Annotated in this window: 47 protein-coding genes and 1 pseudogene (1 of these 48 running past the window's edge); 20 read left to right on the top strand and 28 right to left on the bottom strand. The window is 73.5% G+C overall.

What is annotated here, in order from left to right:
• On the top strand, positions 1-337 hold the 3' portion of the coding sequence (locus Sm713_RS33930; RefSeq protein ID WP_212913775.1) for a VOC family protein. Its footprint begins 17 nt before the window's first position; the window shows 337 of its 354 coding nt (coding positions 18-354); its start codon lies beyond the left edge, outside the window; the stop codon is at positions 335-337.
• A 417-nt stretch (positions 338-754) separates the two neighbouring features.
• Here the strand turns inward: Sm713_RS33930 and Sm713_RS33925 are convergent, their stop codons facing one another.
• The 7 genes from Sm713_RS33925 to Sm713_RS33895 form a co-directional block, all read right to left on the bottom strand.
• The gene (locus Sm713_RS33925; RefSeq protein ID WP_212913774.1) at positions 755-1660 is read right to left on the bottom strand and encodes an arginase family protein; all 906 of its coding nucleotides are present in this window, start codon (positions 1658-1660) and stop codon (positions 755-757) included.
• Positions 1661-1749: 89 nt separating this feature from the next.
• Complete coding sequence (locus tag Sm713_RS33920) at positions 1750-2292, bottom strand: GNAT family N-acetyltransferase (protein ID WP_212913773.1); 543 nt, start codon at positions 2290-2292, stop codon at positions 1750-1752.
• 155 nt (positions 2293-2447) lie between these two features.
• Positions 2448-3380, bottom strand: a complete 933-nt coding sequence (locus tag Sm713_RS33915) for an LD-carboxypeptidase (RefSeq protein WP_212915040.1) — start codon at positions 3378-3380, stop codon at positions 2448-2450.
• A gap of 119 nt (positions 3381-3499) precedes the next feature.
• Positions 3500-5500 carry an LpqB family beta-propeller domain-containing protein gene (locus tag Sm713_RS33910; protein ID WP_249416876.1) on the bottom strand — a complete coding sequence of 667 codons (2001 nt, stop codon included), beginning with the start codon at positions 5498-5500 and terminating at the stop codon, positions 3500-3502.
• 115 nt (positions 5501-5615) lie between these two features.
• Complete coding sequence (locus tag Sm713_RS33905; RefSeq protein WP_212913772.1) at positions 5616-7037, bottom strand: M20/M25/M40 family metallo-hydrolase; 1422 nt, start codon at positions 7035-7037, stop codon at positions 5616-5618.
• Complete coding sequence (locus tag Sm713_RS33900) at positions 7030-7866, bottom strand: M55 family metallopeptidase (RefSeq protein ID WP_212913771.1); 837 nt, start codon at positions 7864-7866, stop codon at positions 7030-7032. The genes Sm713_RS33905 and Sm713_RS33900 overlap by 8 nt, the downstream gene beginning before the upstream one ends.
• 229 nt (positions 7867-8095) lie before the next feature.
• Positions 8096-8539, bottom strand: a complete 444-nt coding sequence (locus Sm713_RS33895; RefSeq protein WP_212913770.1) for an SRPBCC family protein — start codon at positions 8537-8539, stop codon at positions 8096-8098.
• A gap of 169 nt (positions 8540-8708) precedes the next feature.
• On the opposite strand from Sm713_RS33895, the pseudogene Sm713_RS33890 reads away from it, so the two are divergent.
• Positions 8709-9743: pseudogene (locus Sm713_RS33890) on the top strand (Rv2578c family radical SAM protein); the annotation flags it as partial.
• 309 nt (positions 9744-10052) lie between these two features.
• Here the strand turns inward: Sm713_RS33890 and Sm713_RS33885 are convergent.
• Positions 10053-10622, bottom strand: coding sequence for an adenylosuccinate lyase (locus tag Sm713_RS33885; RefSeq protein WP_212915038.1), 570 nt, complete (start codon positions 10620-10622; stop codon positions 10053-10055).
• 488 nt (positions 10623-11110) lie between these two features.
• On the opposite strand from Sm713_RS33885, the gene Sm713_RS33880 reads away from it, so the two are divergent.
• Both Sm713_RS33880 and Sm713_RS33875 read left to right on the top strand, forming a co-directional pair.
• Entirely contained in the window at positions 11111-13000 is a 1890-nt protein-coding gene (locus tag Sm713_RS33880) for a 3-hydroxyacyl-CoA dehydrogenase family protein (RefSeq protein ID WP_212913769.1), read from the top strand.
• A gap of 322 nt (positions 13001-13322) precedes the next feature.
• Complete coding sequence (locus Sm713_RS33875) at positions 13323-14132, top strand: TetR family transcriptional regulator (protein WP_212913768.1); 810 nt, start codon at positions 13323-13325, stop codon at positions 14130-14132.
• A 265-nt stretch (positions 14133-14397) separates the two neighbouring features.
• Here Sm713_RS33875 and Sm713_RS33870 read toward each other — a convergent pair whose 3' ends face one another.
• Together Sm713_RS33870 and Sm713_RS33865 are read right to left on the bottom strand one after the other, a co-directional pair.
• The gene (locus Sm713_RS33870) at positions 14398-15435 is read right to left on the bottom strand and encodes an acyl-CoA dehydrogenase family protein (protein ID WP_212915037.1); all 1038 of its coding nucleotides are present in this window, start codon (positions 15433-15435) and stop codon (positions 14398-14400) included.
• Between the two features lie 414 nt (positions 15436-15849).
• Positions 15850-16848, bottom strand: coding sequence for a helix-turn-helix domain-containing protein (locus tag Sm713_RS33865; protein ID WP_212913767.1), 999 nt, complete (start codon positions 16846-16848; stop codon positions 15850-15852).
• Positions 16849-17489: 641 nt separating this feature from the next.
• Here Sm713_RS33865 and ccrA point away from each other — a divergent pair.
• From ccrA to pssA, 7 genes are all read left to right on the top strand, one after another.
• A complete protein-coding gene (gene ccrA, locus Sm713_RS33860; RefSeq protein ID WP_212913766.1) occupies positions 17490-18860 on the top strand; it encodes a crotonyl-CoA carboxylase/reductase in 1371 nt (456 codons plus the stop codon).
• Between the two features lie 10 nt (positions 18861-18870).
• A complete protein-coding gene (locus Sm713_RS33855; RefSeq protein ID WP_212913765.1) occupies positions 18871-20922 on the top strand; it encodes a protein meaA in 2052 nt (683 codons plus the stop codon).
• On the top strand, positions 20919-21884 hold the full coding sequence (locus tag Sm713_RS33850; protein WP_212913764.1) for a CoA ester lyase: 966 nt from the start codon (positions 20919-20921) through the stop codon (positions 21882-21884). The genes Sm713_RS33855 and Sm713_RS33850 overlap by 4 nt, the downstream gene beginning before the upstream one ends.
• A 4-nt stretch (positions 21885-21888) precedes the next feature.
• Entirely contained in the window at positions 21889-22470 is a 582-nt protein-coding gene (locus Sm713_RS33845; protein WP_249416875.1) for a MaoC family dehydratase, read from the top strand.
• A gap of 4 nt (positions 22471-22474) precedes the next feature.
• Positions 22475-23680, top strand: a complete 1206-nt coding sequence (locus Sm713_RS33840) for an acyl-CoA dehydrogenase family protein (protein WP_212913763.1) — start codon at positions 22475-22477, stop codon at positions 23678-23680.
• Between the two features lie 169 nt (positions 23681-23849).
• The gene (locus Sm713_RS33835; RefSeq protein WP_212913762.1) at positions 23850-24515 is read left to right on the top strand and encodes a phosphatidylserine decarboxylase; all 666 of its coding nucleotides are present in this window, start codon (positions 23850-23852) and stop codon (positions 24513-24515) included.
• The gene (gene pssA / locus Sm713_RS33830) at positions 24502-25359 is read left to right on the top strand and encodes a CDP-diacylglycerol--serine O-phosphatidyltransferase (protein ID WP_212913761.1); all 858 of its coding nucleotides are present in this window, start codon (positions 24502-24504) and stop codon (positions 25357-25359) included. Before Sm713_RS33835 ends, pssA begins: the two co-directional genes overlap by 14 nt.
• Positions 25360-25782: 423 nt before the next feature.
• On the opposite strand, the gene Sm713_RS33825 is transcribed toward pssA, so the two are convergent.
• Positions 25783-26961, bottom strand: a complete 1179-nt coding sequence (locus Sm713_RS33825) for a glycerate kinase (protein ID WP_249417099.1) — start codon at positions 26959-26961, stop codon at positions 25783-25785.
• A 610-nt stretch (positions 26962-27571) separates the two neighbouring features.
• Between Sm713_RS33825 and Sm713_RS33820 the strand changes: the two genes are divergently transcribed.
• Positions 27572-28060, top strand: coding sequence for an NUDIX hydrolase (locus Sm713_RS33820; protein ID WP_212915035.1), 489 nt, complete (start codon positions 27572-27574; stop codon positions 28058-28060).
• Positions 28061-28159: 99 nt separating this feature from the next.
• Here the strand turns inward: Sm713_RS33820 and Sm713_RS33815 are convergent, their stop codons facing one another.
• Entirely contained in the window at positions 28160-28723 is a 564-nt protein-coding gene (locus tag Sm713_RS33815) for an ATP-binding protein (RefSeq protein WP_212913760.1), read from the bottom strand.
• 124 nt (positions 28724-28847) lie between these two features.
• Complete coding sequence (locus Sm713_RS33810; RefSeq protein WP_249416017.1) at positions 28848-30248, bottom strand: IS4 family transposase; 1401 nt, start codon at positions 30246-30248, stop codon at positions 28848-28850.
• A 202-nt stretch (positions 30249-30450) separates the two neighbouring features.
• Here Sm713_RS33810 and Sm713_RS33805 point away from each other — a divergent pair, with 202 nt between their 5' ends.
• Positions 30451-31803, top strand: a complete 1353-nt coding sequence (locus Sm713_RS33805; protein WP_212913759.1) for a tetratricopeptide repeat protein — start codon at positions 30451-30453, stop codon at positions 31801-31803.
• 24 nt (positions 31804-31827) lie between these two features.
• Here the strand turns inward: Sm713_RS33805 and Sm713_RS33800 are convergent, their stop codons facing one another.
• Positions 31828-32361 (bottom strand): hypothetical protein, encoded by a 534-nt coding sequence (locus Sm713_RS33800; RefSeq protein ID WP_212913758.1) that lies wholly within the window; start codon positions 32359-32361, stop codon positions 31828-31830.
• A 220-nt stretch (positions 32362-32581) separates the two neighbouring features.
• On the opposite strand from Sm713_RS33800, the gene Sm713_RS33795 reads away from it, so the two are divergent.
• On the top strand, positions 32582-33319 hold the full coding sequence (locus tag Sm713_RS33795; protein ID WP_212913757.1) for an NAD-dependent protein deacylase: 738 nt from the start codon (positions 32582-32584) through the stop codon (positions 33317-33319).
• A 41-nt stretch (positions 33320-33360) separates the two neighbouring features.
• On the opposite strand, the gene Sm713_RS33790 is transcribed toward Sm713_RS33795, so the two are convergent.
• The 3 genes from Sm713_RS33790 to Sm713_RS33780 all read right to left on the bottom strand — a co-directional run bounded on the left by Sm713_RS33790 (position 33361) and on the right by Sm713_RS33780 (position 36511).
• Positions 33361-33894: a methylated-DNA--[protein]-cysteine S-methyltransferase gene (locus Sm713_RS33790; RefSeq protein ID WP_212913756.1), complete on the bottom strand. Its 534-nt coding sequence runs from the start codon at positions 33892-33894 to the stop codon at positions 33361-33363.
• A 4-nt stretch (positions 33895-33898) separates the two neighbouring features.
• The gene (locus tag Sm713_RS33785) at positions 33899-35416 is read right to left on the bottom strand and encodes a DNA-3-methyladenine glycosylase 2 family protein (protein WP_212913755.1); all 1518 of its coding nucleotides are present in this window, start codon (positions 35414-35416) and stop codon (positions 33899-33901) included.
• 159 nt (positions 35417-35575) lie between these two features.
• Positions 35576-36511 (bottom strand): UbiA family prenyltransferase, encoded by a 936-nt coding sequence (locus Sm713_RS33780; protein ID WP_308293208.1) that lies wholly within the window; start codon positions 36509-36511, stop codon positions 35576-35578.
• Between the two features lie 270 nt (positions 36512-36781).
• On the opposite strand from Sm713_RS33780, the gene Sm713_RS33775 reads away from it, so the two are divergent.
• The 4 genes from Sm713_RS33775 to Sm713_RS33760 all read left to right on the top strand — a co-directional run bounded on the left by Sm713_RS33775 (position 36782) and on the right by Sm713_RS33760 (position 40158).
• Positions 36782-37843 (top strand): type III polyketide synthase, encoded by a 1062-nt coding sequence (locus Sm713_RS33775; RefSeq protein ID WP_212913754.1) that lies wholly within the window; start codon positions 36782-36784, stop codon positions 37841-37843.
• Between the two features lie 31 nt (positions 37844-37874).
• Positions 37875-38429, top strand: coding sequence for an isoprenylcysteine carboxyl methyltransferase family protein (locus Sm713_RS33770; RefSeq protein WP_374196138.1), 555 nt, complete (start codon positions 37875-37877; stop codon positions 38427-38429).
• Complete coding sequence (locus tag Sm713_RS33765) at positions 38426-39442, top strand: NAD(P)/FAD-dependent oxidoreductase (RefSeq protein WP_212913753.1); 1017 nt, start codon at positions 38426-38428, stop codon at positions 39440-39442. Before Sm713_RS33770 ends, Sm713_RS33765 begins: the two co-directional genes overlap by 4 nt.
• Positions 39443-39687: 245 nt before the next feature.
• On the top strand, positions 39688-40158 hold the full coding sequence (locus Sm713_RS33760; RefSeq protein ID WP_212913752.1) for a GtrA family protein: 471 nt from the start codon (positions 39688-39690) through the stop codon (positions 40156-40158).
• An 18-nt stretch (positions 40159-40176) separates the two neighbouring features.
• On the opposite strand, the gene Sm713_RS33755 is transcribed toward Sm713_RS33760, so the two are convergent.
• Complete coding sequence (locus tag Sm713_RS33755) at positions 40177-41346, bottom strand: hypothetical protein (protein WP_249416874.1); 1170 nt, start codon at positions 41344-41346, stop codon at positions 40177-40179.
• 361 nt (positions 41347-41707) lie between these two features.
• Between Sm713_RS33755 and Sm713_RS33750 the strand changes: the two genes are divergently transcribed.
• Positions 41708-42457 (top strand): nucleotidyltransferase family protein, encoded by a 750-nt coding sequence (locus Sm713_RS33750; RefSeq protein WP_212913751.1) that lies wholly within the window; start codon positions 41708-41710, stop codon positions 42455-42457.
• A 76-nt stretch (positions 42458-42533) separates the two neighbouring features.
• Here Sm713_RS33750 and Sm713_RS33745 read toward each other — a convergent pair whose 3' ends face one another.
• From Sm713_RS33745 to Sm713_RS33715, 7 genes are all read right to left on the bottom strand, one after another.
• Positions 42534-43067 carry an O-acetyl-ADP-ribose deacetylase gene (locus Sm713_RS33745; protein WP_212913750.1) on the bottom strand — a complete coding sequence of 178 codons (534 nt, stop codon included), beginning with the start codon at positions 43065-43067 and terminating at the stop codon, positions 42534-42536.
• Between the two features lie 63 nt (positions 43068-43130).
• Complete coding sequence (locus tag Sm713_RS33740; protein ID WP_212915031.1) at positions 43131-44543, bottom strand: NAD(P)/FAD-dependent oxidoreductase; 1413 nt, start codon at positions 44541-44543, stop codon at positions 43131-43133.
• Between the two features lie 287 nt (positions 44544-44830).
• Complete coding sequence (locus Sm713_RS33735; RefSeq protein WP_212913749.1) at positions 44831-46654, bottom strand: gamma-glutamyltransferase family protein; 1824 nt, start codon at positions 46652-46654, stop codon at positions 44831-44833.
• A gap of 207 nt (positions 46655-46861) precedes the next feature.
• Positions 46862-47455 (bottom strand): GerMN domain-containing protein, encoded by a 594-nt coding sequence (locus Sm713_RS33730; protein ID WP_212913748.1) that lies wholly within the window; start codon positions 47453-47455, stop codon positions 46862-46864.
• A 116-nt stretch (positions 47456-47571) separates the two neighbouring features.
• Entirely contained in the window at positions 47572-49176 is a 1605-nt protein-coding gene (locus tag Sm713_RS33725; protein ID WP_308293207.1) for a cell wall metabolism sensor histidine kinase WalK, read from the bottom strand.
• A gap of 8 nt (positions 49177-49184) precedes the next feature.
• Complete coding sequence (locus Sm713_RS33720) at positions 49185-49874, bottom strand: response regulator transcription factor (RefSeq protein WP_212913747.1); 690 nt, start codon at positions 49872-49874, stop codon at positions 49185-49187.
• Between the two features lie 56 nt (positions 49875-49930).
• Positions 49931-52054, bottom strand: a complete 2124-nt coding sequence (locus Sm713_RS33715; RefSeq protein ID WP_212913746.1) for a transglycosylase domain-containing protein — start codon at positions 52052-52054, stop codon at positions 49931-49933.
• Between the two features lie 348 nt (positions 52055-52402).
• Between Sm713_RS33715 and Sm713_RS33710 the strand changes: the two genes are divergently transcribed.
• The gene (locus Sm713_RS33710) at positions 52403-53791 is read left to right on the top strand and encodes a hypothetical protein (protein WP_249416872.1); all 1389 of its coding nucleotides are present in this window, start codon (positions 52403-52405) and stop codon (positions 53789-53791) included.
• Between the two features lie 4 nt (positions 53792-53795).
• On the opposite strand, the gene Sm713_RS33705 is transcribed toward Sm713_RS33710, so the two are convergent.
• From Sm713_RS33705 to Sm713_RS33695, 3 genes are all read right to left on the bottom strand, one after another.
• The gene (locus Sm713_RS33705) at positions 53796-54662 is read right to left on the bottom strand and encodes a polysaccharide deacetylase family protein (RefSeq protein WP_212913745.1); all 867 of its coding nucleotides are present in this window, start codon (positions 54660-54662) and stop codon (positions 53796-53798) included.
• 163 nt (positions 54663-54825) lie between these two features.
• Positions 54826-56124 carry a chitinase gene (locus tag Sm713_RS33700; protein ID WP_249417097.1) on the bottom strand — a complete coding sequence of 433 codons (1299 nt, stop codon included), beginning with the start codon at positions 56122-56124 and terminating at the stop codon, positions 54826-54828.
• Between the two features lie 92 nt (positions 56125-56216).
• On the bottom strand, positions 56217-57488 hold the full coding sequence (locus tag Sm713_RS33695; protein WP_212913743.1) for a ricin-type beta-trefoil lectin domain protein: 1272 nt from the start codon (positions 57486-57488) through the stop codon (positions 56217-56219).
• Positions 57489-57671 lie beyond the last annotated feature (183 nt).

Here is a 57671-nt window from a genome sequence, read left to right as displayed (position 1 = left end):
CACACTGCGCATCTGCGTCGCGGACCTGGAGGCCGCGGTGCCGTTCTACGAGCGGCTGGCCGGCAGCCCGGCGATGCGCTTCGAGCGCGGCGGGGTGTCGGTGGCCGCGGTCGGCTGCTTCCTGCTGATGAGCGGGCCTGAGCAGGAGCTCGAAGTCCTCCGGAAGGTGACGGCGACGATCGCGGTCGAGGACGTCGAGGCGACCCGCGACGTGCTCAGCGCGTCGGGTGCGCACATCGTCGCCGGTCCGCTGCCGTCGCCGGCGGGGCGCAATCTGATCGCCATGCATCCCGACGGGTCGGTCTTCGAGTACGCGGACCGGCGCGCGGGGGTCTAGATTCCGCGGTTCCGGTTCGCGGGCTTCGGGGTGCGTGGGTCCGGGGAGTGCGGTGCCCCCCGGGCGGGGGCCCGTCTGCCCCTTCCGGGCGGTGGCCACGTGACGGTGTCGTCGTGGCCGGCCGCACGGTGTCGTCGTGGCCGGCCGTGCAGTTCCCCGCGCCCCTTGAGGGACGGGGCTTCGCCCCGATCAAGGGGCGGGAGCTGTATCGGTATGGGGTTCGTCGCGTGGGCGTGACAGCGCCCTGAAAGGGGCGCGGGGAACCGCGCGACCAGCCACGACGACACCAGCAGATCGTCACCGCCCCAAAGGGGCAGTCTCTGTCGTCTCCGGTCCACCGGCCGGTGGGGCTTACTCGCGCGGTTCCCCGCGCCCCTCCGGACCGCTCCGGCCAGGGGCTCTCGGGAGCGCGCCGGCTCAGGAGTGCGCGAAGGCGGCGGTGACCAGGTCCGCGAGGAGCCCGGCCGCGGCTCCGTCCGGGTCGAGGTCGGGGTCGTAGGAGCTGACGGTGAGGCCGGCGCAGCGCGGGGAGTTCAGCAGCGGGGTGAGCAGTGCGGCGACCTCGTCCGGGAACAGCCCGTCGGCGTCCGGGCTGTCCACGGCGGGCATCACGGACGGGTCGAGCACATCGGCGTCGAAGTGCACCCAGAAGCCGTCCAGGATGTCCGCCTCCAGGCTGGTGGCCGCGGCGCGCACGACGTCGTCGGAACCCCGTTCGCGGATGGTGCCGACCGTCGCCGCGGGGATGTTCAGGGCGGTCAGCTCCGCGTGCTGGGGGTCGTCGCGCAGGGCGTCCCGCAGGCCGAGCAGCCGGACGTCCTCGTCGCGCAGGTAGGGCCGCAGGCCCTCCAGGTCGGTGAGGTCGCGCTGGCCGCGGCCGGTGGAGAGCGCCAGCTCCTCGCCGCCCGCGGCGCCGACCCCGTCGGAGTTGCCGGGGTGCCGGAAGTCGGCGGAGGCGTCCACGGAGGCCAGGCCGTAGCGGCCGGTGCGGCGCAGTGCCAGCGCGGCGCCGAGCTGGATGGAGCAGTCGCCACCCAGCACGACGGGGAGGTCGCCGGCGCGCACGTGGTACTCGACGCGGTCGGCGAGGCGGCGGGTGTAGACGGCGAGGGCGGGAGCGTTGAAGACTCCGTCGCCCTCGCGCCAGTCGCCGCGGTCGTAGCGGGGCGGCACCACGACGCCGCCCTCCAGCGCGCCGAGCCGCCGCACCAGCCCCTGCTCGCGCAGCGCGCCCGCCAGCTTGTAGCAGCCGGGCACCGTGCCGGGCGCGGGCGGGCGCAGTCCCAGGTTGGAGGGCGCGTCCACGACCACGATGTTCCGCATGCGCCCATCGTCGCCGAGGCGCGCATCCGCCTCAATGGCACGGACGGGGCCAGCGGCACGGTCGGGGTCAGCAGGACCCGGCCCGGGGGTCAGCGGGGAGCCGGCATCTCGGCCGTGCGGGCCCACCGCTCGTGGTCGCGCCAGGCGCCGTCGACGTAGAGGAACTTCGGCGAGTAGCCCTCCAGCCGGAACCCGGCGCTCCGGGCCAGCGCGACGGAGGCGGCGTTGCCGGGCTGCACGTTGATCTCCAGCCGGTGCAGGCCCAGGGTGCCGAAGGCGTGGTCCACGACGAGCCGCAGGCCCTCGCGCATCAGGCCCCGCCCGGCGGCGTGCGCGAAGACGCCGTAGCCGAGGGCGCCGCTCCAGAAGGCGCCCTCGACGACGTTGTTGATGTTGATGAAGCCGGCCAGGCCCCCGTCGCGGGTGCAGACCAGGAAGCCGTGCCGGGTGGGGTCCTCGATGAGCCGGGTGGCGTACGCGGTGAAGTTCTCCAGGCCGGTGGGCGGGAACAGCCACGGCTGGTGCAGCGCGGTGCTCTCCCGCACGCGCGCGGTGAACTCCGGTCCGTCCGCGACGGTGATGTGGCGTATGCCCACCTGGGGGGCTGCGGCGAGGAAGGAGGTCTGCGGCATCCGGCCACATTACGCCGGGGGGCGCACGCCGGGTGTGCGATTACTGGGCCGTTCGGGAGCCCGGCCGGAGCGTCGACCGGCGCGGGAAGGCCCGGCACGGCGCGAGGCCGCCCGGCGGGGGCGCGGGCACAGGCATACCCGCTGGCCCCGGCCGGTCAGGCGAGGGCGGGTTCCGCCAGCCGCAGTTCCGGCTCGGCGCCGGGGTCGTCCGCGACCAGCTCGGCGCGGGCGCCGAGGGGCATGGTGAGCGCGTCCGTGCAGTGACCGAAGCCGGCATCCGCCACGACGGGAACGCCGAGGCCCCCGAGCCGGTCGGCGAACAGGGCCGCCAGCTCGCCGGGCGGACCGCACTGCTCCCAGGAGCCGAGCACCACCCCGCTCACCCCGTCGAACCATCCGGCGCGCGCCAGCTGGGTGAGGTAGCGGTCCAGCCGGTACGCCTCCTCGCCGACGTCCTCCAGGAGCAGCACGCCACCGCGCGCCGAGGGCCGGGTATCGGGGGTGCCGGCGCCCGCGGCGAGCAGCGAGAGGCAGCCGCCGAACGTGACGCCCTCCGCCCGGCCGGGCACGAGGACCCGGCCGCCCCGGATCACGGCGGTGCTCTCCGGCGCGAACAGGGTGGCCCGCAGGTGGTCCTGGGCACGGGTGCTCTTGACGAAGTCGACGCCCCCGACCATCGGCCCGTGCACGGTGGCGAGGCCCATCCGGGCGGCGAACGCCTCGTGCAGCGCCGTGATGTCGCTGAAGCCCAGGAACACCTTGGGGCCCGCGGCCCGCAGCGCGTCCCAGTCGAGCAGGTCCACCATGCGCTGCACCCCGTAGCCGCCGCGGGCGCACAGCACCGCCTCGACGGCCGGGTCGCACCAGGCCCGCTGGAGGTCGGCCGCACGGTCGGCGTCCGTCCCCGCGAGGTATCCGAAGTCGGGGTGCCGGTCCAGCACATGGGAGCCGACGACGGGGTCCAGGTGCCAGCCGCGGAGGATGTCGAGCCCCGCTTCGAGGCGGTCCGCGGGCACCGGCCCGCTGGGCGCGACCACGGCCACCCGCGAGCCGGGGCGCAGCCGGGCGGGCCGGGTCAGCGGTCGCAGGGGCGCCGGGGCCGCCGCGGCACCTTCGCGCGCCGGCACCCGGCCGGCACCGGCGCCGCCCGGCACGGCGGACACGGGAGGGGCGCCGGCACCCGGCGCCGGGGCCGCGTCGGACGCCGTCATCGGGTGAGCTGCAGGGTGGGGATGCCGGGCGGGTTCAGCCCGAAGACCTGCGCGTACAGGGACAGCTCCGCCTCCAGCGAGCGGATCATGGAGTCCGCGCGCCGGAAGCCGTGCCCCTCGCCCTCGAAGGCGATGTAGGCGTGCGGCAGGTCCCGGCCCGCCAGCTTGGCGAGGAAGCGCTCGCACTGCGAGGGCGGGCAGATCACGTCGTCCAGGCCCTGGAGCAGCAGGAAGGGCGCCGTGACCTGGCCGGCGTGCTCGGAGGGCGAGCGCTCCCGGTACCGCTCGGGCACCTCGGCGAGCGGGCCGATCAGCGACTCCAGGTACTGGGACTCGAAGTCGTGCGTCTCGCCGCTGCCCCAGGCGGTGAGGTCGAGGATGGGGAAGAGGATGGTGCCGCAGGCGTACCGGTCGGTGGTGGCGAGCGAGGCGGCCGTGGTCCAGCCGCCGGCGCTGCCGCCGCGGATGGCGAGCCGGCCGGGGTCCGCGGTGCCCTCCTCGGCCAGCGCCGAGGCCACCGCGGCGCAGTCCTCGACGTCCACGACGCCCCACTGCTCGTTCAGGCGGTTGCGGTAGGCGCGGCCGTATCCCGCGGAGCCGCCGTAGTTGACCTCGACGACCCCGATGCCGCGGGAGGTGAAGTAGGCGATCTCCAGGTCGAGGACGAGCGGGACGCGCGAGGTGGGGCCGCCGTGCGCCCAGACCACGTACGGCGGCAGCTCGCCGTCGGGGCCGGCGTGCTCGGGGTGGTGCGGCGGGTAGACCTGGGCGTGGATCTCCCGGCCGCCGGGGCCCGGGAAGGTGCGGACCTCCGGTTCGGGGTAGTACGCGGGGTCCACCGGGTCCTCGTGCGGGGAGCCGATCACGGCGGCCTCCCCGGTGACGGCGTCGGCCTCGACCACCTCGTGGCCGCGGTGGGTTCCGGCGGCCACGCCGACCACGCGGGTGCCGTGCACGGAGAGCGTCGCGGTCCACTCGGTCCAGGGGCCGCCGATGTCGGTGACCTTGCCGCTGTCCGGGTCGAGGATGCCGAGGGCGAGCGCGCCCTTGCCGTGCAGCACGGCGATCCGCCCGTCGGGCAGCGCCGCGAACCAGCGCGCGCCGATCCGCCAGAGCGGCCCGGCGAACTCCTCGTCGCGCGCCCGGAGCGGGGCCGCCGCGGCGACGTCCGCCGGGCCGGTGCCGTCCGCCCGGTAGAGGTTCCACCAGCCGGTGCGGTCGCTGGCGAACAGCAGCCGGCCCGCGTGGTCCCACTCGACCTGCGAGACGGCCTCCTCCCCTCCGCCGGCGACCTGGACCGGCTCGGAGAGCGTGCCGTCGGCGCGGACCTCGGCGAGCAGCACCCGCGTGCTGTCCCACGGCATCCGGGGGTGGTCCCAGGCCAGCCAGGCGGCCCGGGTGCCGTCCGGCGACAGGCGGGCGCCGGTGACGAAGCGGTGCCGGTCGTCGGCCAGTTCCCGTACGGCGCCGCGGTCCTCGGCCGCGGAGCCGTCCAGCGGTACGGCGGCCAGCACGCGCCGGAGGTCGGCCGGGCCCTCGCCGGTGAACTCCTCCAGGACACACCAGACCTCGCCGCGCTCGGCGTGCACGGTGGGATCGACCCAGCGCAGCCCGCCGCCCACCGGGGAGAGCGGGGTCAGCGGGCGGGGTTCGGCACCGGCCACGTCGGGCTCGTACGCGTACAGGCGCTGGTCGGTGAAGTCGGCGAAGACCAGCAGGGGCCCCGCCGCGCCGGGCCGTGCCACGCCGGCCCAGGGCTGCCCGCCGTATTCGATGACGCGGCTGCGCACGTTCCACGGCGCCGGCAGCACGGAGACGGGCGCCCCGCCCGGCCTGCGCCGCATCAGGGCGCGCCGCCCGCCCTCGGTGGGCCGCGGCTCGGTCCACCATGCCTCGTCCCCGACGAACCCGACGTTCTCGGGGCGCCCGTCGTGCGCGGCGGCGAGCCGCGCGTCGATCGGCGACGGCCAGGATCCGTACGGCTGAGTCCGCATCATCTCCCCATTCCCGCTGTGTTCACGTTGCTCGTGCCGGTCCGGACGCGGGCGTGCGTCCGGATGCCGGCGCCTGTGGTGTGCCCGCCGGGGTTGCCGTGCGGGCGGCGGGCGGCCCTCATGCCGTGCGCAGGAAGCGGTCGAGGACGCGGACGCCGAAGTGCAGCGCCTCGACCGGCACCCGCTCGTCGACGCCGTGGAACAGCGCGTGGTAGTCGAAGCCCTCGGGCAGCTTCAGCGGGGTGTAGCCGTACCCGGTGATGCCGAGCCGCGAGAACTGCTTGGCGTCGGTGCCGCCGGGCATGCAGAACGGCACCACGTGGGCCTCGGGCGCGAACTCCTCGATGGCGGTGCGCATCCTGGCGAACGTGGGCGAGTCGACGGGCGCCTGGAGGGCGATCTCGCGGTGCGCGAACTCCCAGTCGACATGGGGGCCGGTGAGCCGGTCGAGGGTGGCCCTGAACTCCTCCTCGCCGCCCGGCAGGTAGCGCCCGTCGACGTGGGCGACGGCCTCGCCGGGGATGACGTTGACCTTGTAGCCGGCGTCCAGCATGGTCGGGTTGGCGCTGTTGCGGGCGGTCGGGGCGACGAGCCGGCCGGCGTGGCCGAGGCGGGCGATCAGGTCGTCCACACCGCTGTCGGCGCCGTCGAGGTCGGCCTCGACGCCGTAGAGCGCGGCGAGTTCCGTGAGGGCGGCGCGGACGGTCGGGGTGAGCCGGACGGGCCACTCGTACTCGCCGATGCGCGTGATGGCGGCGGCGAGGCGGGTGACCGCGTTGTCGCTGTTGATCCGCGAGCCGTGACCGGCGACGCCGCGGGCGGTCAGCTTCAGCCAGGCCGTGCCGCGCTCGCCTGCCGCGATGGGGTAGATGTGGCGGCCCTGCCCGTCGTGCAGGGTGAACGCCCCCGACTCGCTGATGCCCTCCGTGCAGCCCTCGAAGAGCACGGCGTGCCGGTCGGCGAGGAAGCCGGAGCCGTCCTCGGCGCTGGCCTCCTCGTCGGCGGTGAAGGCGATCACGATGTCGCGGCGGGGCCGGATGCCGCCGCGCGCCCAGTGGCGGGCCACGGCGAGGATCATCGCGTCCATGTTCTTCATGTCGATGGCGCCGCGGCCCCAGACGACGCCGTCGGCGACCTCGCCGGAGAACGGGTGCACGCTCCAGTCGTCGGCCTGCGCGGGCACCACGTCCAGGTGGCCGTGGACCAGCAGGGCCGGGGCGCCCGGGTCGGAGCCGGGGATGCGGGCGACCACGTTGGTGCGGCCGGGAGTGCGCTCCAGCAGGGTGGGGGTGAGGCCGGCGTCCGCGAGCAGTTCGGCGGCGTACTCGGCCGCGGGCCGCTCCTTGCAGGAGCCGCCGCCGTAGTTGGACGTGTCGATGCGGATCAGCTCGGAGGTGAAGCGCACCACCTCGTCGAGCGCCCGCGCGTCGGGACCCGGGGCCGCCGCGCCGGACGCGGACGGCGCGCTGCCGTTCACCGACGGGCGCTCTGCCGCCGCGGGGCCCGCGGCTCCCGGTGCCGTCCCGTACTGCTCAGCCATACTGCTCCTCCACGGCGGCCGAGGCGATCGTGGTGACCGCCTTGAAGGTACGGATGCCCTCGTACATGGTGTCGCTGGTGTACTCGACGGTGCGCTCACCGGTCCTGGTGACACCCGGGACGACGGTGGTCGCCATCGACAGGTGCTCCGCGTCGAACTCCACCCGCACGGTGTACGGCCCCGCGTCCGCGGCGGGCTCGTACCGCACGGCGAGGGCGGCGGCCTGCTCGGCGGCGGCCCTGATGTCGGCGGCGGTGCGGGCCGGGGTGCGGCACACCGCGGCGTACCGCGAGACGTGGTCCTTGACGGCGACCTTCAGCGCCTCGGGCGCGTAGCCGAGGGCGTCCTCGCAGGTGAGGTCGTCCCCGGTGACCAGGACCACGGGGATGCCGTACTCGGCGACGACGGCGGCGTTCAGCAGGCCCTCGCTGGCCCGCCGGCCGTTCAGCCAGACGCCGGTGATGGAGTTGGCGAGGTAGGTGTGGGCGAGGACGCCCTCCATGCCGGCGCCCGTGTGGTAGCCGACGAACGCGATGCCGTCGACGTCGCCGTGCTGCACTCCCTCCACCATGGACAGGGACTTGTGGCGGCCGGTGAGCATCTGGGCGCGCTCGTCCAGGTTCTCCAGGAGGAGGTTGCGCATCGTCCAGTGGGCCTCGTTGATGAGCACCTCGTCGGCTCCGCCGTCCAGGAGTCCGAGGACGGCGGCGTTGACGTCCGAGGTGAACATCGCCCGGCAGCGCTCCCACTGCGGAGTGCCGGGAAGTACGTCCGCGGGCCAGGTCACGCCCGTCGCGCCCTCCATGTCGGCGCTGATGACGATCTTCACTCGCCCTCCGTTCTCCCCAGGTCAGAGCCGATGAAAGCCAACATGCTCGTCCGCTGTGGCGCAAGTGGTCATGCCGCACCACCGGTGCGGGCCGGGCGAACGGGATCTGATGGGGCACCCGGTGCGGGGCCGGGCCGAGAGCGGCGACCGGATCGAGGCGGCCGCCGGGCGCCGCCGGTCCCCGGGGGCCGAGGGCCGGTCCCGGGGGCGGTGGCGAGCGGTCCCGGTGTCAGCTTTCGAGGCGCTGCGCGAGCTTGTCCAGCACGGCCCCGTAGATCCGGCCGAGGCCCTTGGGCGCGAAGGTCTTCTCGAAGAACCCGCCGATGCCGCCGGCGCCGTTCCAGACCGTGGTGACGACCACCCGGGCCTTGCCCTCGCCCGCGGGGGTGACCCGCCAGGTGCTGACCATCGACGAGTTCCGGTCCCGCTCGACGAGCTCGCCGTCGGTGGGCTCGGTCACCTCCATCAGGCAGTCCCGCACCCGCTTGCTGGTGGCCTGGAGCTTCCAGTGCACGAGGGTCCCCTCGCCGTCGCCGCCCTCGCGCACCTCGTACTCGCTGAAGTGCTCGGTGAGCACCGACTCCCGGGTGCCGCTGTAGTCGGCCAGCGCGTCGAAGACGTCGTCCGGCTGAGCCGCGATGATCCGTTCGGTGACGGCCTCGACCTGCGCCATGACACTTCCTCCCTGGTTGCCACACGGACGATCACAGCCAATCACCCCGCGGTCCGCGCACCCAAATCAGGGCGCGCGGCACGCCGCCGGACACCGGCGCGCACGATCAAGGGAACATGTGTTCTATTGTGTGTCGCGTGCTGCTGCCGAGCGCCGTCTAGGAGGCGTCATGCGCTGGGAGAACCTCACAGAGAAGCCCGCCATGGGTCCGGACGGCGGTGTGCCCGGGGACATCGCGCTGTTCGGCACCGCCGCGGTGACGACCCGCACCTTCGACACCCCGGAGTTCCGCGGCATCACCTTCCACGAGGTGCGCGCGCGGTCGATCGTCAACCGCGTCCCGGGCGCCTCCCGGATGCCCTTCGAGTGGACGGTCAACCCGTACCGAGGCTGCAGTCACGCCTGCGTCTACTGTTTCGCCCGCAAGACCCACAGCTACCTCGACCTGGACACCGGGCACGGCTTCGACTCGCAGATCGTGGTGAAGGTCAACGCCCCCGAGCTGCTCCGCCGCCAGCTCGGCTCGGCGCGCTGGCGGGGCGAGCACATAGCGATGGGCACCAACGTCGACTGCTACCAGCGCGCCGAGGGCCGCTACCGGCTCATGCCGGGCATCATCGCGGCGCTGCGCGACCACGCCAACCCGTTCTCCATCCTGACCAAGGGCACCCTGATCCTGCGCGACCTGGACCTGCTCACCGAGGCCGCGCAGGTCACCGACGTGGGCCTGTCGGTGTCGGTGGGCTTCGTCGACCAGGAGCTGTGGCACTCCGTGGAGCCCGGCACGCCGGCCCCGCAGCGGCGCCTGGACGTGGTGCGGACGCTGACCGACGCGGGCCTGGGCTGCGGGGTGCTGATGGCGCCCGTGCTGCCGTTCCTGAGCGACCACCCCGACCAGCTCCGCGCCACGGTCCGCGCCATCGCCGCGGCCGGCGCGACCTCCGTGACGCCGCTCGTGCTGCACCTGCGGCCGGGCGCCCGCGAGTGGTACATGGCGTGGCTGGAGCAGCACCACCCCCACCTGGTGCGGCGCTACGAGCGGCTGTACGCGGCCGGTGCGTACGCGCCCAAGTGGTACCAGCGCCGGGTGACGCGCGAGGTGCACGACCTGGCCCGCGAGTTCGGCATCGGGCCCGCGCGGGCGGGCGGCCCGCGGAGGCTGCGCATGCCGGAGCCGGAGCCGGAGCATGGGCGGGCTGTGCCCGCGGAGGAGGCGGGGGGGCGGGCATACCCAGCTCACCATCCTGTGAGGGGGCGGCGGGGGCGCCGCGTTGGCCGTGGGAGTGGTTTCGGTCGAGTCCGGACCACCTGGCCGTCGTGGGCTTTTGCGCAGTTCCCCGCGCCCCTCAAAGGCGGCGCTACGCGCCTCCCTCAGCCACGGCCCTGTCAGGGGCGCGGGGAACTGCGCGAGCGGCCACGGCGAAACGCGCAGACCGCCACCGGGCCGAAGGGGCAGTCGCGGCCGTCTCCGGGTCCGGGCCACCGGACCGAACGAGGTGCACGGGGCGCGCCGTCAGCCCGGCAAGCGGGCGAGCGCCGCCTCTGCCGCAGCCGCCAGGCGCGGGTAGCCCGCGGCGTCCGTGAGGACGGGGCGTGCGCGGCGGTCGCCGAGGGCGCCCAGGCCCTCGACGCAGGCCAGGGCCACCTTGCCGTACGGGTCCTGGGGCGTCAGGCGCCGCCTGAGGGTGGTGATGAGGGCGGGCACCGCCTCCGGTGCGCGCAGCTCGGTGAGCAGCCGGACGGGATGCAGGGCGTAGGCGACCCGGAGCTCGTTGGTGGCGAGGGCCGCCGCCGCGCGGGCCGTGCGCGGGTCGCCCAGCCGGGCCAGGGCGCGGGCGGCCGAGGCGCAGCGCGCGGGGTCGCGGTGGTTGAGCAGGAGCACCAGCGTCTCGAAGGCACGGCGGTCGCGGCCACTGCCCAGCCGGAACGCGGCCAGTTCCCTGGCCCACAGCGGCTGCCCCGCCGCGGTCAGCACGGCGGCCAGCCCGTCGGCGTCCGCGGTCGCCACCAGCCGCTCGAACTCGGGCACCCCACCCGACTCGCGCCGTAAACGCTCCGTGAGCGCTCGCAACTCTTCGTCCATGACCGCCGAGCGTAGCCGGGACGCAGATCACAGGGACAGCCCGTACATAGTCCCGGACACCCTCTGGCGCGCTCGTTACTCACCAGTTAAGCTCATAAGAGCGGGGACAACCTCCCCGCTCCTCGCTCCGGGCGGCTTGGTGACGCAGCCGCCTCGGGCGATGGTCGGTTCGGTACTCCGGGCACCGGCCCGCCTCGTGCGGTATCGGCGCACGGATCCGGCGCACGCTTCGGCGCGCGCCATCACGGCAGGTCCCGGGACAGGGCCTGCCGGCTCCCCCTTTCCGCCGGTGCGCCCGGCGCGTGCGCGAGGCCGCTCGTGCGGTGTCGTGAGCACGGGCGCCTCCGTGTGAGGGCGCGCGCCCAGGCAGCTGCGGGCCGCGTCCCGCAGGAGGGCACCGCCGCGGCAGGGCCCTGGTCGGCGCTCGCCCGCCACGTGCCCCTACGCGCGCCCCCGGCCGGCACCGACCTTCGCCACCTGGAGCCCCCATGGCCTCTCCCCTGTCCCGTCCCGCCCCGGTCGGCTCTCCCCGGCCGCACCCGGAGAACTCCTCGCCCCGGCCGCACCCCGAGACCACCTCGCCGGCGGCCGTGCCCGGCGGTACCGAACTGCGCTGCGTCGCCGTCGTCGGGCTCGGCACGATGGGCACCGGCATCGCCGAGCTGCTGGCCTGCGCCGGGCGCGAGGTGATCGGCATCGACGTCAGCGAGGCGGCGGCGTCCCGCGCCACCGCCTCGCTGGACGCCGCCACCGCGCACGCCGTGCGCCGCGGCCGGCTCAGCGAGTCGGAGCGGCGCGACGCGCTCGCCCGCTTCCGCACCTTCACCGATGTCGCCGCCGCGGCGAACGCGGACCTGGTGATCGAGGTGACCCCCGAGTCGTACGAGATCAAGCAGCAGGTCATCCGGGCGCTGGACGCCGTCGTGCGGCCCGGCACGATCATCGCCACCGGCACCAACGCGCTGTCCGTGACCCGGCTCGCCGCCGGCTCCGGGCGGCCCGAGCGCGTCCTCGGCCTGCACTTCTTCCACCCGGCGCCCGCGATGCGGCTGGTCGAGGTGGTCTCCTCGGTGCTCACCGCGCCGGCCGCGGTCGCCGCCGTCACCGACCTCGCGCTCGACCTCGGCAAGGAGCCGGTGGCCGTCGGCGACCGGCCCGGGTTCGTCGCCGACGGGCTGCTGTTCGGCTACCTCAACCAGGCCGCCGCCATGTACGAGGCGAAGTACGCCGCGCGGGAGGACATCGACGCGGCCATGCGGCTGGGCTGCGGGCTGCCGATGGGGCCGCTCGCGCTGCTCGACCTGGTCGGCATCGACACCGCCTGCACCGTCCTGGAGGCCCTGTACGCCGAGTCGGGCGACCGGCTGCACGCACCCGCGCCGCTGCTGCGGCAGCTCGCCGACGCCGGGCTGACCGGGCGCAAGGCGGGCCGCGGCTTCTACACGTACCGCGCGGCGGGCAGTGCCGAGACCGTGCCCGACGCGCTCACCCCGGCCGCCGGGGCGGGCACCGGGGACGCGCGCCCGGTGCGCTCGGTGGGCGTGGCGGGCTCGGGCACGATGGCGTGCGGCATCACGGAGGTGTTCGCCACCGGCGGCCTGCCCGTGGTGCTCGCGGCGCGGGACCTGGCGCGCGCGGAAGCCGCCAGGGACCGGATCGGCCGGTCGCTGGCCCGCTCCGTCGCCCGCGGCAGGCTCACCGAGGCCGCCGCCGGGGCCGCGCTCGACCTGATCACGCCGGTGGGCGGCTACGCGGCCCTCGCCGACGTCGACCTCGCGGTGGAGGCGGTCGTGGAGGACCTCACGGTCAAGCGGGACGTGTTCGCCGCCTTCGACCGGATCTGCCGGCCGGGCGCGGTGCTCGCCACCACCACCTCCTCGCTGCCGGTGATCGCCTGCGCCCGCGCCACCGGACGTCCGGCGGACGTGGTCGGCCTGCACTTCTTCAACCCGGCGCCGGCCATGAAGCTGGTGGAGGTGGTGCGCACCGTGCTCACCGGCGACGAGGCGGGCGCCACCGCCCGCGCGGTCTGCGACCGGCTCGGCAGGCACCCGGTGGACTGCGGCGACCGCGCCGGGTTCATCGTCAACGCCCTGCTGTTCCCGTACCTGAACAACGCGGTGAAGATGGTCCAGGACCACTACGCCTCGCCGGACGACATCGACGCCGCGATGCGGCTGGGCGCCGGCTACCCGATGGGGCCCTTCGAGCTGCTGGACGTCGTCGGGCTGGATGTGTCGCTGGCCATCGAGCGGGTGCTCCACCACGAGTTCCGCGAGCCGTCCCTCGCGCCGGCCCCGCTGCTCGAACACCTGGTGGCCGCGGGCTGCCTCGGCCGCAAGACGGGCCGCGGCTTCCGCGAGCATGCCCGGCGCTGAGCGACCGGGTTCGGCGAGCGTGCCCGGCGCGGGGATACCGGGTTCCGCGAGCGTCCCCGGCGCCGGGCGGGCGGGTTCCGCGGGCATCCCCGGCGCCGGGCGAGCGGGCAGCGGGCCTTCGCCGGCCGGGCCGCCTTTCCCCGGGCCGCCGCTCCCCGGGGTGCCCGGCGCCGGACGCTCCGGGGTGCTTCCGGGCGCGCGCGTGACCGCCTGGTGCGAGTCCCGCGCGCCCTGGGGCGGACTGCTCGATTCCGGCTCGTCGGAGGCCGGGGCAGGCCCGGTGCCTACGCATCCGGCCGCGAACATGCAGTACGTTCGGGGCATGTCCCAGCCCGCCAAGTCCTCCCGGCCCCAGCCCACCGCCGACCCTCCCGAACGCGCCGCGGGCTCCCGCGCCGCCGCCCAACGGCTGAAAATGCGCCGCGAACTGGCGGCCGCCGCGATGGAACTCTTCGCCACCAAGGGGTACGAGGCGACGACGGTCGACGAGATCGCGGCCCAGGCCGGGGTGGCACGCCGCACGTTCTTCCGGCACTTCCGCTCCAAGGAAGAGGCGATCTTCCCGGACCACGACGACACGCTCGTACGGGCGGAGGCGGTGCTGAACGCGGCACCCGCGCACGAGCACCCGCTCGACACGGTCTGCCGCGGGATCAAGGAAGTGATGAAGATGTACGCGGCGCGCCCGGAGATCTCGGTCGCCCGCTACCGCCTCACCCGCGAGGTGCCCACTCTCCGGGAAGCCGAGATCGCCTCCGTCGCCCGGTACGAGCGGCTGTTCACCCGCTACCTGCTGGGCCACTTCGACGAGCACGCCCACCACGACGCCACCAACGACGACCCGCTGCTCGCCGAGGTCGCCGCATCCGCGGTGGTCACCGCCCACAACCACGTACTGCGCCGCTGGCTGCGCGCCGACGGCAAGGGCGACCTGGAGGAGCAGCTCGACCACGCCTTCGCCATCGTCCGCAGGACCTTCGGCACCGGCATCGGCGCGGGCCGCACCCAGGGCGCCATGCCGTCCACCACGGCGACCGCCACCGGCGACGTCCTGGTGACGGTGGCCCACACGGACGCCCCGCTCGACGAGATCATGCGCACGATCGAGGTCGCCCTGCGCGAACGGGCCTGACCTCGGGCGGGCCGGCCGGCCCGCGGCCACCCTGCCGCGAGACGCCGCCGGTCCGCAGTGCCCACCCGCCGGTCCGCCCGGCCCACCCGCCGGTCCGCCCGGCCCACCTTCCGGTCCGCCCGGCCCGTCCACCCGCCGGGATCGCCGCGGCGCGGGGCCGCCCGGGCGCCGGAAAGCCCGGGCGCGGAACCTCAGCCGGGCCGGCCGGGCTGAGGTTCCACCTCAGCCGGGCCGCGCGGGCTCCGGGAGGATCGGGCCGGGGCGCTCAGGAGAACGCCGCCAGAGCGGCCAGCTGGGCCGCACGCACGTCCGCCGTCTGACCCTGCACCTGGAGGAACAGGCCCTCGCGGGCGAGCCGTTGGGCCGGGCTGTCCAGGCCCATCGCACGGCCGCCGCCCGCCACGACCGCCGCGGTGGTGGCGGCGCGCAGCACGTCGTACGCCTCCGTCCTGAGCGCCAGGCGCTCCCCGATGCGCTCGCCGGTTCCGGGGAGGTCGGCGAGCGCGTACGCGGCGGCCCGGATCCCGTCCAGACGGACGTGCAGTGCCTGCGCCGTCTCGGCGGCCCCGGCGGCGCCGGACCCGGCCAGCACGCCGAGGGCGGCTCGGGCGACGCCCAGGACCGCCGGGGAGGTGTTCGCGCTCCTCGTGCGGTCCGTGGCCGCCCACTCCTCGTACGGGACGTGCAGGACGACGGCGTCGTCGGGCAGCCACAGGCCCGCCAGGTCCAGGGCGACGGTGTGGGAGGCGCCGAGCGCGGCGAGCCGCAGCGGGGCGGAAGGCCGCAGTCCGGGCCGCGCGCGGGCCTCGGTGAAGCCGAACAGCACCTCGCCGTCGTCGGTCAGGCCGCCCAGCATCATCACGTCGTTCAGGCCCCACCCGGTGTACCAGGGCACCCGGCCGTCGAACCGCCAGCCGCCTGGCTCCGGCGTGGCCCGCACCACGACCCGCGGAAAGGCCCGCAAATAGGAGAAGGCGACCCCGGACAGCAGCGCGCCGGTGGCCAGCGGGCGCAGCAGCCGTTCCCGCACCGGGCGGTCGCTCGCGGCGAGCGTGCTCACCGGCGTGTGGTGCTGCGTCTGCACGAACCACGTCGAGCAGCAGGCGCCGGCGAGGATCTCGGCGGTCTCGCGGGCCACCGCCGCCGGCGCCGCCGCGCCGCCGTACGCCGTGGGCGCGTTGAGGCCCAGCAGCCCCGACCGCTTCACGGCGTCGATGTGGCTCGCCGGCACGCCTTCCTGGTCGACCCGCTGGGCCGCCGGTGCCAGCACGTCGGCGGCGAGCCGGCGGGCGCGCTCGACCATGTCGACGGCCTCCGGACCCTCCGGGCCCTCGGAGCACTCAGGTGCTTGCGGGCCCTTCGAATCCTCCGGCGCTTCCGCACCGTCCGAGCCCTCCGGTGCTTCCTGGCTCATGCGGCGGCCTCCGCGGTGGGGGCTGGACCGCCACGACGTGCGGGCGGCCGGGTGCGGTGCGTCGGGGCGTGGGCGGCAGGGGTGGGCACCCGTCCATCATGCCCAGCGGACGTCCGCCGGGCACGGGCGCGGTGGGCGCGATGGGCGTGGCAGGCCCGGCCACGGCTCCCCTGACGCCCGATCACGAACCCCGGGCCTTCTGGACACCAGCGCCCCGAGCACCGGCCTCCACCCGCACCACGCCACTGCCTCCACCCGCACGACGCCACCGCCCGGACCCGGACGACGCCATCGGGACCCGGACTACGCCGCCGCGCCCTGCCCCGACGGGACCGGATGCAGCCCCCGGCGCGGGGCGCCGCGGCGGTGTTCCTGGGGGCTCGTGCCGTAGGCGCCGCGGTAGGAGCGGGTGAAGTCGGCGTGGCTCTTGAAGCCCCAGCGCGATGCGATGGCGTGGATGGGGGTGGCGGCGAGGGCCGGGTCCCCGAGGTCGCGGTGGGCGCGCTCCAGCCGCATGCGGCGGATCAGCGCGGCGACCGTGGTGCCCTCCGCCCGGAAGAGGCGGTGCAGGTAGCTGAGGGAGATGTGGTGCGCGGCGGCGATCGCGGGCGGGGCCAGCTCCGGGTCGTGCAGGCCGCGCTCGATGAACGCGCGGATGCTCACCGTCAGGTCGCGGCTGCGGGCCTCCGGCGCCGTGCGGTCCTCGGCGTCGAGGTGGTGGGCGAGGGTGGCGCAGAACAGGTCGACCACGACCCGTTCCAGCCGGGGCGCGTCGGAGGGCAGGTAGGGGCCGCCGGAGGCGATCTGGGTGAGCACGCCGGCGAGCAGCGCCCCCACGCCCTCGCCGGCAGGCATCCGGCGGGTCAGCAGCCGCTCGATTCCGTCGGGCGGCAGCGGAACCCGGTTCCTGGGCAGGGAGAGGCCGACGCCGGCGAAGTCCCGGGTGACGCACTCGAAGGGGCGGGAGCTGTCGACGAGGTACATCTCGTGCGCCGTGTGCCGGGCCCGCCGGCCGGCCTGGGCGATGTCCACCGTGCCTTGCAGCGGCAGCGTGAGGTGGTACAGCTCCGGGTCGGCCTGCCGGATCAGCCGGGGCGTCCTGACGAAGCGCACCGGCTGCACGGCCGTGGACCACACCCGCACCTCGCCGATCTCCAGCAGCCGCACCTCGGCCCGGAAGCCCCCCGCCTGCTCGGCCACGAGGTCCTGCGGGAACAGAGACTTCACCAGGCACTCGCGGAAGCCGTCGAGGCGGTGTTCCGCGGGTAAGTCGGTGGTCCGGAAGACGGATTCTCTCAGCACGTTTCTCGCCACACTCCCCCGAGTGCCCGCGACTCGTCCGCTCCGGTGCGGCCGGCCGGGCGCGGGCACCGGCGCCGGCCGACCTCATCCAGTGCACCAGTCCTGGATAAACGCCTGATGAATGCCCGTCAGGTGGGGACCCTGCGGTCCCACCGGCTCCAGCAGGTTCGCCCGGGGCCTCGGCGTAGCCCCGGAACCCGTTGCCAAAAGCTATCGATCATCGCTCATTTGACCAGCCCAGGCGCCAGATGAGGGAAAGTTTTGGCACGCAGTGCCTTGCCTTATGGCACCCCGTGCCATACGTTGAAGGTGTCCGGGTGGCCGGCACGCGGGAGTTCCCGAGCGCCGGTTGTCCCCGCGGGCCGTCGGTCCGCGCGCCCGGGCGCCTGCGTCACAGGCATCTCAAGAGCGACACTCCCGGCCGCCACCACACGGCTGGGGTGACTCCCACACCTCAGGGCAGTGGGCGGCGCCTTCACCGAACCGACGGCACCCACCCGGGGCACACCAGCGCCCCGGCCCCCGAAGGGGCGGCACCAGCCTCGCCCCAGCAGCCCGTTCGTCCCCGAAAGCGTCCCCCCGACGCTTCCCGGCCCCGGTCACGTGCCGAAGCCGGGCGATCCCTCGCCGGAGGCACCACCGTGAAGGAAATCCTGGACGCGATCCAAGCGCAGTCGGCGCAGCCCACCGCGCGGAACGGCACCGCCACCGTCACGGCCGCTGACTTCGCGGCCCTGCCCCTGCCGGACGGCTACCGCGCGGTGACCGTGCACAAGGACGAGACGGAGATGTTCGCCGGTCTCGCCACCCACGACAAGGACCCCCGCAAGTCGCTGCACGTCGACGAGGTGCCCCTGCCGGAGCTCGGCCCCGGCGAGGCCCTGGTCGCCGTCATGGCCTCCTCGGTGAACTACAACTCCGTGTGGACCGCGCTCTTCGAGCCGCTGCCGACCTTCGCCTTCCTGGAGCGCTATGGCCGCATGGGCGAGCTGGGCAAGCGGCACGACCTGCCCTACCACGTCATCGGCTCCGACCTGGCGGGCGTGGTGCTGCGCACCGGACCCGGCGTCAGCGCCTGGCAGCCCGGGGACGAGGTCGTCGCGCACTGCCTCTCCGTGGAGCTGGAGTCCTCCGACGGCCACAACGACACCATGCTCGACCCGGAGCAGCGCATCTGGGGATTCGAGACCAACTTCGGCGGCCTCGCCGACATCGCCCTCGTCAAGTCCAACCAGCTGATGCCCAAGCCCCACCACCTCACGTGGGAGGAGGCCGCCGCCCCTGGTCTTGTGAACTCCACCGCCTACCGGCAGTTGGTCTCGCGCAACGGCGCCGGCATGAAGCAGGGCGACAACGTCCTCATCTGGGGCGCCAGCGGCGGACTCGGCTCGTACGCCACGCAGTTCGCGCTGGCCGGCGGCGCCACGCCGATCTGCGTGGTGAGCAGCCCGCACAAGGCGGAGGTCTGCCGGGCCATGGGCGCGGAGGCGATCATCGACAGGAACGCCGAGGGCTACGCCTTCTGGGCGGACGAGGGGAACCAGGACCCGCGCGAGTGGAAGCGGTTCGGCAAGCGGATACGGGAGCTGACGGGCGGCGAGGACGTCGACATCGTCTTCGAGCACCCGGGCCGTGAGACGTTCGGCGCCTCGGTGTACGTGACGCGCAAGGGCGGCACGATCGTCACCTGCGCCTCCACGTCCGGCTACCGGCACGAGTACGACAACCGCTACCTGTGGATGTCGCTCAAGCGCATCATCGGCTCGCACTTCGCGAACTACCGGGAGGCCTGGGAGGCCAACCGGCTGATCTCCAAGGGCCGGATCCACCCGACGCTGTCGAAGGTGTACCCGCTGGCGGAGACCGGGCAGGCCGCGCAGGACGTGCACGGCAACGTCCACCAGGGCAAGGTCGGCGTCCTGTGCCTCGCACCCGAGGAGGGCCTGGGCGTGCGCGACCCCGGGATGCGGGCCAGGCACATCGACGCCATCAACCGCTTCCGCACCGTCTGAGGGTGGCGCCATGACCGACCATGAGACCGCCGTCCGCCAGAAGGACCGGCCCTGGCTGATGCGCACCTACGCCGGGCACTCCAGCGCCGAGGCGTCCAACGCCCTGTACCGGCAGGGCCTCGCCAAGGGCCAGACGGGCCTGTCGGTGGCGTTCGACCTGCCCACGCAGACCGGTTACGACCCCGACCACGTACTGGCCAGGGGCGAGGTCGGCCGGGTGGGGGTGCCGGTGTCCCACCTGGGCGACATGCGCCGGCTCTTCGAGGGCATCCCGCTGGAGCGGACGAACACCTCGATGACCATCAACGCCACCGCCATGTGGCTGCTCGCGCTCTACCAGGTGGTCGCCGAGGAGCAGGGCCTCGACGAGGGCGCCCTCGCGCAGCTCTCCGGCACCACGCAGAACGACATCGTCAAGGAGTACCTCTCCCGCGGCACCTACGTGTTCCCGCCGGGCCCGTCCCTGCGGCTGACCACGGACCTGATCGCGTACACGGTGCACCACATGCCGAAGTGGAACCCCGTCAACATCTGCAGCTACCACCTCCAGGAGGCCGGGGCCACGCCCGTCCAGGAGATCGCCTTCGCGCTGTCCACGGCCACCGCCGTGCTGGACGCCGTGTTCGCCTCCGGGCAGATCCCCCCGGAGCGGCGCGGGGACGTGGTCGGGCGCATCTCGTTCTTCGTCAACGCCGGGGTGCGGTTCGTCGAGGAGATGTGCAAGATGCGCGCGTTCGCCCGGCTGTGGGAGCGCATCACCCGCGAGCGGTACGGCATCGAGGACCCCCGGCAGCGCCGCTTCCGCTACGGCGTGCAGGTGAACTCCCTCGGCCTGACCGAGTCCCAGCCCGAGAACAACGTCCAGCGGATCGTGCTGGAGATGCTGGCGGTGACCCTCTCGAAGGACGCACGCGCGCGTGCCGTGCAGTTGCCCGCCTGGAACGAGGCGCTGGGGCTGCCGCGGCCCTGGGACCAGCAGTGGTCGCTGCGGATCCAGCAGGTGCTCGCCCACGAGAGCGACCTGCTGGAGTACGACGACCTCTTCGCCGGGTCGCGCGTCGTCGAGGCCGAGGTGACCGCCCTTCAGGAGCGGGCGCTCGCCGAGATGGACCGGATCGAGGAGATGGGCGGGCTGCTCGCGGCCGTCGAGTCCGGCTACCTCAAGGGGCAGCTGGTGGCCTCGCACGCGGCGCGCCGGGCCCGCATCGAGTCGGGCGAGGAGAAGATCGTCGGCGTCAACTGCTACGAGACCACCGAGCCCAGCCCGCTCACGGCCGATCTGGACACCGCCGTGCAGCAGGTGGACCCGGCCGGTCAGTCCCGGGTCGTGGCGGCGCTGGAGGAGTGGCGCGCCACCCGCTACCAGCCGCCCTTCAATCACCCGAGGCCCTGCAAGGCGCTGGAGCGCCTCAAGAAGGCCGCGGCGGGCACGGAGAACCTGATGGAGGCCACGCTGGAGTGCGCACGCGCGGGCGCCACGACGGGTGAGTGGGCGGGCGCGCTCAGGGAGGTGTTCGGCGAGTACCGGGCACCCACGGGCGTGACGTCCACGGCCGCCGCGGTGCCCTCCTGGGACGGCGGGCGGCTGGCCGGGGTGCGCGCAGCGGTGGACCGCACGGCCGCCGACCTGGGCTGCGGCCGGCTGCGGCTGCTGGTCGGCAAGCCGGGGCTCGACGGGCACTCCAACGGCGCCGAGCAGATCGCGGTGCGCGCCAGGGACGCCGGGTTCGAGGTGCTCTACCAGGGCATCCGGCTGACCCCCGAGGAGATCGTGGGGGCCGCGCTCGCCGAGGACGTTCACTGCGTGGGCCTGTCGATCCTGTCCGGCGCGCACACCGAGCTGGTGCCCGACGTGCTGCGGCGGCTGCGCGCGGCGGGCGCGGCGGACCTGCCGGTGATCGTCGGCGGGATCATCCCGGACGGTGACGCGAAGGCGCTGCTGCGCGCGGGTGTGGCCGCCGTGTTCACACCCAAGGACTTCGGTATCACGGAGATCGTCGGCCGTATCGTCGACGAGATCCGGCAAGCCAGCAAGCTCGACCCCGTGGAGGTCCCCGCATGACCGGCAGTGTCAACCGTCTGCGCCCGCGCCGCTCCTGCCTGGCGGTGCCCGGCTCCAGCCCGCGGTTCCTGGAGAAGGCCCAGTCGCTCCCCGCGGACCAGGTCTTCCTGGACCTGGAGGACGCCTGCGCGCCGCTCGCCAAGCCGGAGGCCCGGCACACCATCGTCAAGTTCCTCAACGAGGGTGACTGGACGGGCAAGACACGCGTGGTGCGGGTCAACGACTGGACGACCGAGTGGACGTACCGCGACGTCGTCACGGTCGTCGAGGGTGCGGGCGCCAACATCGACTGCGTCATGCTGCCCAAGGTCCAGGACGCCCAGCAGGTGGTGGCGCTGGACCTGCTGCTCACGCAGATCGAGAAGGCGACGGGCCTGGAGGTCGGCCGGATCGGCATCGAGGCGCAGATCGAGAACGCCAAGGGCCTCGTCAACGTCGACGAGATCGCCGCGGCGTCGCCCCGCCTGGAGACGATCGTGTTCGGGCCCGCCGACTTCATGGCGTCGATCAACATGAAGTCGCTGGTCGTGGGCGAGCAGCCGCCCGGGTATCCGGCCGACGCGTACCACTACATCCTGATGCGGATCCTGATGGCCGCCCGCGCGCACGACCTCCAGGCCATCGACGGGCCCTACCTCCAGATCAGGAACGTCGACGGTTTCCGCGCCGTCGCCGAACGGGCCGCGGCGCTGGGCTTCGACGGCAAGTGGGTGCTGCACCCGGGCCAGGTGGCCGCCGCCAACGAGGTGTTCTCGCCGTCGCAGGAGGACTACGACCACTCCGAACTGATCCTGGACGCCTACGCCTACCACACGTCGGAGGCGGGCGGGGCGAAGGGCTCGGCGATGCTCGGCGACGAGATGATCGACGAGGCCAGCCGCAAGATGGCGCTGGTGATCGCCGGCAAGGGGCGCGCCGCGGGGCTGCGCCGCACCAGCTCGTTCGAGCCCCCGGAGGCCTGAGACCATGCAGTTCGGACGCACTTTCGAGGAGTTCGAGGTCGGCGCCGTCTACCGGCACTGGCCCGGCAAGACGGTCACCGAGTACGACGACCATCTCTTCTGCCTGCTGACGATGAACCACCACCCGCTCCACCTGGACGCCCACTACGCCGGGCAGGCCACGGACTTCGGCAGGAACGTCGTGGTGGGCAACTACGTCTACTCGCTGCTGCTCGGCATGTCGGTGCCCGACGTGTCGGGCAAGGCGATCGCCAACCTGGAGGTGGAGTCCCTCAAGCACGTGGCTCCCACCTTCCACGGGGACACCATCTACGGCGAGACGACGGTCCTGGACAAGACCCCGTCCAGGTCGCGGCCCGACCGGGGCATCGTGCAGGTGGAGACCCGGGGCCACAAGCAGGACGGAACGCTGGTGTGCGTCTTCCGCCGCAAGGTGATGGTGCCCACCGAGGCGTACGTCGAGGAGCGCGGCGGCGAGCAGCCCGGCCGCCCGCTGCCGGCGCCCCCGCAGGGCCCGGATGCCCGCGGATCGGGCACCGGTGAGCCGCGGGAGTCCCAAGTCACCGGCGAGACCGAGGAGAAGTGACGCCATGAGCCGACTCGCCCGAACCCACGGGCTCACCGACATCCAGCAGGAGATCCTCTCGACGGTCCGCGACTTCGTCGACAAGGAGATCCTGCCCGTCGCCACGGAGCTGGAGCACCGCGACGAGTACCCGGGCGCCATCGTCGACGGCCTCAAGGAACTGGGGCTCTTCGGGCTGATGATCCCGGAGGAGTACGGGGGCCTGGGCGAGTCGCTGCTGACCTACGCCCTGTGCGTGGAGGAGATAGCGCGGGGCTGGATGTCGGTGTCCGGCATCATCAACACCCACTTCATCGTGGCGTACCTCCTGGAGCGGCACGGCACCGACGAGCAGCGGGAGCACTTCCTGCCCCGGATGGCGACCGGCGAGGTGCGCGGCGCGTTCTCGATGTCGGAGCCCGGCCTGGGGTCCGATGTGGCGGCCATCACGTCGAAGGGGGTCCGCCACGGCGACGACTACCTGCTCTCGGGCCAGAAGATGTGGCTGACGAACGGCGGTACGTCCACGCTGGTGGCGGTGCTCTGCCGGACCGACGAGGGCCGGCCCGAGGGAGACGCGCCACACCGCTCGCTCACGGCCTTCCTGGTGGAGAAGGAGCCCGGCTTCGGCGAGGTCCGTCCCGGTCTCACCATCCCCGGGAAGATCGAGAAGATGGGCTACAAAGGTGTGGACACGACCGAATTGATCATGGATGGGCTGCGGATTCCGGCCGATCGCGTGCTCGGCGGTGCCACCGGCCGCGGTTTTTACCAGATGATGGACGGAGTGGAGGTCGGCCGCGTCAATGTCGCGGCGCGTGGTTGCGGCGTCGCCCAGCGCGCGTTCGAGCTGGGCATCTCGTATGCCCAGCAGCGGCACACCTTCGGCCGGCCGATCGCCGGCCACCAGGCCATTCAGTTCAAGCTGGCGGAGATGGCTACCAAGGTTGAGGCCGCTCATGCGATGATGGTGAACGCAGCACGCAAAAAGGACTCCGGGGAGCGAAACGACCTTGAGGCAGGGATGGCGAAGTACCTCGCCTCCGAGTACTGCAAAGAGGTGGTGGAAGACGCGTTCCGGATCCATGGCGGCTACGGCTTCTCCAAGGAGTACGAGATCGAGCGCCTGTACCGTGAGGCTCCGATGCTGCTGATCGGCGAAGGTACCGCCGAGATCCAGAAAATGATCATCGGGCGACGGCTGCTCGAGGAGTACCGCCACCAGGGATAGACTCCGGATCCCGGGCGGATTTCCTTGAGGAGAACGTCACTCGCGGTCAGCACGCACCGCCACCGACTCGGCTTGCTGGCTTGCCGAGTTGCGGCCCGCAACCGATACGATCGCCGGAAAGCCGCCGTCCCCTTTTCCTGCGCGGCATCATCCGCTACGAAGGTCATCCATGCCCCACAGCCAAACCTCTGCACCACGCGACAGCCTCCTCAAGGGACGACTCGCGCGCGGAGCATCGCCGTGGCTTCTGCCGACCGTCGCCACAGCAGCCCTCAGCGTGGCCCGCTCCCTGCGCTCTCCCCGGTCACGGACCGCGACCGCCGTCGCCGTGCCCGCCACCGCACTCGCGGCGGGCATGCTGTGGTTCTTCCGGGACCCGGAGCGCACCATCGCCACCGGCCGGGTGATCTCGCCCGCGGACGGTGTGGTGCAGAGCATCATGCCGTGGCAGGACGGGCGCACGCGCGTCGCGATCTTCATGAGCCCGCTCAACGTGCACGTCAACCGCGCGCCGCTGGCCGGCACCATCACCTCCGTCGAACACGTACCGGGTGGTTTCATCCCGGCGTTCAACAAGGAGAGCGAGGACAACGAACGCGTCGTCTGGCACTTCGACACCGAGCTCGGCGACATCGAGCTGGTGCAGATCGCCGGTACAGTGGCGCGCCGCATCGTGCCGTATCTCACCCCGGGCGCCAAGGTCGAGCAGGGTGAGCGCATCGGGCTCATCCGCTTCGGCTCCCGTGTCGACGTCTATCTCCCCCCGGGCGTCGACACAGCGGTCGAGGTGGGCCAGAAGACCGTGGCTGGGGTGACACGCCTTGACCGTGATTGATCCTGAGACGCAGGCCGGCTGGGTGCCGGAGACCGACACCGACCACGACGAGGAAGAGGAGATGCCGCTGTCGTTGCGGCTGTCGATAGCGGACACGCTGACGCTCTGCAACGCGACCTGCGGTTTCATGGCGGTGTACTTCACCACCACCGGCATCCTCATCCCGCACCTCACCGGCAGCGCCGAGTCCGGCATGGGCCGGCACTCCGCGGCGACCGCCGTGATCCTGATGCTCTGCGCCGCCGTCTTCGACCTCTGCGACGGCCTGGTGGCCCGCAAGCTGCGCAGCTCGCCCATGGGCGCGGAGCTGGACAACCTCTCCGACCTGATCAGCTTCGGCCTCGCCCCGGCGTACTTCGTGCTCGTCTACGGCATGGTCGCCGACGACGCCCACCAGCGGGTGGCCGCCGTCGGGGCGGTACTGGTGCTGCTGGCGGTGGTGCTGCGGCTTGCGCGGTTCTCGTGCGTGACGCTGAAGGACGGCACGTTCCAGGGCATGCCGAGCCCGTTCGGCGCGCTCACGGTGGTCTCGATCGTGCTGCTGGAACTGCCCTTCGTCGCGACGCTGCTGGCGATCCTCGGTACGGCCTGGCTGATGGTGAGCCGGGTGGAGTACCCGAAGCCGCGGGGCCGCACCGCGGCGGCGATGTTCACCTGGATCGTGCTCAGCATCGGGCTGCTGGCGGCGTGGGCCTTCGACGCCCCCGGCGGGCAGCTCCTGCTCCAGACCGGCTGCTCGCTCCAGCTCGTCCTGGGCGCGGTGATCCCGCTCTTCGCCACGGCCCGCCGGGTGAACAACTTCAGGGACAACCGCAGGGAGGCGCGGGCAGCGCAGCTGCCATAACGCCGGCCCCGGCTCGTGGGCACCCCACGTGGGCCCGGTTCCCCCTTACGGGAGCCGGGCCCGCGGTGCGTCTTGACGTCTTTTTCATGCGCGGTTCCCCGCGCCCCTGAGGTGGGCCGGTGCCCCGCACGCCGGAGCGACCGCCCCAGCACCGGCAGAAAACCGAAAAGCAGCCAGAACCCCCGATACCAGGGGCGCGGGGAACTGCGCGACCGGCCCAACACCGACGGAATGCCGAAAAACACCCGAACACCTCCGGACCAGGGGCGCGGGGAACTGCGCAAAACCCCGGCGCCGGGCGAAAGCCGGGAGACGACCGCAACCAGCCACCCACCAAGGGGCGCGGGGAACTGCGCAAACCAGGTGCCACCGGGTGCCACCGGACGACGGCGTGCGGCACCGGGTGGCGCGGGACGTAGGGGCCTACGTCAGGAGGTCCCCGGCGATCCGTTCGCCGAGGAGTTCGAGGAGCGGCCCGGCCTCGGCCATACACCTGCCCACATCGGGTTCGACGTCCGTCAGGGCGTACGCCCGCCCGATCCCCGCCTCCGCCAACGCATCCGCACCCAGGGCGAGCCGCCCGCACACCGCCACCACGTCCTTGCCGGCAGCCCGCGCCGCCGCCGCCACGCCCGCCGGCGCCTTGCCGTGCAGCGTCTGCTCGTCGAGCGACCCCTCACCCGTGATGACGAGGGTGGCCCTGCCCAGCGCGGGAGCGAAGCCCAGCACGTCGAGCATCACCTCGATACCGGGCCGGAAGCGCGCGCCGAGGCCCACCAGCGCCCCGTACCCGATGCCACCCGCGGCCCCGGCCCCCGGGGCCGCCGCGATCTCCCCGGCCCGGGGCCCGAGCGCCGTGGCCAGCACCTCGGCGAAGTGCGCGAGCGACGCGTCCAGCACGGCCACGTCCTCACCCGAGGCGCCCTTCTGCGGCCCGTACACCGCCGCGGCGCCCTTCGGCCCGGTCAGGGGGTTGTCGACGTCGCTGGCGAGGATCACGTCGGTGCCGGCCAGCCGGGCGTCGAGCCCGGTGAGGTCCGCGGTGGCCAGGGTGCCCAGCGGTCCGCCACCGGGTGCCACGGGGGATCCGTCCGCGGTCAGGAACCGCGCGCCGAGCGCCGTGAGCATCCCGGCGCCGCCGTCGGTGGTGGCGCTGCCGCCCACGCCGAAGACGATGGTGCGCGCGCCCGCGTCCAGGGCGGCGCGCAGCAGCTCGCCCGCACCGTGGGTGGTGGCGGTGAGGGGCGCGAAGGTGCCGGGCGGTAGGTGCTGGAGCCCGGAGGCCTCCGCCATCTCGACGACTGCGGTGTCGCCGCTCAGCGCGTACGCCGCCGTCACCCGGGTGCCGAGCGGCCCCGTGACCTGCGTCTCACGGCGCTCGAAGCCGGCGGCGACCGCGGCGGCCACCGTGCCGTCGCCGCCGTCGGCCACCGGCAGCGGCTCCACCGGCAGGCCCGGCACGACCCGCCGCAACCCGGCCGTGAGGCGTTCGGCGACCTGCACGGCGGTGAGCGAGCCCTTGAACTTGTCGGCGGCGATCAGCACCCGCGGGGTTCCGGGGTCACTCTGCTGGCGGGCCTCGGGGTCACTGTCTTGCCGGATCCCGGGGGCGCTCTCCTGCCGGGTCTCGGGGGCCTTCTCCTCCCGGGCCCCGGTTCCGCTCTCGGCCGGCTCCGACCCGGCCGGGGCGGCCGTATCGCCGGCTCGGGCGCCGGCCCTGGCCCCGTCCGGCACCGTGCCGGACGCGGCCGTGCCCGCCTCCGCCGGCCCAGCGCCGCCCGGCACGGCCGGGCCACCGGCCGGCACCCCCGTCCCGCCACCGCTGCCGTTCGCCGGCCCGGGTGCTGTCACGCTCTGCGAGATCCTCGTCACTGCGGCGTCCGCCACGTTCTGCATCCCCTTGCTCATCCGGCCCTGCTCGGCGGCTCAGCGCACGTCAGGGCAGTCGCGCCGGTGCGACCTTAACCGGCGCGGGTGGCCGCTGCCCATGGCGCCGGGCGGGGTACCGGTGCCGGCGGGGCCGGGGCGGCCCCCACCGCCGGGGCTCGCTGTGCCGGGGACGGCGAGTGACTAGGCTGTCCGCGTGACTCCTCCGGATGCCGACGCCCAGGCCGACCCGAACGCCCACCCCGAATCGCCCGCCGCCGGCCAGGCGGAGCCCGCGGACCCGGCCGCGCCGGTCACACCGCTCGTGGACGCCACCGGGGCCGACGTGGACCCCGATTTCGCCGCGTACATCGCGAGCCTGCCGCGCATCCTCGCCGGGGCCGCCACCCTGTTCCGGGACGCCGAGGGCCGGGTCCTGCTCGTCGAGCCGAACTACCGGCCGGGCTGGGGCCTGCCGGGCGGCACCGTCGAGTCGGACGACGGCGAGAGCCCCCGCCAGGGCGCCCGGCGCGAGACGGCCGAGGAGATCGGTCTCGACATCGAGCCCGGGCCGCTCCTCGCCGTGGACTGGGTGCGCGGCAACGGCCGCCCGCCGCTTGTCGCCTACCTCTACGACGGCGGCGTGCTGAGCAGCGAGCAACTGGCCGCGATCCGCCTCCAGGAGGAGGAGCTCCTCTCCTGGCGCCTGGTGGCCCCGGCCGACCTGCCGGCCCACCTCTCCCCCACCGAGACCCGCCGCGTCGTCGCCGCCCTGGAATCCCTGGCCACCGGCACGGGCCCGGCGGAGCTGGAGGACGGCCACCGGGCGGGCTGAAGGGGGCACGCCCCTGGGAAGTCCCCGGGCCGAGGCCGAGGCGGACGACGCCGCCCACACCGGAGTGCTCAGGTGTCCAACGAGATGACGGCTCGCCGATCACCAAGACCGTTCCCCGTCGCCGGCGCGGTCGAGTCGACACCACACGGTCTTGCCGCCCTTCTCTTCAGGGGCCCACCAGACCGAGGCGGCCAGCCGCTGAACGATCAGCAGCCCCCTGCCGCTGTCCGGGAGCACCACCTCCGAAAGCCCATCCGCCAGGGTCGGGAAGAACGGCTCGCCCATGGGAAGCAACGGCGGAGTCGAATCCTCGTCACCGACACCGATGAACAGCCACTTCGGCCACAACTTGAACGTCACGTCGATCCGCCGAGCACCGCCGGGCCGGCCCAGGCCGCGGTCCGGAACCACATGGTTGATCACATTTCCGACCAGCTCTGAAACGATCAGTCGGGCATCATCCACTGCCTCAACGGCATCCACGCGCCGGAGGAAGGTGCCTGCCACGTCCCGTGCGAGACGCACGGTGTCGTCGAACTCGGCGAAGACGGTCAACGTCAGGAAGTGCCCGGAAGGGGATGGACCGGGCGCTACGAGCCAGTGAGCGAACGCATCCAACTCGTGTGCCACGTGGTCGTGCTTCGGCGCTTGATCCGTGTCCATGACGCAAACACCCGTTCCCATCACATCCGCCAGGCCCGTCCCGGCAGGGTGACCGAGGATGCATCGCTGCCCGCGACCATCGCTCCCCCCTCTTGGGGACCCCCCTAGTGGCAATGCCGTTCGGTTAGCCGTATGGCGTGCTTGGCAATGGGTTGATCGCGATGTGGACGGTGGTTCTGTGGGTTCGGTGGTCGATGTCTCGGCCGACGGCGCGGTACTTGGAGTTGATCGCTCGTTTCTTCACGCGGGGCCGGGTTCGGTTGCGGCGGGCGGGCAGGAGGTCGTCGAGGATGGCGGTGCCGATCCGGCCGACGAGGTCGATCCGGGTGTGCGCGACGATGCCGGCGGCCCGGACGATCTGGTCTCGTGCTGCGTGGAGTGCGACGGTGAATGCTGCACGATCGGGGTCGATGTCGGGCCGGTGCAGGACGGCGTCGCTCATCGCGGTGCGTAATGCCTGGTAGGCGACCAGCAGTGCCCAGGTTTCCTGGGTGACGGCTGCTGGATGGCGACCACGGAGGACCCTGCCGCCGAGGATGGTCGACTTCAGCTCGCAGTAGCTGGTCTCGATCTCCCAGCGTTCGTGGTAGAGCCTGGCCAGGGCGGCCGCGGGTGCCTCGTCGGGGTCGAGGAGGCTGGTGACGAGCCGGTAGGCGCAGTGGGTGACGGTGCGTATGGCGGCGTGGTCCGCGGGGGTGACGGTGATCGTCGCGTCGATGACGCGGACGGTGACCTCGCCGATGCGGGAGAGGAACGTGCCGTCCGGCAGACGACGCAGGACCGGTAGCTTGAGTGCTGTGCTGTGGGTCTTGGCGCGTATGAGGAAGTCCGCGCCCGTGGAGGCGACCGTTTCCACGAAGGCGGTGGCCGAGAAGTTCCGGTCGCCCAGCAACAGCATCCCGGGCCGGAGTGTTCCGGTCGCGCCCGCGGTGGTGACCAGGCGGTCGGCGTAGGTCAGCTCCCCGGTCAGATCGGTGCCGAAGACGGCGTCTAGGAGGGTGCGGGTCCCGCAGGCCACCAGTGCGACCAGGCGCAGCATGGGGTAGCCGGCCGGCCCGTTCGGCCCGGCCTTCGCCTTCAGGAACACTGACAGGTTCGCGGGTGTGTCCGGCAGGGCGATCTGGGTGCCGTCGATTGCGACCACCAGCCTGCCCGCGAACCGTGCCGCCTGTGTCGCGGTCACTGCCGCGGGGCCTTTGACCAGGTCGAATAGGGCCTTCAACGGCTTGGGGCCCACCCGTCGCATCGCAGCCGTGATCGATGAAGGCGCCGGTGCGGGCAGCCGTAGGGGCAGCGAGGCCGTCAGCCGGGACCAGACCCGTGACCAGCCCAGGCCGGTGAACAACGCACCTGCGAGGAGGAGGTAGACCACCACCCGGGACGGCAGCCGCCGTATCCGAAGCTGCGGACCACCCGCGGACGCGAGTGCCTCGTCGACGAGGTCGAACGGAACAACCTGGGTCAACTCGCCCAGGTGCCCCACGGCCAGCACACCGGGAGCATGCGTAATGACAGAATCAGACACTGCAGCCCTTGTGGAGGAACACGAGTCTTGGCGGACCCGAGAACCACTACAAGGGCTGCACCCACACCACCAGCCGAAACGCCGAGACTTGCGCCACCGGTCGAACCCTTAACCGAACGGCATTGCCCCTAGTGGGTACACTCGCGACGCGGACATGGGGAGATAGCGGACAACAGCGGGTCAAGCGCAACGGGGAGGCAAGATGACCGAAGCCGCGCCCACACCGGCTGCTCTGCCACCGCATGTACTGGAACGCGCGGATGTGCGCTCGGCGATCGCGAACCATGACTTCGGCGAGGTGTTCAGGCTCGCCCGGCTCCACGGAAAGATCAGCTACGCCAAGATCGCAGAGGCCGTCGGGTACAAGCGTGAGCACATCGGCAAGATGGCCCGCCCGGAGAACGAGGGCAAGGGCGTACGCCCGAGGATCACTCAACACCACAAGATCGTCGAAGTGGTGGACGGTCTGCGCATTCCCGGCCACCTGGCCGGACTCGCCCCACGCCCCTGGGAGCTGGAACGCAGGACCCGCGCGTCCCAGCCGGAGGACCCAAGCGCCCTGATCGCGCAAGGTGGCGCCGGGCTGTGGGATGTCGCCGAGCTTCTGCGGCGGACGGAGATGTCCAGCATCAACAGCGCCGCCCTTGAGTCGATCGAGCAGGGCATCGATCGACTGGCCCGTGCCTATCCGTACGCCGCCGCCGACTTCTTGCACCAGCGCACCCGAAGTGGCTTGCAGTACGTCACCAAGCAGCTTGAGGGCCGGGTGACCCTGCGCCAGCACAGGGAGCTTCTCGTCGATGCCGGATGGTTGTTCCTGCTGAACGCGTGCGTCCAGTACGACCGGGGCCAGCGCCAGGCCGCCAACCTCAGCAAGACCGCCGCTCTGCACATCGGCAACGAGACGGGACACGGCGAGATCAAGGCGTGGGCCTGGGAGATCGAAGCGTGGTTCGCTCTCACGCAAAGCCGCTGGCAGGACATGCTCAGCGCCGTCGAGGCCGAGCATGCCGCCGACCAGACACACTCCGTCGGCGTGCAGTTGTACGCGCACAAAGCACGCGCCGCCGCTCGCATGGGGGACGGCCGTCTGGTCCGTGACTCGCTGGACGCCGGGCGCGCGAGGCTGGACCGCCTGCCCCGCCCGGACCATCCTGAGCACCACTTCATCATCGACCCGGACAAGTGGGATTTCCACGAGATGGACGCCTACCGCCTGCTGGGGGACAGCGAGCGCGCCGCCGTTCATGCTCAGTCAGTGATCCGGATCAGCACGGGTCCCGACGGAGCCGAGATCTCGCCCATGCGAGCAGCAGAAGCACGCCTCACGCTCGGCGTCACCGCAGCTCGATCCGGTGAGATGGAGGAAGCCATCGGCATGGGCACCAAGGCCCTCGACGCCGACCGTAGATCGCTGCCTTCCCTGCTTCTGGTCGCCAACGAGCTGGACAAGGAACTCCGCTCCCGCTACCCCCGTGAGACGGCGACGCGCGACTTCCACGAACGGATCCTGACCGTCATGCGGGGCGCGACCACGCCGGAACTTCCATTCTGAAGTCCTCACCGGCTGAGGTCACGACTACGCGACGAGCCATTCTGCCGCTTGGCGGTACTGCCTCGACCGGACTTCTGCCAGTTCCCACAGAGCAGGCAGACCGTTCTTTCGGAGCTGGTCTTCCGTCTCCTGCTGGCAAGCCAGCTCGAAGCGGGCAAGGCTGCCGAATGAGCCGATACGGATGGCGGACGGCCAAACTGCCGCTGCTTTCGACGCGAAGTCCAGGCATTGCGCCGCCACGATGTCCTGCTGCTTTGGCTTGGTCAACACCACCGCGAGGCACACCACGGATGTCCAGCCTCTGATGAAGTCATGACCCGCGAACTCCGCCGGGTACCTGGCATCCAGAAACCAGCTCTCGGCAAACGCAGAGCCGAGCACGTCGTCATCGAGCTCTTGGCCGTCAAGAAACGCCACGATGTTCCCCACTCCCGCCATGATCAGGTTGTACGGATCACGCAGGCTGGCTTGCTCGCTCAGCACCTGCACGGCACTGCCAGGTCGGATGGCCGCGGCGCGACACAGGGCTTCCCCAACGGCGTCAAACGTCTCGCCCACGATCCCCCTCCCCTGGCACAGCCCCGACAGAGGGCGGCGTGCAGGGACCATAACCGCACGGATGCCAAAGGAAACGCCCAGGTTGAAGCGGCGGCGGCCGGCGTGCCTTCTCGCCTTGCTCCTGAGGGGGAGACCGGAGAGGCCCGGCCACGGGCCCGGAGGTGGGCTGCGCCGATGTCCGTTCTCTCCGGGCGGGCAGGGACGCCCTACCCTCGGCGGTATGACCTCGCCTCTCGTCGCGATCCTCAGCGGTGCCGGCATCTCCACCGATTCGGGCATTCCCGACTACCGCGGCCCGTCGGGCGTGTGGACGCGCGATCCCGACGCCCAGAAGCTCGTCACCTACGCGTACTACATGAACGACCCGGAGATCCGTCGCAGGGCCTGGCAGGTCCGCCGCAAGAACCGCACCCTCACCGCCGAGCCGAACGCCGCGCACCGCGCCGTGGCCGACCTGGAGCGCGCCGGCGTTCCGGTGCGGGTCATCACGCAGAACGTGGACGGGCTGCACCAGCGTGCCGGCCTGCCCGCCCGCAAGGTCCTCGAACTGCACGGCAGCGCACGGACCGCGATGTGCACGCAGTGCGGCGCGCGCTCGGCCATGGCGGACGCGCTCGTCCGGGTGGAGGCCGGGGAGGACGACCCGGCGTGCCTGGCGTGCGGCGGGATCCTCAAGTCGGCCACGGTGATGTTCGGCGAGTCCCTCGACACCGAGGTCCTCGGCGAGGCCGTCGCGATCACGAAGGCCTGCCAGGTGTTCATCGCCGTCGGCACCAGCCTCCAGGTCCAGCCCGCGGCCGGACTCCCCGGCATCGCCGCCGACAACGGCGCACGGGTCGTCATCGTCAACGCCGAGCCCACCCCGTACGACGACATCGCCGACGAGGTCATACGGGAACCCATCGGCACCGCCCTGCCCGAACTGCTGGAGCGGCTGCGCGCCGGCGGCGGCCTGTAGACCGCGCGGCGCGGCCCACCGCGGACTCGGGCTCTCCGGGGTCAGAACAGCCCCGTACCCCGCTCGAAGTCGAGCAGCCGGCGCTTGCGCGCGACGCCGCCGCCGTAACCGGTGAGGTCGCCGTTCGCGCCGATCACGCGGTGGCAGGGGACGATGATGCTGACGGGGTTGCGGCCGTTGGCCAGGCCGACCGCACGGGACGCCTGGGCGCTGCCGAGGGTGCGGGCGAGCTCGCCGTAGGAGCGGGTCTGCCCGTACGGGATCTGCAGGAGCTGCTCCCAGACGCGGCGCTGGAACGGTGTGCCGGCCAGGTGCAGGGGAAGGTCGAACTCCTTGAGGTCGCCTGCGAAGTAGGCCGTGAGCTGTTCGATCACGGCGCGGAAGGGGGCGTCGTCGGGGTCGCCGGGGGCGCCGAAGGTCTCCTCGGCGGGGCGGTGCCGCTGGTCGGTCATGTAGAGGCCGCAGAGCGCGCCGCCGGTGGCGACCAGGGTCAGCCGGCCGTACGGGCTGTCGATGTGGGTGTGCAGGGGCCCGGTGGTCGCGGGGTTCGTGGGCTCTGTCGTCGTGGGGTGCATGATGTCACCTTTTCCTGCTGGTCGTGCGGGGTACGGGGCGTGCGGGGGCGGTGGGCGGCATGACGTTGACGGGGTGGTCGTCGGTGGCCCACAGGTACTGGAGGGCGTAGGCGCGCCAGGGCCGCCATCGCGCGGCGCGTGCGGTGAGCGCCGCCGGGGTGCCGGGCAGGCCGGTGTGCCCTGCCGCGCGGCGGGTGCCGAGGTCGGTGGGCAGGAAGGCGTCCGGGTCGCCGAGGCCGCGCATCGCGATCAGCTCGACCGTCCAGGGCCCGAACCCGGGCAGTTCGGCGAGCCGGACGCGCGCCTCGTCCCAGTCGCTGTCGGCGCCGAGCCGCAGGGTGCCGTCGGCGAGCCGGCCGACCAGCGTGGTCAGGGTGGTGCGCCGGCCGCGTGGCAGGGCCAGTTGCTCGGGATCGAGTCCGGCCAGTGCGCCGGGCGAGGGGAAGAGGTGGGTGAGGCCGCCGCCGGGGTCGTCCACGGTTTCGCCATGCGCGACGACGAGGCGGGCCGCGTGGGTGCGGGCCGCGGCCGTGGACACCTGCTGGCCGAGCACCGCGCGGACGGCGAACTCCGCCTCGTCGACGGTGCGCGGCACCCGGCGGCCCGGTGCCTTCGCCACGAGCGGCGCGAGCACCTCGTCTGCGCTCAGCCGCTCGTCGACGGCGACGGGGTCGGCGTCCAGGTCGAGCAGGCGGCGGCAGCGGGTGATGGCGACCGGCAGATCGCGCAGGTCGGTGAGGGTCAGCCGGCAGTCGACGTGGGCGGGGGCCGGTGCGAGGGCGACGACACCCCGGCCGTGCGGCAGCCGCAGCGTGCGCCGGTAGGCACCGTCGCGCCACTCCTCCACACCCGGCACGGCGGTGGCCGCTAGGTGCCCGAAGAGGTTGTCGGGCGTGAGCGGGGTGCGGAAGGGCAGCCGCAGCGCGAGGGCGCCTCCCGCGGGCGCCGGCGTGGAGCCCTTCGGCAGCCGCGCCCGCAGCTCGCTGGGGCTGAGCGCGAAGACCTCCCGCACGGTGTCGTTGAACGTGCGGATCGAGGCGAATCCGGCGGCGAAGGCGATCTCGGCCATCGGCAGCGCGGTGGTCTCGATGAGCAGCCGCGCCGTCTGGGCGCGCTGGGCGCGGGCCAGGGCGAGCGGCCCGGCGCCGAGTTCCGCACCCAGCTGCCGTTCCACCTGGCGGGCGCTGTAGCCGAGCCGGCCGGCCAGGCCCGGCACGCCCTCGCGGTCCACGACGCCGTCCGCGATCAGCCGCATGGCGCGGGCCACGACGTCGGCGCGCTCGTTCCACTCGGGCGAGCCCGGGGTGGCGTCGGGGCGGCAGCGCTTGCAGGCCCGGAACCCGGCGGCCTGGCAGGCGGCGGCGCTCGGGTAGAAGCTCATGTTCTCCGGTTTGGGCGGTACGACGGGGCAGCTCGGCCGGCAGTAGATTCCGGTGGTCAGCACGGCGGTGAAGAACCAGCCGTCGAACCGTGCGTCCTTCGACTGGACGGCGCGCACGCACCGCTCGGTGTCCGTGTACATGCCTCCAGCATGGCCGACCGGCGCCGCGCCTACTGGCGGGAATCCGACATGAGCCTTGCGCTGCCAGCATCTCTTCGCTGCCCTGGCCTGGTAGCTGGCTCCAGCGGGTTGCTGCGGGTCCAGCGGGTTGCTCCGGCCCACGTCGGCGCCCGCCACGGCTCAGGCCAGCGCGCCGCCGCGCAGCAGGAGCAGTGCGACGGCGGCGGCCGCCGTCGCGAGGGTGGCCAGGAACGGGAGCCGGCTGCGGGGTCCTGCCGCGGCGGGCAGCGCGGTGGCCGCGGCCGGCGCGGCGGTGAGGGCGAGCGCGGTCCAGCCCGCCGTACCCGGCGGTCCGGGCGGCCCGAGCACGAGGACGGCACAGGCCGCGAGCAGCGGAACGGGCCCCAGCAGCCGGGCGCGCCGCCTGCCGAGGCGCTGCGGCAGCCCGCGCACCCCCGCCGCCAGGTCGTCGTCGATGTCCGGCAGCACGTTGGTGAGGTGCGCGCCCAGGCCCAGCAGCGCGCCCGCGGCGACCGCCCAGGCGGGGGGCCACGGGTGGCCGGGGAGGGAGAGCGTGACGAAGGCCGGCAGCAGGCCGAAGGCGAGGGCGTAGGGCAGCCAGGACGCGAGGGTCCGCTTGACGCCGGCGTTGTAGCTCCAGGCCGCCGCGACGCCGGCCAGATGGGCGGCGCCCGCCGCGAGGCCGTTCGCCAGCGAGAGCGGGACGCACAGGGCGAGCGCGCAGCCCGCCGCGAACGCCACCACCCGCGGCCCCACGGCACCGCTCACCAGCGGCTTGTCGAGGCGGCCCGCCGCGATGTCCCGCGCGAGGTCGAGGCGGTCGTTGCACCAGCCCACCGAGAGCTGGCCGGTCAGCACCGCCGAGCCGAGGAGCAGGCAGCCGAGGGGGCCGTGTCCGGAGACGGCCGCCAGTGCGGTGATCACGGCCGTCACGGCGAGCGTGGGCTCGGGGTGACAGGCCCTCAGCAGGCCGAGCAGGGCGGCGGTCGCCCGCCGCGGCACCACGCCGGTGACGCCGGTGCCGACGGGAGCGCCGGGCCTGACGGGGACGCCGGGGACGCCGGGGACGGTGGTACGGCGTCCGGTATGAGCCACCTCATGATGCTAGGCCCCGTCCACCCCCGTACGCCGGAACGGCCCGCGGAGTCCTGCCCACCTTCCACGCCCAGGCGCCCCGGCGCCCAGACGCCCAGACGCCCAAGCGCCCAAGCGGCCCGGCGACCCGGCGACCCGGCGGCCAGCGGGCCAGGTGCCCGGACACCCCGGGCGGCCACCCCCTGGCGGGCGAGCACGAACCTTCGCCACACCCCAACCGCTGACCGTCATTTCAAATCTTTTGCTGTTTTTCGTTTATATAGTACGTCAATGACGCGAATCGTCGCCGTCCACGGCGTCCTCCCGCGGTACCGGTACGAGCAACACGAGGTCAGGGACGCGTTGCTGGCCATGGGGCCGGTGCGCGAGGAGCACCGGCACGTCTTCGAGCGGCTGCACGCGGAGTCCACCGTCCGGACCCGGCACCTCGCCCTGCCGCTGGAGCGGTACGCCGGCCTCGGCGGGTTCGGCCGGGCCAACGACCGCTTCATCGAGGTGGCCGTGGACATGGGCGAGGAGGCGGTGCGCGCCGCGCTGGACGCGGCCGGGCTGCGCGCGCGGGACGTGGACCTGGTCATCTCCACCTCGGTCACCGGGATCGCCGCCCCGTCGATCGAGGCCCGGCTGGCGGGCCGCCTGGGGCTGCGGCCGGACGTGAAGCGGGTGCCGGTCTTCGGGCTGGGCTGTGCGGGCGGCGCGGCCGGCATCGCCCGGCTGCACGACTACCTGGACGGCCGCCCGGACGGCGTGGCGGTGCTGCTCTCCGTCGAGCTGTGCTCGCTCACCCTCCAGCGCACCGACGACTCACCGGCGGGCATGGTGGCCGGCGCGCTGTTCGGGGACGGCGCCGCGGCCGTCGTCGCGGTGGGCCGGGACCGTCCCGGCGGCCCGCCGGGCGGCCCGGTGGTGGTGGCGAGCCGCAGCCGGCTCTACCCGGACACCGAGCGCCTGCTCGGCTGGGACATCGGGGACGAGGGATTCCGGATCGTGCTGGGCAGCGGGCTGCCCGGGCTGGTGGCGCGCCGGCTCGGCCCCGAGGTGCGCGCGTTCCTGGCCGACCACGACCTGAAGACCCAGGACGTGACGGCGTGGGTGTGCCACCCGGGCGGCCCCAAGGTGCTGGAGGCGGTGCGGGACAGCCTCGATCTGCCCGCTCGGGCGCTTGAGCTGTCGTGGCGCTCGCTCGCCGAGGTCGGCAACCTCTCCTCCGCGTCCGTGCTGCACATCCTGCGGGACACGCTGGCGCTGCGCCGCCCGCTGGCCGGCACGCCGGGGATGATGGTCGCGATGGGCCCGGGGTTCTGCTCCGAACTCGTCCTGCTGCGCTGGTAGGTGGCCGATGACCCTGACGATGGCCCTGCCGATGACCGTGCCGGCGGCCCTGCCGCTGATCGAGTCCGTGGCGCCCTACACGCTGCTCATCGCGCTCGTCGCGACAGAGCGCGTCGCCGAGCTCACCGTCGCCCGCCGCAACGCAGCCGCCAGCCGCCGGCTCGGGGGCGTCGAGCACGGGCGCGGGCACTATCCGGTGATGGTGGTGCTGCACACCGGCCTGCTGGCCGGCTGCCTGGCGGAGGTGGCCGCCGCGGGCCGGCCGTTCCTGCCCGCGCTGGGCTGGCCGATGCTGGGGCTCGCGCTGGCCGCGCAGGCGCTGCGCTGGTGGTGCGTCACCGCCCTGGGGGCGCGCTGGAACACCCGGGTCATCGTCGTCCCCGGCCGCCCGCTGGTGACGGGCGGCCCGTACCGGTGGATGGACCATCCGAACTACCTCGCCGTCGTCGTGGAGGGCGCCGCGCTGCCGCTGGTGCACGGCGCCTGGCTCACGGCGGCCTGCTTCACCCTGGCCAACGTGCCCCTGCTGGCCGTCCGGCTGCGCTGCGAGAACGCCGCCCTGGCCGCGGCGGCCCCGGTACCGTGATCGACCTGCTGGTGGCAGGCGGCGGTCCCGCGGGGCTCGCCACGGCCATCCACGCCGCACGGGCCGGGCTCGACGTCGTCGTCGCGGAGCCCCGGGCACTGCCGGTCGACAAGGCATGCGGGGAGGGCCTGATGCCTCCGGCGGTCCGATCGTTGGCGGAGCTGGGGGTCACCCTGCGGGGCCAGCCCGTTCGCGGTATCCGCTACGTGGACGCCCGCCACCAGGCCGAGGCGCGCTTCCGCGGCCTGCCCGGCGTGGGCGTGCGCCGGACCGACCTGCACGCCGCGCTGGCACGCCGGGCCGCCGAGCTGGGCGTGCCGGTGCTGCCGGTGCGGGTGACCGCGCCGCGTCAGGACCGGGACGGGGTCACGGCGGCCGGGATCACCGCCCGCTACCTCGCCGCCGCCGACGGGCTGCACTCCCCCATCCGCCGGGGCCTCGGCCTCGGCGGCGCGCCGGACGGGCGGCCCGCGCGGTACGGGCTGCGCCGGCACTTCGCGGTGGCGCCGTGGACCGACTGCGTGGAGGTGCACTGGTCGGAGCGGGCCGAGGCCTACGTCACCCCGGTGGGGCCCGGCCTCGTGGGTGTCGCCGTCCTCACCGGCGAGCGGGGGCCCTTCGAGGAGCAGCTGGCGCGGTTCCCCGCGCTGGCCGCCCGGCTGCCGGACGCGGCCGTGACGCCGGTGCGCGGCGCGGGCCCGCTGCGCCAGCGGGTGCGTGCCCGGGTGGCCGGGCGGACCCTGCTGGTGGGCGACGCGGCGGGGTACGTCGACGCGCTGACCGGCGAGGGGATCTCCCTGGCCCTGGAGGCGTCGTTCCATCTCGTGCGGTGCGTGCGCGCAGGCCGGCCCGAGGAGTACGAGCGGGCCTGGCGCCGGTTGTCCCGGCGGTACCGGGCCCTGACGTGCGCGCTGCTGTGGCTGCGCGGCCGCCCGGCGCTCGGCCCCCGGATCGTGCCGGCCGCGGCGCGCTTCCCCGGCGCGTTCGCCTGCGCGGTCAACCGCCTCGCGTGACGGCCCTCGCCCGCGGCCTGCCACCACCCGGCGAGCGGAGGCCGGCGGCCGGCCGACCGGGGCGCGCCCCGCACAGCCGGCTGCCGGCGCCTGTCAGGAGCGTCCCCCACCGCCTCCCCGACAGGCGTATCCGGGCATGTACTCCTATAGTGGAAATGCTTGATCACCGCGGGTGAGGGAGTCTCGATGGACCCGTCCTTCCCTCCGTCCGCCCACTCCGCGGGGCCGGCCTCCCGGAGCACGGCATGCGCAGGCGCATAGGACTCGGGCGCCGCGGCCGGGGCGGGACGAAGCTGCCGGCGCTGCTGCGGGAGATCGCGAAGTTCGGCGCGGTCGGCGGCCTCGGGCTGGTGGTCAACTTCGCGGTGTTCAACGTCTGCCGGGCTCTGACCTCGCTCTCCACCCTGCAGTGCAGCGTGGTGGGCACCGGCGTGGCGATCGTCTCCAACTACCTCGGGTACCGCTACTACACCTACCGCGACCGGGACAAGCGGGGCGCGACCCGGGAGTTCACGCTGTTCGTGGTGTTCAGCGTCGCCAGCCTCGTCATCGAGAACGGGGGGCTGTTCGCCGCGCTGCACTGGTTCGGCTGGGACACCGCCCTCCGGGACAACCTGGTCAAGGCGCTCGGCATCGCGCTCGCCACCGCGTTCCGCTTCTGGTCGTACCGCACCTGGGTGTTCCGGCTGGCGCCGGCCGCGGAGGAGAACGCCTGAGGGATGGCCGGCGCCGCGTCAGGGTGCCGTCGGCGCGATGACGACGAGGTACGCGCCGTAGCAGACCGAGATCCCGGCCAGACCCCCCGTCAGCACGGCCCTGGTCAGCGGCCGGGCCCTGGCCAGCGCGAGCGCGGCCGGGATCAGCAGCGGGAAGGCCGGCAGGAGGAAGCGCGGCCGGGACGCGAAGTAGTTGGAGCCGCCGAGGGCGATCGCCATCAGGACCCCGGTGTACGCGAGGAGGGCGAACGGGGGCCGGTCGAGGACCAGCAGCACCAGAGCGACCACGGCCGCGATCAGCAGGGCGCCGGCCGCGTACTGGCTGAGCCACGCCTCGCGCGTCGCCAGCCGGTGGCCGAACCACAGCGTCCAGTGGCCGAAGTCGAAGCGCGAGCCCCAGACCCGCTGGACGTCGAAGTACCCCGTCGGGGAGCCCGCCCGCAGCCCGGCCCAGCCGATGTACCCCAGCCAGCCCAGCGGCGCGAGCACGGGCGCCGCCCACACCCGCGGATCCCGCCGGCACCCGGGATCCCGCCACAGCGCGACGGCCGCGGCGCAGCCGACCGCGGCGGCGACCGCGATGCCGTTGGGCCGGGTGAGTCCGGCGAGCACGGAGAGGAACCCGGCCCACAGCCACCGCCGGGTGAGCACCGCGTACAGCGACCAGGCGGCGAACGCGGTCAGCGACGACTCGCTGTACGCCATGGTCTCCACGACGGCGTTCGGCAGGAGCCCCCAGAGCACCACGAGCACGATGCCCACCCGCCGGCCGTACAGGTGGGCGCCGACGGCGAAGATCCCCAGGCACGCCACGGCCGCGGACACCCAGGCGACGAGCAGGCCCACGTTGGCCGCCCCGATCGGCAGGACCGTCGAGACGGCCCGCTGCAGGCCCGGATAGAGAGGGAAGAACGCGAGGTCGGTGTAGGTGACGCCGTGCTCGTCCGGCAGCGTCATCACGCCGTAGCCGCTGCGCGCGATCCGCTGGTACCAGAGCGCGTCCCAGTGGCCCGCGATCCTGCTGCGCGGATGCCTGCCCACCACCCACGAGGTGGCCACCACCGCGAGCAGGCAGGCCAGGCGCACCGCGGCGTAGACGCCCAGCGCCGGCGCCGCCGTGCTCAGCACCCCGCGCGCCCTGACAAGCCCGCTGGTCCGCTCGGCGGTGGGCGTTGGGTCCCCGGACACGGCACACCTCCGACACGGCACGGGGACGCGCTCCGCGGCGGATGTGCCGGGCGCATCGGTTCCACCCTCGGTGTCCGGCGGGCGGGCGGCCACCGGGGAGCGGCCGGTCGGTGGTGCGGGCGCCTTTGCCGGCGCGGCGGCACGGCTGTCCGGGTGACGATCCGGCGCCAGGGCCGGGGACGCTGCACGGCGCCCGCCCCCGGACGCTGCGAGGATGCGGCGAGGAGCGCCTGTGAAGCGGCCCGCGGGGTACGTGCGGTGCCGCAGGGCGTCCCGCGAGGCACCCGAGCGATGCCGCGGAGCGTTCGGCGAGGCACCCCCGCGGCCTCCGAAGCCAAGGGGAAGGGAAGGAGCACGTGGCATGTCCGGATCCCCGATGACCCAGGCCCTGATCCTCGCGGGCGGCCAGGCCACCCGCATGCGGCCCTACAGCGACCACGCCCCGAAGGCGATGGTGCCGGTGGCCGGCGCGCCCATCATCTGCCACCAGTTGCTGTGGCTGGCGGCGCACGGGGTGAGGTCGGTGACCGTGTCGGGCGGCTACAAGGCGGAGGTGATCACCGAGTACGTCGGCGACGGCGCACGCTTCGGCCTGGCCGTGCGGTACGCCGTCGAGAAGGAGCCGCTGGGCCGGGGCGGCGGCCTGAAGTTCGCGGCCCGCGCCCTGGCCGACCCCGGGGCGCCGTTCTTCGTCCTCAACGGCGACGTGATCAGCTCCTGCTCGCTCGCGGACCTGGCCGCCTACCACGGCGGGCACGACGGGCACGTCACGGTCGCCCTGTCCCCGTACCGCTCCCGGTGGGGCATCGCCGACCTGGACGAGGCGGACCGCATCCGCAGCTTCGTGCAGTCCCCCGAGCTGCCGTACTGGATCAACGCCGGGATCTACGTCTTCGACCCGTCCGTGGTGGGCCTGCTGCCCGACCGGGGCGACCACGAGGACAGCACGTTCCCCCGGCTGGCGCGCGACGGGCGGCTCGTCGGGTACCGGCTGTCCGGCTACTGGCGGGGCATCGACACCGTCAAGGACGTCATGGAGGCGTCGCGGGAGCTGGAGGAGTCGGGGCGGGTGCCGGCCGCCGAGTTCCTGACGGGGGTGCCGGAGGGCTGAGCGGGGGTGGGGCGCTTGTAGCCCACCCCCGGGTGGGGCGCGTGCGGCCGGGAACGGGTCCCCGCCGAGCGCCGCTTCAGCCGCCGTTCGTGGCGAGCGCCGCCTCGAAGGCGCGGTGGGTCCGCTCGTCGAAGGCCATGAACCGCACCTCCTCGATGCCCTCGCCGGCCGCCTCGCGGACCGCCCGGACGGCGATGCGGGCGCCGTCGTCCACGGGCCAGCCGTAGATGCCGGTGGAGATGGCGGGGAAGGCGACGGTGCGGGCGCCGAGTTCGGCGGCGACGCGCAGGGACTGCCGGTAGCAGGAGTCGAGCAGCGCGGAGCGGTCCTCCGCCTGGGACCAGACGGGCCCCACGGTGTGGATCACATGGCCGGCGGGCAGCCGGCCCGCGGTCGTCGCGACGGCCTCGCCGGTCGGCAGGCCCTTGCCGTACGCGCCGGCGCGCAGGGCACGGCACGCGGCGAGGATCTCGGGCCCGCCGCGCCGGTGGATGGCGCCGTCGACGCCCCCGCCTCCCAGCAGCGAGGAGTTGGCGGCGTTCACCACCGCGTCGACGGACTGCTCGGTGATGTCGCCGCGGACGATCGTGAGGGTGGCCATGGCGGTCATCGTAGGGCGGACGGTGCGCAGCCGCGGTCCGGGCGGCGGGGTCCCGGGTGCGGTGCCGCGGGCTCAGGAGTTCTGCCGCAGCCTGCGCCAGACGGCCTTCGCGGCGTTGTGCCCGGACATGCCGTGCACGCCCGGTCCCGGCGGGGTGGCCGAGGAGCAGAGGAAGACGGCCGGGTGGGGCGTGCTGTACGGGAAGAGGCCGATCCGGGGCCTGAGCAGCAGTTGCAGGCCGTCGGCCGCGCCGCAGGCGATGTCCCCGCCGACGTAGTTGGGGTTGCGCTCGGCGAGTTCGGGGGGACCGGCGGTGGCGCGGGCGAGCACCAGGTCGCGGAAGCCGGGCGCGAACCGCTCCAACTGCCGCTCGATGGCGTCGGTCAGGTCGCCCTGCCAGCCGTTCGGCACGTGCCCGTACGCCCAGAACGTGTGCTTGCCCTCGGGCGCGCGGGACGGGTCGGCGAGGGTGGGCTGCACGGTGATCAGGAACGGCGTCTCGGGCGCCCGGCTGGTGCGGGAGGCCGCGTACAGGGCGGTTCCGATCTCACGGCTGTCCGCGCCGATCTGGACGGTGCCGGCGCGGCGCGGCTCCTCGGCGGTCCAGGGCACCGGGCCGTCCAGCGCGTAGTCGACCTTGAAGATGCCGGCGCCGTACCGGTATCCGTCGTAGGTGTGGCCGAGGCCCGCGATCCTCGCGAGGGCCGTGGGCGAGGTGTCGAAGACGTAGGCGCGCGCGGGCGGCAGGTCGTCGAGCCGTTTGACCTCGTAGTCGGTGTGGACGGCGGCGCCGAGGTCCTTCAGGTAGCCGGCGAGGGCGTCGGCGATGGACTGGGAGCCGCCGCGGGCGACCGGCCAGCCGGCGGCGTGCGCGGCGAGCGCGAAGACCAGGCCGACGGCGCCGGTGGCGAGCCCGTCGAGCGGCGCGATCACATGCGCGACCAGGCCGGCGAAGAGCGCCTTGGCCCGCTCGTCCTGGAACCTGCGCAGCAGCCAGGTGGACGGCGGCAGCCCGGCGAGGCCGAACCGGGCGAGGGTGACGGGGTCGCGGGGCAGCGCCGTGGACGGCAGGGACATGAAGTCCCGGAAGAGGGCTTCGGTCCGGTCGGCGAAGGGGGCGACGAGCCTGCGGTACGTGCGCTCGTCGCGGGGGCCGAAGGAAGCGGCGGTCTCGTCGATCGAGCGGGACAGGACGGCGGCGGTGCCGTCCGGGAAGGGGTGCGCCATCGGCAGGTCGGCGTGCCGCCATTCGAGCCCGTAGCGCTCCAGCGGCATCGTGCCGAAGACCGGGGACGACGCGCCGAGGGGGTGTGCCGCGGAGCAGGGGTCGTGCCGGAAGCCGGGGAGGGTCAGCTCCTCGGTGCGGGCTCCGCCGCCGATGGTGCCGCGGGCCTCGAAGACGGACACCGAGAAGCCGCGGCGGGCCAGTTCGACGGCAGCGGTGAGGCCGTTCGGGCCGGCGCCCACCACGACGACATCGACAATTGACGGCACCTTCGACCCCTTCGTCAGCCCCCGACCACCGGCACAGGATATGCCCGGGGGCGGGGGGTCGCGGAACGGGTTTGCGCGGGGCGCGGGGGGCGAGGGCGCGAGGGCGCGCTCGGAACCCACGATGCGCGTGTGGGCCGTTGGCGGCAGGGGCGGGTACCTGGGGGCGGTGGCGATCTGACGGCATCGTCATGGCCTGTCGCGCCCACGCGGCGAAGCCGCATGTCGACACAGCCCCGCGCCCCTTGTCAAGGGCTTCTCGGGCGGGCCGCTAGGGGGCGTCAGCGGCCGACCGCGTATCCCTGCATGCCGCGTGGGTTGGCCGCGGCCGACAGGACGCCGGATTCCGGGTCGCGGGCGACCGCGCACAGGCGGCCCTCCGACCAGGGATCGCCGATGGTGACGTCGTGGCCCCGGCGGCGGAGGTCGTCGATGACGGCGGGGGGCGTGCGGGACTCGACGGTGACGCCGGCGGGGGTCATGCCGCGCGGGTAGAAGGAGCTGGGGAAGCTGTCGTTGTGCCAGTTGGGGGCGTCGATGGCGCCCTGGAGGTCGAGTCCGCCGCGTACCGCGGAGCGCAGGGCGACGGAGAGGAAGAAGTGCATCTGCCACTGGTCCTGCTGGTCGCCGCCGGGCGTGCCGAAGGCGAGTACGGGTATGCCGTCGCGCAGGGCGAGGGACGGGCTGAGGGTGGTGCGGGGCCGCCTGCCGGGGGTCAGGGAGCTGGGCAGGCCCTCGTCGAGCCAGGTCATCTGGAGCCGGGTGCCGAGCGGGAAGCCCAGCTCCGGCACGACCGGGTTGGACTGGAGCCAGCCACCGCTCGGGGTGGCGGCGATCATGTTGCCCCAGCGGTCGACCACGTCGAGGTGGCAGGTGTCGCCGCGGGTGCCGCCGTCCGGTGTCACCACGGCCTCGCCGGACTTCGCCACCGTGGGCTCACCCGCGCCCGCGGCGAGGCCGAGCGCGTCGGTGCCCGGTCCGCCCGCGGCCACCGAGACCGCGTGCGCGGACACCACCGGGGTGCGCCCGCCGGGGCTGCCGGGGCGCAGCTCACGCGAGGCGTTCTCGCCGATCAGGGCGCGCCGCTCGGCCGCGTACGAGGGCGACAGCAGCGCCTCGACGGGAACCTCGGCGGCGTCGCCGTACCAGGCCTCGCGGTCGGCCATGGCGAGCTTGCAGCCCTCGATGAGCATGTGCACGTACTCGGCGGAGCCGTAGGCGGGCAGCTCGGGCGGCAGCAGGGCGAGCTGCTGGAGGAGCACGGGGCCCTGGGACCAGCCGCCCGCCTTGCACAGCGTCCAGCCGCGCCAGTCGTACGTCACCGGGTCCTCGTAGCCGGCGGACCAGGACGCGAGGTCCTCGGCGGTGAGGGTCCCGGCGTGCCGCGTGCCCGTGGTGTCCATGGTGGGCCGCTGGGCCTGGCGCACCAGCGCCTCGGCGATGAAGCCGGTGCGCCAGATCCCGCGCGCCGCCTCGATCTGCTCGGCGCGGCCGCTTCCCGCGGCCTCCGCCTCGCTCAGCAGGCGCCGCCAGGTCGCGGCGAGCGCGGGGTTGCGCAGCAGCTCGCCGGGGCGCGGCGGCCTGCCCCCGGGCAGGTAGACCTCGGCCGACGACGTCCACTCCGTCTCGAAGAGCTCCCGGACCGTCTCGACGGTGTCGCGGACGCGCTCCACGGGCGGGTGGCCGTCCTCGGCATACCCGATGGCGTAGGAGAGGACGTCCGCGAGGGGCTTGGTCCCGTGGTCGCGCAGCAGCAGCATCCAGGCGTCGAAGGCGCCCGGAACGGCGGCGGCGAGCGGTCCGGTGCCCGGCACCAGGTCGAGGCCCAGGGAGCGGTAGTGGGCGATGGTGGCGCCGGCGGGCGCGACGCCCTGCCCGCACAGCACCCGGACCTCTCCGCCGGCCGGCGCGAGGATGACCGGCAGATCACCCGCCGGACCGTTGAGGTGGGGTTCGACGACATGCAGCACGAAGCCCGCCGCCACCGCGGCGTCGAAGGCGTTGCCGCCGTCCTCCAGCACGGCCATCGCCGTCTGCGAGGCCAGCCAGTGGGTGGAGGACACCATGCCGAAGGTGCCTTGGAGGGTCGGCCTGGTCGTGAACATGGGCTTGTCACCTCGTCCTGTGCGCTCATCCGTTCGACGATCAGGGTCTCAGGGCGGGGAGAAGGGGCGGGCACCGGTCCCCGGGTCGGGCGCGGGCACCCGTCCACGCCTACGGGCATCCGTGCCGCGGCAGGGCGTGCGAGCACCGCAGTGGAGCGTGCGACTGCCGCGGCAGGACGTACGAGTGCCGCGATGGAAACCTCAGTTTCAGAAGAACGGGCAGGCACCGATCCCCAGGTCGGTCTCCCCGCCGCCGCCGACGACGCGCACGACCAGGCCCCCGTGCCGGCTCGGGCTCCCCGGCTTGCCGTGACCGCCAAGACCACCTTGGCCACCCGTACCGCCCAGGCCGCCCGTACCGCCCAGGCCCCCCGGGCTGCCCTCGTGGATGTCGGCACCGGGCGGCGCCCCTGCTTTCCCGTTCCAGTACGGCAGCTCGGCAAGGGTGCACACGAGCTGCTGCTTGGCCGTCGTGCTGAGGCCGTCGACCCCTTCGGGCAGCACGATGTCGACGGTGGAGCCGGCGACCGTGACCTTCGGTGGCCCGGCCGGACGGGGCAGTGCCGTGCCGAGCCGCCCGGACTCTTCCTCCGTGGGCCCGGCGAACAGCAGGCGGACGGCGTCGGCCGCGTCCACGTCGCCGTCCACCCGGCGGGGCACGCCCACCAGCCCGCCACCGTCCGTGAAGTAGAGCCGGAGGTCCGCGGAGATGCCGGTGGCGGGCTCGCCGGCCTCGATGACGCCGGTCGGCGTGACACCGCAGCCCGCGAGCAGGACGGCGCCGAGCGCCACGGTCACCACGACCGCCAGGCGAGGCGCCGAGGACCGTGGGCGGGGCCGCGCGGACAGCGGGCGGCACGGTGGGACCGCCGCACCGGCCGCCCCCGCCCGCGCTCGGGCCGGCACGCTGGGGCGCCTCATGAGCGGCCCGGCCGTTCTCCGGCGGCGTCCGCCGGGCAGCGCGCGGGCGGCTTCCCGGCAAGCCCCGCCGGATCCCCGGCGGCACGGGCCGGGGACTGCCTGCGCAGCGGCAGCTCGACGGTGAAGACGGCGCCCCTGATGGCGGCCTCCCGCGCATCCGTCCCCGCCCCGCCCGCGGCGAGCGCACCGGCCCCGTTCTCGACACGCAGCCGACCGCCGTGCAGGCGCACGTTCTCGGCCGTGATGGCGAGGCCGAGGCCGCTGCTCTCGCTGCGGGTCCGGGTGCTGTCCGCCTTGTAGAAGCGCTCGAAGATGTGCGGCAGCGCCGCCTGCGGGATGCCGCGGCCGTGGTCGGCCACCTCGATCAGCACCCATGCTCCTTCCTTCTGCCCGTCCGGCACGGTCAGCCGGACCACCACCGGCGGCTCGCCGTGCCGCAGCGCGTTGCCGACCAGGTTCGCCACGACGACGTCGAGGCGGCGCGGGTCCACCTGGGCACGGAGCGCTCCGGGTTCGGGCAGCCGGGCGTCGACCCGGTCGAGCCAGCCACGGGAGGCGAGGGTGCGCCGGACGGACTCGGCGAGGTCGATCTCGTCGAGGTTGAGGCGGACGGCCCCCGCGTCGAAGCGGGATATCTCCATGAGGTCGTCCACCAGCCTGATGAGCCTGCCGGTCTCCTCGCTGACCAGGCCCACCGCGTCGGCCGTCTCGCGGTCCAGGCCGGGCAGCTCGTCGTCGAGCACGTCGGTGACGGCCGACATCGCGGCCAGCGGGGTGCGCAGCTCGTGGGAGACGTCGGCGACGAAGCGGCGCGCCTGGGCCTCCAGGCGGCGCAGTTCCGTCACGGAGCGCTCCAGGGCCGCGGCGGTCTCGTTGAAGGACCGCGACAGGTCGGCGAGCTCGTCGGAGCCCCGCACGGCGAGCCGGACGCCGAGGTCGCCCTCGGCCATCCGGCGGGTGGCGCGGCGCAGCGCGCGCACCGGCCGCAGGACGCCGCGGGCGGCGAGCAGCGCCAGGAGCACGGCCGGGGCGAGCGCCCACAGGGCGGCGTGCTCGATGGCCGCGACGATCGCGCCGACGTAGGCCTGCTCGGCGCTCTGCGGCACGATCAGGTACAGCACCACTCCGGAGAGCGCGCTCGGCAGGGCCTGGCCGGTGTCGTAGACGACCGGCAGGCCGACGACGAGCCTCGACCTGCCGTAGACGCTCACGCGCTGGAACACGGCGTTCGGCCGGGTCCGCACGGACTGCCGCAGGTCGGCGGTGAGCAGGCGGAAGGGCCCCGGTCCGGAGGAGCCGGCGCGCAGGTCGCCGTAGCTGGCGAGCACCTGCCAGCCCTGCGACTGGTGGGCCCGCGCCACCTCGGTGACCAGGCTCTGGAGCCTCTGCTGGTCCGGCCGTGCGGGGATCTGGGGGGCCAGCGCGTCGACGCTGTCGCGGAACTGCTTGATCACGGCGTCCTGGCTCTGCTGGAGGACGCTGGTGCGGGCCTCCCGGAAGGCCAGGGCGCCGGTGGTCAGGGCGCTCACGACGGCGACCAGCGCGAAGGCCACCACGAGCCGGAAGCGCAACCCGCCGACGGCCGGGGGAAACCTCGCCACGGCGGCCCTCACCGCGAGCAGAACCGGTAGCCGAAGCCCCGCACGGTCTCGATGTACCGGGGGTCGCCGCTCAGCTCGCCGAGCTTGCCCCGCAGCCTCTTCACGCAGGCGTCCACCAGGCGTACGTCGCCGTGGTAGCCGTGCTCCCAGACGGCCTCCAGGAGTTGCTGGCGGCTGAGCACCTGTCCCGGGGAGGCCGAGAGCGTCAGCAGCAGGCGCAGCTCGGAGGGGGCGAGGGCGACCGGCGCGCCGCGGAGCGTGACCACGAGTCCCGACCGGTCTATGGTCAGCTCGCCGTGCTCCTCGGCGCGGGGACGCCCGGTGCCCGGGGGCGGTGCGCTGATCCTGCGCAGCACCGCGCGTATCCGGGCCTCCAGGACGCGGGCCCTGACGGGCTTGACCACGTAGTCGTCGGCGCCCGCCTCCAGGCCGACCACCACGTCGATGTCGTCGCCCCTCGCGGTCACCATGATGATGGGGACCTGGTCCTGCTCCCTGATGCGCCGGCAGACGTCAAGACCTCCGATGCCGGGCAGCATCAGGTCGAGCACGACGACGTCGGGGCGGAACGACGCGAGCAGCCTCAGCCCCTCCTCGCCGGTGGCCGCGGCGCACACGTCGTGCCTGTGGTGCCGCAGGGCGAGCTGGACGCCCCTGCGGACGGCGGGATCGTCTTCGACGAGCAGGACGCGCGACATGCGGTCAGTATGCGTGAGCCGGGGGGCCGGATCGGCTGGCATGGACATGGGCATGGTCAGTTGGTCATCTCCTGGGTGTAGCCGGCGAGGACGGCGCTCGGGAAGGTGCGGGCCGCCGTCATGCCCGAGTGCCCCGCAAGGCCTTCGAGCGACTGGAGTTGCTGGGTCCTCGGGTCGATCCGGAAGGCGGCGACGGCGGTCACCGCCTTCCCGTCGTCGCCGATGCACCAGCCCGCCCTGCCGTCGGTGCTCGTGCCCGTGCGTGCCATGGACGGTGCCCGCCCGGCGCGCTCCGCGCCGGTGGTCGCGCCCCCGGGCGTCCCGGCACCGGCGGTGCCCTGCGCCCCGGTGCCCTCGCCGCTGCCGCCGTGCACCGCGGCCTCGACCTCGTGGGCGACCGCCGGGCTGAACGGGTGGGTGGGGGCGGGCCGGTGGACCGGGGCGGCGGAGCCGTGGTGGGTGATGCGCACGACTGAGTACGGCTCGGTGTGCGTGCCGGACGCGAGGAACGTGCCGTAGGCGCTCGCCATGCGGATCGGGCTGGGGGTGGCGGTGCCGAGGAAGAAGGCGGGCACCTGCTCGCCGAAGCTGCCGGGGAGCAGGCCGGCGTCGATGGATGCCTGGCGCACGCGGTTGAGGCCGACGTCCATGCCCAGCTGGACGACGGGCGCGTTGACGGACTGGGCGACGGCCCGGGAGATGCTGATGCGGCCGTAGGAGCGGTTGCCGCCGTTCACGGTTTTGACGATCTTTCCGTTCCGGTCCCAGTAGGGGCCCTCCGGCGTGCGCACGGGTGCCTTGTTGTCGCCGTCGTACGTCCTCGCGGGGGTCAGGGGGGTGCGGGGCGCGCCCCGTTCGAGCAGCAGTCCGTCGCGGAGTCCGGCCGCGTAGACGAAGGGGCCGTAGAGGGTGCCGGCGGGCACGATGGAGATGTTGGCGTCGTCGAAGCCCTGGGTGACGTAGTCGGGGCCGCCGTAGAGGGCGAGTATGCGCCCGTCGGCGGCGACGGAGGCGGCTCCGGTGCGCACGTTCCCGTCGGCCTCGCGCGACTCCGGGCGCAGCGATTTCCGCTGTTCGCGCACCGCGGCGGCCAGCGCGTCGACCCGCGGCTTCTCGAAGGTCGTGTAGATCTGGTAGCCGCCGAGGTCGAGCTGCGCGTCGGAGAGGCCGCTGTGGGCCGCGGTGTAGGTGCGCGCGGTGTCCACCAGGTAACCGGTCTGGCCGCTGAGGCCCTTGGGGCGCGGTGGCGGCAGCGGTTCCGGGAAGGTGGTGTACGTGGCGCGCTCGGCCGCGGTGAGCCGGCCGGTCTCGACCATCCGGTCCAGCACCCAGTTCCAGCGGTCCACCGCCCGCTTGTGGTTGGCGGCGCCGAGGGCGGGGTCGTAGAGGCCGGCGCCCTTGAGCACGGTGGCGAGGAAGGCCGCCTCGCCGGCGTCGAGCTGGGAGACGTCCTTGCCGTAGTAGGCCTTGGCGGCGCGCTGTACCCCGTAGGCGCCCCGGCCGAACCAGCTCGTGTTCAGGTAGCCCGCCAGGATCTGCCGCTTGCTCAGCCGCCCGTCCAGCTTGATCGAGATGACCATCTCGGTGATCTTCCGGGAGAGGGTCTGCCGCTGGTTGAGGTAGACGTTCTTGGCGTACTGCTGGGTGATGGTGGAGCCGCCCTGCGTGTCGCCGCCGGTGGCCATCGCCTTCACGGCCCGCAGGATGCCCGACGGTGAGACGCCGTGGTCGGTGTAGAAGGACGCGTTCTCGGCCGACAGCACCGCCCACTGGACGTCGGCGGGGATCCTCTCCAGCGGCATCTCCTGGCGGTCCACGGGCCCGACGCGGGCCATCTCGGTGCCGTCGGCCCAGTAGTAGACGTTGTCCTGCTGGGTGGCGAAGGCGTTCAGGTCGGCGGGGATGCCGGTCCGTTCGTAGGCGGTCACCGTCGCGGCGGCCAGGGCGAGCACGGCCCAGGCGCAGGCCAGCAGGGCCTGCCGGAGCGACGGCACCCACCGCCGCCATCCGCGCCGGCCGGGCCGCGGGTAGCTCGGGCGTAACGCACGCAGCGCGCGGCGCCAGGAGCGCCGGGTGAGCGAGCGGTGCCGCCCGGGCAGCCCGAGTGCCCGGCGCCGCCCCGACGCCGGGAGCACGCGCCGCCACGCACGCGCGCCCCGCAGAAGCCGCGGTATGTCCATGCGTTCCCCCCGCCGGGTCGCCCGAGGAGCGCTCGCCGCTCCCCGTACCGACGCGGGAGGTTACGGAGCACGTTGGATACCCGTGCGATGGGTTCTCGACGGATCGGTAACAGTCGCACCGCGTGCCTTGACGCGGCGGAGCCCGCCGGTGCCGCACGGGGCGGCCGCACGAGGGGCACGGATGCCCCCACGGGACCGGCGCATCCGTGACGGATCCGTGACCGTTTGAGCCAGGTGCCATCACCGGGGAGCCGGAGGGTGAGCCGGGCCGCGCACCGGTGCCACCGGACCGGCGGCCGGCACCGGCCCGTGGTGCCGCACCCGACCTCACCGAATCAGGAGACCGCCATGCCCTCTACACGCACACGCACATCCCCCGCCCAGGCCGACGCCGGGACCACGCGCGGCCGGCGCGCGCACATCGCCCGCGGAGGGCCTGGGGCACGCCGCCGGGCCCGCGCCGCCGCCGTCTGCGGGGTGGCGGCCACGGGACTGGCCGGGCTGCTGGTGGGCGGCTGCCAGAGCCCGTCGACGGCCGGCGACACCACGGCGAAGGACACCGCGAAGGGGAACGCCGCGGCCGGAGCCGGAGAGACGGCGAAGGCGACGCGGAAACCGGTGCCGCCCACCCCGGCGGCCCGCCAGACCCCGCCGTGGGACGGGAAGGTGAGGGTGATCGGCGACGGCTCCACCTCGTACACCGGCCCGCAGCCCGGCCAGTTGAAGCCCGAGAGGCTGAAACCCGGCGAGAGGCCCCCGCAGTTCGTGGTGTTCTCCTGGGACGGGGCGCTGGAGAACGACGACCACTTCTTCTCCCGGTTCCGCAAGGTCGCCGAGGAGAACGACGCCCATATGACGTTCTTCCTCAGCGGGATCTACCTGCTGCCGAAGGCGCACCGGACCCTCTACCACCCGCCCGAGCACGCGCCCGGCTCCGCCGCCATCGACTTCCCCACCGACCAGCACATCAGGTGGACCCTGGAGCAGCTGCGCGAGGCGTGGCAGGACGGGGACGAGATCGGCACGCACTTCAACGGCCACTTCTGCGACCCCGACCCGGGCGGCGGCGGCACCTGGACCACCGCGCAGTGGAAGCAGGAGATCTCGCAGGCGTACTCGTTCGTTCAGAACTGGAAGACGAACACCGGCTTCAAGGACATCCCACCGCTGCCCTTCGACTACCGCGAGGAGCTGGCCGGCGGGCGGGCCCCGTGCCTGGAGGGGCAGAAGAACCTGCTGCCGGCGGCCAGGTCGCTCGGCTGGCGCTACGACGCCAGCTCACCGGGCGACTTCCAGATCTGGCCGGCGAAGAAGGACGGCGTGTGGGACTTCCCGTTGCAGCTCGTGCCCTACCCGGGCAAGGACGTCCAGGTGCTGTCGATGGACTTCAACTTCCTCTACAACCAGTCGGGCGACGAGACCGAAGGCGACCCGGCGCGCTACCCCGCGTGGGAGCGCGAGACCCGCGAGGGTTACCTGAACGGCTTCGAGCGGGTGTACAACGGCAGCCGTGCCCCGCTCTTCGTCGGCAACCACTTCGAGACGTGGAACGGCACGATCTACATGCAGGCCGTGGAGGACGTCGTGAAGTCCGTCTGCACCAGGAAGGAGGTGCGCTGCGTGTCCTTCAGGGAGCTGTGCGACTGGCTGGACGCCCAGGACCCCGAGGTACTGGCCAGGCTGCGCACCCTCGACCCGGCCGAGGCGCCCGACTGGAAGACGTTCCTCAGGAAGTGAGCCCTCATGAGCCGGCCCGCTGCGCCGCGTAGTGGGCGGCGATCTCGTCGCTGGTCGTCACCCACACACCGGGGTGGTTCACGACGTACTGAAGGGCCTCGTCCAGGTACCGGTGCCGGAAGGGCTGGCCGATGACGAAGGGGTGCAGGGGGAGCGACATCACCCGGCCGCTGTCCGCCGCGTCGGCGTAGAGCTGGTCGAACTGGTCCCTGACGATGCGCAGGAACTCCGGCCCGGTCAGGCTCTTGCCGACGAAGAGGCTGATGTCGTTCACCTCGATCTCGTAGGGCACGCTCAGCATCCCGGGGACGTTCAGCGGGTACGGCTGGTCGTCGTTGGCCCAGTCCAGCACGTAGCCGAGACCCAGCTCGGCCAGCAGGGCGGGGGTGCGGAACGTCTCCGTGAGCGCCGGCCCCAGCCAGCCCCGGGGCCGTCGGCCGGTGGCCTTCTCGATGGCGTCGACGATCTCGGCGAGGCGGGCGCGCTCCTCCGCTTCGTCGATGCCGCTGTGCAGCTCGGAGTTGTTCCTGCCGTGCGCGACCCAGGCCCAGTCGCGCGCCACGCCCGCCTGGATGATCTGCGGATAGTGCTTGGCGACGTCCGAGTTGAGGGTCACGCTCGCCCTGATGCCGTGCCGGTCGAGGCTCTCGGCCAGTCGCCAGATGCCGACCCGGGCGCCGTAGTCGCGCCAGCCGTAGTTCAGCGGGTCGGGCGTGAGGCCGGCGGTGCCCTGGTGGATGCTCGTCGCCGGCCGGTCGATCCTGAAGTGCTCGACGTTGACGGCGACGTAGAACGCGATCCGGGCGCCACCGGGCCAGTGCAGCGGCGGGCGGTCGACGATCGGGCTGTAGTCGAAGAGCTGGTTGTCCATCGGGCTCACCTCGCTGTGGCGGTGCGGTGGCCTCTTGCTGCCCAGCGTCCGGCCTCCGCACTCCTGAGGGACACGGCGAGGCCCCCGGCTCCCGCCTCCGCCCGCCGGTGCGGCGGAGGAGACGGGAGCGGGGGCCTTCGGGTGGTGCGGTGGAAAGCGGGGGTCAGCCCGCGTACTGGGCGAAGACCTTCGTGTAGTCCCAGTTGCCCTGGCTGACGCCGGAGCAGCTGTCGGCGGGCCCGCCGGTGCAGGGCCGGTCCCGGTTGACGGACCAGAAGGTCAGCCGCGCGAGGTGGTGGCTCTGGGCGTAGCCGAGGATGGTGCGGAAGTCGGCCACGGTGACGGTCTCGCTGTCGTCGGTGATGCCGTTCATCGACGAGATGCCGCTGTGCCGCCAGGCCGCGTCGTCGCTGTAGCCGTAGGCCGACTTCAGCGCGTTCTTGAGGCCGTCGGCCGCGCGGGTGGTGAGGGTGCCCATGTTCTGGCCGGCGCCGCCGAAGTCGAACGGCATGATGGTCCAGCTGTCGACGGTGAGGCCGGAGGCCGCGCCCCGGTTGATGAGGCTGGTGTCGGGGCCGCTCTGGCCGGTGCCGAAGGTGATGTACACCTTGATGCCGGGGTTGTTGGCCTTGATGGTCTTGAGCGCGTCCACGGTGCGCTGCTGCACGGTGCCGTTGCTGTAGGCGTCGGCCTCGATGTCGATGTCGATGGCCTTCAGCCCGTAGGCGTTGATCACCTTCTGGTAGGCGGCGGCCAGCTCACCGGCGCTGGAGCAGGAGCTCTCCAGCTTGTTGCCGCTCCAGCCGCCGAACGACGGGATGACGTCGCCGCCCGCACCGCGCACGGCGTTGACGGTCTGCTGGTCCACTCCCCCGGTCAGCGGCCGGCTGCCGTCCCACTGCGGGTTGCAGTAGCCGTTGCTGAGGACGAACGCGAGGGTGAACCACTTGACGCCGGTGGCGTTCATGACGGTGGTCGGGCTGGGCGGGCTGCCCCAGCCGTTGTAGAGGTAGGGGGCGACGGCCATCGCGCCGGAGCCCGGGGTGGTGCCGCCACCGCTGGGCGCGGTCCACTTCTGGTTGGCGGCGCCGGTACAGGTCCAGATCTGCAACGGTGTGCTGTTCGCCGAGGTGTTGCCGGTGGCGTCCAGGCACTTGTCGGCGGCGGTGTTGACGATGTCGTGGGCGGAGCTCACCGACCACTGCTGGTTGCTGCCGCCCGTGCAGTCCCACAGCTGCACCTTGGCGCCGCTGGCCGTGCTCCGGTCGACGACGTCGAGGCACTTGCCGAGCGCGCGGATGGTGCCGTCGCTGTTCACCGACCACTGCTGGGCGGAGGTGCCGTTGCAGTCGTAGATCTGCACCGGAGTTCCGTTGGCGGCACTGGCGCCGGCCACGTCCACGCACTTGCCGCCGATGCCCGTGATGGTGCCGGTGGCCGCGGACGCCGTGGGCGCCTGCATCAGGCCGAGGGCGAGCACGGGGGCGACGAGCAGCGGCAGCAGGCGCGCGGGTGCCCTGAAGAGCCGTCGGACGAGTCCGGGGCGCGGTGGTCTCATGACATCGTCCATTTCTGGTTGGCGGCGCCGGTGCAGGTCCAGATCTGCAGCCGCGTGCTGTTGGCGGAGTTGTTGTCGGTGACGTCGAGGCACTTGTTGGCCTGGAGGTTGACGATGTCGTGGGTGGACGCGTTCACCGTCCATCTCTGGTTTCCGCCGCCCGTGCAGTCCCACAGCTGGACCTTGGCGCCGTCGGCGGTGCTGCTGCCGACCACGTCGAGGCACTTGCCGAGGGAGCGCAGGGTGTCACCGTTCACGGACCACTGCTGGGCGGCCGTTCCGTTGCAGTCGTAGAGCTGCACGGGGGTGCCGTTGGCGGCGCTGGCACCCGCCACGTCCACGCACTTGCCGCCGAGGCCCTTGATCGTGCCGCCACCGCCGCTGCCGCCGTCACTGGTGGAGACGTGCACGTAGTCGACGACGAGCTGCTGCGGGAAGGAGGTGCCGCCGTCAGGGTTGCCCGGCCAGTCGCCGCCCACCGCGAGGTTCAGGATGATGAAGAACGACTTGTTGAACACCCACTGGTTGCCGCCGACGTCGGCCGGGGTGCGGGTCTGGTAGACGTTCCCGTCGACGGACCACTTGATGGAGTTCGGTGCCCAGTCGATGGCGAAGGTGTGGAAGTTGTCGGCGAACGCCTGGCCGCCCGGGAGGCTGTAGCCGGCGCCGATGCCGCCGGAACCGGAGTACCCGGGCCCGTGGATCGTGCCGTGCACGGTGCCCGGCTCCTTGCCGATGTTCTCCATGATGTCGATCTCGCCCTGCGCGGGCCAGCCGCCCCCGCCGTTGCCGAGCATCCAGAAGGCCGGCCACATGCCCTGGCCCCGCGGGATCTTCATCCGGGTCTCGATGTGCCCGTACTGCGCGCTGATCTTGCCGGCGGTGTTCATCCGCGCCGAGGTGTACTCGCACCTGCCGTACCAGCAGTTGTAGTTGCCGGGGTTCTCACGGCGCGCGGTGATCACCAGGTGTCCCTGGCCGTCCAGCGCCGCGTTGGCGTTGCCGGCCGTGTAGTACTGCCGCTCGTGGTTGTTGCCGCTGTTGTCGCCGGTCTCCTGGGTCCAGCGGCTGCCGTTGACGGCGCTGCCGGCCGACCCGTCGAAGTCCTCGGTGAACGCGGCCTGCAGGGCCGGGGAGGCCGCTGCCCGGGCGGTGTGGGGTGCCGCGGGTGCTGCTCCGGCCGCGGACGCCGCCGGTACCAGGGCGCCGGAGAGGCACAGCACGGCGGTGGCCCAGACGACCAGCCGCCGTCTCCAGGGATCACGCATGGGGCATCACATCACTTTCGTGAGGGGTCATGCCCATGACAGGGCATGACGAAAAAGTGAAAGCCGGGGGGAGAGCATGTGACGCACTTCCTTCAAGGCTTGATTTAATGAGCCCCCGCGGAAGCCGTCAAGATATTCGTCTGGACCAATTCGGGGGATGTCCCGCCCCATCCCGCCGCCGGA

Source organism: Streptomyces sp. TS71-3, from assembly GCF_018327685.1.
Taxonomy (GTDB): domain Bacteria; phylum Actinomycetota; class Actinomycetes; order Streptomycetales; family Streptomycetaceae; genus Streptomyces.
Note: the sequence above shows the minus strand (reverse complement) of the source record. Positions and strands in the feature narration are given on the sequence as shown.

Coding starts and splice junctions, on each gene's coding strand:
- Sm713_RS33925 (WP_212913774.1), bottom strand. CDS start 1,660: ATGCGGAACATCGTGGTCGTGGACGCGCCCTCCAACCTGGGACTGCGC.
- Sm713_RS33920 (WP_212913773.1), bottom strand. CDS start 2,292: ATGCCGCAGACCTCCTTCCTCGCCGCAGCCCCCCAGGTGGGCATACGC.
- Sm713_RS33910 (WP_249416876.1), bottom strand. CDS start 5,500: ATGATGCGGACTCAGCCGTACGGATCCTGGCCGTCGCCGATCGACGCG.
- Sm713_RS33905 (WP_212913772.1), bottom strand. CDS start 7,037: ATGGCTGAGCAGTACGGGACGGCACCGGGAGCCGCGGGCCCCGCGGCG.
- Sm713_RS33895 (WP_212913770.1), bottom strand. CDS start 8,539: ATGGCGCAGGTCGAGGCCGTCACCGAACGGATCATCGCGGCTCAGCCG.
- Sm713_RS33885 (WP_212915038.1), bottom strand. CDS start 10,622: ATGGACGAAGAGTTGCGAGCGCTCACGGAGCGTTTACGGCGCGAGTCG.
- Sm713_RS33880 (WP_212913769.1), top strand. CDS start 11,111: ATGGCCTCTCCCCTGTCCCGTCCCGCCCCGGTCGGCTCTCCCCGGCCG.
- Sm713_RS33875 (WP_212913768.1), top strand. CDS start 13,323: ATGTCCCAGCCCGCCAAGTCCTCCCGGCCCCAGCCCACCGCCGACCCT.
- Sm713_RS33870 (WP_212915037.1), bottom strand. CDS start 15,435: ATGGTCGAGCGCGCCCGCCGGCTCGCCGCCGACGTGCTGGCACCGGCG.
- Sm713_RS33855 (WP_212913765.1), top strand. CDS start 18,871: ATGACCGACCATGAGACCGCCGTCCGCCAGAAGGACCGGCCCTGGCTG.
- Sm713_RS33850 (WP_212913764.1), top strand. CDS start 20,919: ATGACCGGCAGTGTCAACCGTCTGCGCCCGCGCCGCTCCTGCCTGGCG.
- Sm713_RS33845 (WP_249416875.1), top strand. CDS start 21,889: ATGCAGTTCGGACGCACTTTCGAGGAGTTCGAGGTCGGCGCCGTCTAC.
- Sm713_RS33840 (WP_212913763.1), top strand. CDS start 22,475: ATGAGCCGACTCGCCCGAACCCACGGGCTCACCGACATCCAGCAGGAG.
- Sm713_RS33835 (WP_212913762.1), top strand. CDS start 23,850: ATGCCCCACAGCCAAACCTCTGCACCACGCGACAGCCTCCTCAAGGGA.
- Sm713_RS33815 (WP_212913760.1), bottom strand. CDS start 28,723: ATGGACACGGATCAAGCGCCGAAGCACGACCACGTGGCACACGAGTTG.
- Sm713_RS33805 (WP_212913759.1), top strand. CDS start 30,451: ATGACCGAAGCCGCGCCCACACCGGCTGCTCTGCCACCGCATGTACTG.
- Sm713_RS33795 (WP_212913757.1), top strand. CDS start 32,582: ATGACCTCGCCTCTCGTCGCGATCCTCAGCGGTGCCGGCATCTCCACC.
- Sm713_RS33790 (WP_212913756.1), bottom strand. CDS start 33,894: ATGCACCCCACGACGACAGAGCCCACGAACCCCGCGACCACCGGGCCC.
- Sm713_RS33785 (WP_212913755.1), bottom strand. CDS start 35,416: ATGTACACGGACACCGAGCGGTGCGTGCGCGCCGTCCAGTCGAAGGAC.
- Sm713_RS33775 (WP_212913754.1), top strand. CDS start 36,782: ATGACGCGAATCGTCGCCGTCCACGGCGTCCTCCCGCGGTACCGGTAC.
- Sm713_RS33770 (WP_374196138.1), top strand. CDS start 37,875: ATGACCGTGCCGGCGGCCCTGCCGCTGATCGAGTCCGTGGCGCCCTAC.
- Sm713_RS33760 (WP_212913752.1), top strand. CDS start 39,688: ATGCGCAGGCGCATAGGACTCGGGCGCCGCGGCCGGGGCGGGACGAAG.
- Sm713_RS33750 (WP_212913751.1), top strand. CDS start 41,708: ATGTCCGGATCCCCGATGACCCAGGCCCTGATCCTCGCGGGCGGCCAG.
- Sm713_RS33745 (WP_212913750.1), bottom strand. CDS start 43,067: ATGACCGCCATGGCCACCCTCACGATCGTCCGCGGCGACATCACCGAG.
- Sm713_RS33735 (WP_212913749.1), bottom strand. CDS start 46,654: ATGTTCACGACCAGGCCGACCCTCCAAGGCACCTTCGGCATGGTGTCC.
- Sm713_RS33720 (WP_212913747.1), bottom strand. CDS start 49,874: ATGTCGCGCGTCCTGCTCGTCGAAGACGATCCCGCCGTCCGCAGGGGC.
- Sm713_RS33715 (WP_212913746.1), bottom strand. CDS start 52,054: ATGGACATACCGCGGCTTCTGCGGGGCGCGCGTGCGTGGCGGCGCGTG.
- Sm713_RS33710 (WP_249416872.1), top strand. CDS start 52,403: ATGCCCTCTACACGCACACGCACATCCCCCGCCCAGGCCGACGCCGGG.
- Sm713_RS33705 (WP_212913745.1), bottom strand. CDS start 54,662: ATGGACAACCAGCTCTTCGACTACAGCCCGATCGTCGACCGCCCGCCG.
- Sm713_RS33700 (WP_249417097.1), bottom strand. CDS start 56,124: ATGCAGGCGCCCACGGCGTCCGCGGCCACCGGCACCATCACGGGCATC.
- Sm713_RS33695 (WP_212913743.1), bottom strand. CDS start 57,488: ATGCGTGATCCCTGGAGACGGCGGCTGGTCGTCTGGGCCACCGCCGTG.